52 protein-coding genes and 2 pseudogenes (1 of these 54 running past the window's edge) are annotated in these 57671 nt (G+C 45.3%); 30 read left to right on the forward strand and 24 right to left on the reverse strand.

Features of this window, described 5'->3' with window-relative positions; genetic code table 11:
- Positions 1 to 110: 110 nt before the first annotated feature.
- Together Q0307_RS04395 and Q0307_RS04400 are read right to left on the reverse strand one after the other, a co-directional pair.
- Positions 111 to 1451: an NAD(P)/FAD-dependent oxidoreductase gene (locus Q0307_RS04395; RefSeq protein ID WP_298657138.1), complete on the reverse strand. Its 1341-nt coding sequence runs from the start codon at positions 1449 to 1451 to the stop codon at positions 111 to 113.
- Positions 1452 to 1538: 87 nt separating this feature from the next.
- Positions 1539 to 2141, reverse strand: coding sequence for a TIGR00730 family Rossman fold protein (locus Q0307_RS04400; RefSeq protein WP_298657141.1), 603 nt, complete (start codon positions 2139 to 2141; stop codon positions 1539 to 1541).
- A 179-nt stretch (positions 2142 to 2320) separates the two neighbouring features.
- Here Q0307_RS04400 and Q0307_RS04405 point away from each other — a divergent pair, with 179 nt between their 5' ends.
- The 6 genes from Q0307_RS04405 to Q0307_RS04430 all read left to right on the forward strand — a co-directional run bounded on the left by Q0307_RS04405 (position 2321) and on the right by Q0307_RS04430 (position 11848).
- Positions 2321 to 3571: a sarcosine oxidase subunit beta family protein gene (locus tag Q0307_RS04405; protein WP_298657144.1), complete on the forward strand. Its 1251-nt coding sequence runs from the start codon at positions 2321 to 2323 to the stop codon at positions 3569 to 3571.
- Between the two features lie 11 nt (positions 3572 to 3582).
- Positions 3583 to 3855, forward strand: coding sequence for a sarcosine oxidase subunit delta (locus Q0307_RS04410; protein ID WP_298657147.1), 273 nt, complete (start codon positions 3583 to 3585; stop codon positions 3853 to 3855).
- Positions 3852 to 6818, forward strand: coding sequence for a sarcosine oxidase subunit alpha family protein (locus tag Q0307_RS04415; RefSeq protein ID WP_298657148.1), 2967 nt, complete (start codon positions 3852 to 3854; stop codon positions 6816 to 6818). The genes Q0307_RS04410 and Q0307_RS04415 overlap by 4 nt, the downstream gene beginning before the upstream one ends.
- Complete coding sequence (locus Q0307_RS04420; RefSeq protein WP_298657150.1) at positions 6805 to 7365, forward strand: sarcosine oxidase subunit gamma; 561 nt, start codon at positions 6805 to 6807, stop codon at positions 7363 to 7365. Before Q0307_RS04415 ends, Q0307_RS04420 begins: the two co-directional genes overlap by 14 nt.
- Positions 7366 to 7522: 157 nt before the next feature.
- Positions 7523 to 9865, forward strand: a complete 2343-nt coding sequence (locus tag Q0307_RS04425; protein ID WP_298657153.1) for a Tex family protein — start codon at positions 7523 to 7525, stop codon at positions 9863 to 9865.
- Between the two features lie 174 nt (positions 9866 to 10039).
- Positions 10040 to 11848 (forward strand): hypothetical protein, encoded by a 1809-nt coding sequence (locus tag Q0307_RS04430; RefSeq protein WP_298657156.1) that lies wholly within the window; start codon positions 10040 to 10042, stop codon positions 11846 to 11848.
- Here the strand turns inward: Q0307_RS04430 and Q0307_RS04435 are convergent.
- The gene (locus tag Q0307_RS04435; RefSeq protein WP_298657159.1) at positions 11817 to 12395 is read right to left on the reverse strand and encodes a hypothetical protein; all 579 of its coding nucleotides are present in this window, start codon (positions 12393 to 12395) and stop codon (positions 11817 to 11819) included. The genes Q0307_RS04430 and Q0307_RS04435 overlap by 32 nt on opposite strands.
- A 169-nt stretch (positions 12396 to 12564) precedes the next feature.
- Between Q0307_RS04435 and Q0307_RS04440 the strand changes: the two genes are divergently transcribed.
- From Q0307_RS04440 to Q0307_RS04450, 3 genes are read left to right on the forward strand one after another with little or no spacing between them, the layout of a single operon-like run.
- Positions 12565 to 13365, forward strand: coding sequence for a TspO/MBR family protein (locus Q0307_RS04440; protein ID WP_298657162.1), 801 nt, complete (start codon positions 12565 to 12567; stop codon positions 13363 to 13365).
- 31 nt (positions 13366 to 13396) lie between these two features.
- On the forward strand, positions 13397 to 14530 hold the full coding sequence (locus Q0307_RS04445) for a TauD/TfdA family dioxygenase (RefSeq protein WP_298657165.1): 1134 nt from the start codon (positions 13397 to 13399) through the stop codon (positions 14528 to 14530).
- On the forward strand, positions 14531 to 15271 hold the full coding sequence (locus Q0307_RS04450) for a class II aldolase and adducin N-terminal domain-containing protein (protein WP_298657168.1): 741 nt from the start codon (positions 14531 to 14533) through the stop codon (positions 15269 to 15271).
- A gap of 6 nt (positions 15272 to 15277) precedes the next feature.
- Here the strand turns inward: Q0307_RS04450 and Q0307_RS04455 are convergent, their stop codons facing one another.
- The 5 genes from Q0307_RS04455 to Q0307_RS04475 all read right to left on the reverse strand — a co-directional run bounded on the left by Q0307_RS04455 (position 15278) and on the right by Q0307_RS04475 (position 19002).
- Complete coding sequence (locus tag Q0307_RS04455; protein ID WP_298657170.1) at positions 15278 to 15964, reverse strand: DUF3299 domain-containing protein; 687 nt, start codon at positions 15962 to 15964, stop codon at positions 15278 to 15280.
- 2 nt (positions 15965 to 15966) lie between these two features.
- Positions 15967 to 17226, reverse strand: a complete 1260-nt coding sequence (locus tag Q0307_RS04460; RefSeq protein WP_298657173.1) for an FtsX-like permease family protein — start codon at positions 17224 to 17226, stop codon at positions 15967 to 15969.
- Positions 17223 to 17897 (reverse strand): ABC transporter ATP-binding protein, encoded by a 675-nt coding sequence (locus Q0307_RS04465; RefSeq protein WP_298657175.1) that lies wholly within the window; start codon positions 17895 to 17897, stop codon positions 17223 to 17225. Before Q0307_RS04465 ends, Q0307_RS04460 begins: the two co-directional genes overlap by 4 nt.
- Positions 17894 to 18496: a DUF2796 domain-containing protein gene (locus Q0307_RS04470; RefSeq protein ID WP_298657178.1), complete on the reverse strand. Its 603-nt coding sequence runs from the start codon at positions 18494 to 18496 to the stop codon at positions 17894 to 17896. Before Q0307_RS04470 ends, Q0307_RS04465 begins: the two co-directional genes overlap by 4 nt.
- 65 nt (positions 18497 to 18561) lie before the next feature.
- Positions 18562 to 19002 (reverse strand): Fur family transcriptional regulator, encoded by a 441-nt coding sequence (locus Q0307_RS04475; protein ID WP_298657180.1) that lies wholly within the window; start codon positions 19000 to 19002, stop codon positions 18562 to 18564.
- A gap of 184 nt (positions 19003 to 19186) precedes the next feature.
- Between Q0307_RS04475 and prfB the strand changes: the two genes are divergently transcribed.
- The 3 genes from prfB (at position 19187) to Q0307_RS04490 (ending at position 22035) form a co-directional block, all read left to right on the forward strand.
- Positions 19187 to 20282, forward strand: a protein-coding gene (gene prfB, locus Q0307_RS04480) for a peptide chain release factor 2 (protein ID WP_298657183.1) whose coding sequence is annotated in 2 segments (ribosomal slippage) — positions 19187 to 19258 and positions 19260 to 20282 — 1095 coding nt in all. Because the reading frame shifts where the segments join, the coding sequence is not laid out codon by codon here.
- Positions 20283 to 20297: 15 nt separating this feature from the next.
- Entirely contained in the window at positions 20298 to 21806 is a 1509-nt protein-coding gene (gene lysS / locus Q0307_RS04485; protein WP_298657186.1) for a lysine--tRNA ligase, read from the forward strand.
- A gap of 61 nt (positions 21807 to 21867) precedes the next feature.
- Positions 21868 to 22035, forward strand: a complete 168-nt coding sequence (locus Q0307_RS04490; protein ID WP_298657188.1) for a hypothetical protein — start codon at positions 21868 to 21870, stop codon at positions 22033 to 22035.
- Positions 22036 to 22467: 432 nt separating this feature from the next.
- Here the strand turns inward: Q0307_RS04490 and Q0307_RS04495 are convergent, their stop codons facing one another.
- The 5 genes from Q0307_RS04495 to Q0307_RS04515 form a co-directional block, all read right to left on the reverse strand.
- Positions 22468 to 23097 (reverse strand): metallophosphatase domain-containing protein, encoded by a 630-nt coding sequence (locus Q0307_RS04495; protein WP_298657191.1) that lies wholly within the window; start codon positions 23095 to 23097, stop codon positions 22468 to 22470.
- A gap of 65 nt (positions 23098 to 23162) precedes the next feature.
- A complete protein-coding gene (locus Q0307_RS04500) occupies positions 23163 to 23615 on the reverse strand; it encodes a hypothetical protein (RefSeq protein WP_298657194.1) in 453 nt (150 codons plus the stop codon).
- 70 nt (positions 23616 to 23685) lie between these two features.
- Positions 23686 to 24144, reverse strand: coding sequence for a peptidoglycan-binding protein LysM (lysM, locus tag Q0307_RS04505; protein ID WP_298657197.1), 459 nt, complete (start codon positions 24142 to 24144; stop codon positions 23686 to 23688).
- A gap of 128 nt (positions 24145 to 24272) precedes the next feature.
- Positions 24273 to 24992: a C40 family peptidase gene (locus Q0307_RS04510; protein WP_298657200.1), complete on the reverse strand. Its 720-nt coding sequence runs from the start codon at positions 24990 to 24992 to the stop codon at positions 24273 to 24275.
- A 168-nt stretch (positions 24993 to 25160) separates the two neighbouring features.
- Positions 25161 to 25529: a TusE/DsrC/DsvC family sulfur relay protein gene (locus Q0307_RS04515; RefSeq protein ID WP_298657203.1), complete on the reverse strand. Its 369-nt coding sequence runs from the start codon at positions 25527 to 25529 to the stop codon at positions 25161 to 25163.
- Between the two features lie 465 nt (positions 25530 to 25994).
- On the opposite strand from Q0307_RS04515, the gene Q0307_RS04520 reads away from it, so the two are divergent.
- The 3 genes and pseudogenes from Q0307_RS04520 to Q0307_RS04530 all read left to right on the forward strand — a co-directional run.
- A complete protein-coding gene (locus tag Q0307_RS04520; RefSeq protein ID WP_298657206.1) occupies positions 25995 to 29993 on the forward strand; it encodes a hypothetical protein in 3999 nt (1332 codons plus the stop codon).
- Positions 29983 to 31209 (forward strand): DUF4056 domain-containing protein, encoded by a 1227-nt coding sequence (locus tag Q0307_RS04525; RefSeq protein ID WP_298657209.1) that lies wholly within the window; start codon positions 29983 to 29985, stop codon positions 31207 to 31209. Before Q0307_RS04520 ends, Q0307_RS04525 begins: the two co-directional genes overlap by 11 nt.
- A gap of 33 nt (positions 31210 to 31242) precedes the next feature.
- A pseudogene (locus Q0307_RS04530) lies at positions 31243 to 31425 on the forward strand (IS3 family transposase); the annotation flags it as partial.
- Positions 31426 to 31830: 405 nt separating this feature from the next.
- Here the strand turns inward: Q0307_RS04530 and Q0307_RS04535 are convergent.
- The 4 genes from Q0307_RS04535 to Q0307_RS04550 all read right to left on the reverse strand — a co-directional run bounded on the left by Q0307_RS04535 (position 31831) and on the right by Q0307_RS04550 (position 35130).
- A complete protein-coding gene (locus Q0307_RS04535; protein WP_298657212.1) occupies positions 31831 to 32406 on the reverse strand; it encodes a hypothetical protein in 576 nt (191 codons plus the stop codon).
- A 70-nt stretch (positions 32407 to 32476) separates the two neighbouring features.
- On the reverse strand, positions 32477 to 33103 hold the full coding sequence (locus Q0307_RS04540) for a hypothetical protein (RefSeq protein WP_298657215.1): 627 nt from the start codon (positions 33101 to 33103) through the stop codon (positions 32477 to 32479).
- A gap of 3 nt (positions 33104 to 33106) precedes the next feature.
- Positions 33107 to 33814 carry a bifunctional 2-polyprenyl-6-hydroxyphenol methylase/3-demethylubiquinol 3-O-methyltransferase UbiG gene (ubiG, locus tag Q0307_RS04545; protein WP_298657218.1) on the reverse strand — a complete coding sequence of 236 codons (708 nt, stop codon included), beginning with the start codon at positions 33812 to 33814 and terminating at the stop codon, positions 33107 to 33109.
- Positions 33811 to 35130 carry a TRZ/ATZ family hydrolase gene (locus Q0307_RS04550; RefSeq protein ID WP_298657221.1) on the reverse strand — a complete coding sequence of 440 codons (1320 nt, stop codon included), beginning with the start codon at positions 35128 to 35130 and terminating at the stop codon, positions 33811 to 33813. Before Q0307_RS04550 ends, ubiG begins: the two co-directional genes overlap by 4 nt.
- 66 nt (positions 35131 to 35196) lie before the next feature.
- Here Q0307_RS04550 and mtnA point away from each other — a divergent pair, with 66 nt between their 5' ends.
- Entirely contained in the window at positions 35197 to 36240 is a 1044-nt protein-coding gene (gene mtnA / locus Q0307_RS04555) for an S-methyl-5-thioribose-1-phosphate isomerase (RefSeq protein ID WP_298657224.1), read from the forward strand.
- Positions 36240 to 36581: a Rieske (2Fe-2S) protein gene (locus Q0307_RS04560; RefSeq protein WP_298657227.1), complete on the forward strand. Its 342-nt coding sequence runs from the start codon at positions 36240 to 36242 to the stop codon at positions 36579 to 36581. Before mtnA ends, Q0307_RS04560 begins: the two co-directional genes overlap by 1 nt.
- Here Q0307_RS04560 and Q0307_RS04565 read toward each other — a convergent pair.
- Positions 36578 to 37822 carry a hypothetical protein gene (locus Q0307_RS04565; RefSeq protein WP_298657230.1) on the reverse strand — a complete coding sequence of 415 codons (1245 nt, stop codon included), beginning with the start codon at positions 37820 to 37822 and terminating at the stop codon, positions 36578 to 36580. The two genes, Q0307_RS04560 and Q0307_RS04565, sit on opposite strands and share 4 nt — an antisense overlap.
- A gap of 66 nt (positions 37823 to 37888) precedes the next feature.
- Here Q0307_RS04565 and xerD point away from each other — a divergent pair, with 66 nt between their 5' ends.
- The gene (gene xerD / locus Q0307_RS04570) at positions 37889 to 38827 is read left to right on the forward strand and encodes a site-specific tyrosine recombinase XerD (protein ID WP_298657233.1); all 939 of its coding nucleotides are present in this window, start codon (positions 37889 to 37891) and stop codon (positions 38825 to 38827) included.
- 140 nt (positions 38828 to 38967) lie between these two features.
- The gene (locus tag Q0307_RS04575) at positions 38968 to 39804 is read left to right on the forward strand and encodes a DsbC family protein (protein WP_298657236.1); all 837 of its coding nucleotides are present in this window, start codon (positions 38968 to 38970) and stop codon (positions 39802 to 39804) included.
- Positions 39805 to 39851: 47 nt separating this feature from the next.
- Here the strand turns inward: Q0307_RS04575 and Q0307_RS04580 are convergent, their stop codons facing one another.
- Complete coding sequence (locus Q0307_RS04580) at positions 39852 to 40553, reverse strand: pirin family protein (protein WP_298657239.1); 702 nt, start codon at positions 40551 to 40553, stop codon at positions 39852 to 39854.
- A 106-nt stretch (positions 40554 to 40659) separates the two neighbouring features.
- On the opposite strand from Q0307_RS04580, the gene Q0307_RS04585 reads away from it, so the two are divergent.
- Both Q0307_RS04585 and aroC read left to right on the forward strand, forming a co-directional pair.
- Positions 40660 to 41541 (forward strand): LysR family transcriptional regulator, encoded by an 882-nt coding sequence (locus tag Q0307_RS04585; protein ID WP_298657242.1) that lies wholly within the window; start codon positions 40660 to 40662, stop codon positions 41539 to 41541.
- 36 nt (positions 41542 to 41577) lie between these two features.
- Positions 41578 to 42684: a chorismate synthase gene (gene aroC, locus Q0307_RS04590; RefSeq protein ID WP_298657245.1), complete on the forward strand. Its 1107-nt coding sequence runs from the start codon at positions 41578 to 41580 to the stop codon at positions 42682 to 42684.
- Positions 42685 to 42724: 40 nt separating this feature from the next.
- Here aroC and Q0307_RS04595 read toward each other — a convergent pair whose 3' ends face one another.
- Positions 42725 to 45463 (reverse strand): hypothetical protein, encoded by a 2739-nt coding sequence (locus tag Q0307_RS04595; protein WP_298657248.1) that lies wholly within the window; start codon positions 45461 to 45463, stop codon positions 42725 to 42727.
- A 161-nt stretch (positions 45464 to 45624) separates the two neighbouring features.
- Between Q0307_RS04595 and Q0307_RS04600 the strand changes: the two genes are divergently transcribed.
- Together Q0307_RS04600 and kefC are read left to right on the forward strand one after the other, a co-directional pair.
- Positions 45625 to 46212: an NAD(P)H-dependent oxidoreductase gene (locus Q0307_RS04600; RefSeq protein ID WP_298657250.1), complete on the forward strand. Its 588-nt coding sequence runs from the start codon at positions 45625 to 45627 to the stop codon at positions 46210 to 46212.
- 9 nt (positions 46213 to 46221) lie between these two features.
- On the forward strand, positions 46222 to 48090 hold the full coding sequence (gene kefC, locus Q0307_RS04605; protein ID WP_298657253.1) for a glutathione-regulated potassium-efflux system protein KefC: 1869 nt from the start codon (positions 46222 to 46224) through the stop codon (positions 48088 to 48090).
- Here the strand turns inward: kefC and Q0307_RS04610 are convergent.
- A complete protein-coding gene (locus tag Q0307_RS04610) occupies positions 48084 to 48947 on the reverse strand; it encodes a pirin family protein (RefSeq protein WP_298657255.1) in 864 nt (287 codons plus the stop codon). The two genes, kefC and Q0307_RS04610, sit on opposite strands and share 7 nt — an antisense overlap.
- Before the next feature lie 128 nt (positions 48948 to 49075).
- Between Q0307_RS04610 and Q0307_RS04615 the strand changes: the two genes are divergently transcribed.
- Complete coding sequence (locus Q0307_RS04615; protein ID WP_298657258.1) at positions 49076 to 49810, forward strand: pyridoxine 5'-phosphate synthase; 735 nt, start codon at positions 49076 to 49078, stop codon at positions 49808 to 49810.
- A 68-nt stretch (positions 49811 to 49878) separates the two neighbouring features.
- Here the strand turns inward: Q0307_RS04615 and Q0307_RS04620 are convergent, their stop codons facing one another.
- The 3 genes from Q0307_RS04620 to Q0307_RS04630 are packed head-to-tail and all read right to left on the reverse strand — an operon-like array spanning position 49879 to position 51292.
- Complete coding sequence (locus Q0307_RS04620) at positions 49879 to 50748, reverse strand: ankyrin repeat domain-containing protein (protein WP_298657260.1); 870 nt, start codon at positions 50746 to 50748, stop codon at positions 49879 to 49881.
- A gap of 60 nt (positions 50749 to 50808) precedes the next feature.
- Positions 50809 to 51096, reverse strand: coding sequence for a Uma2 family endonuclease (locus Q0307_RS04625; RefSeq protein WP_298657263.1), 288 nt, complete (start codon positions 51094 to 51096; stop codon positions 50809 to 50811).
- Positions 51059 to 51292, reverse strand: coding sequence for a hypothetical protein (locus Q0307_RS04630; RefSeq protein WP_298657265.1), 234 nt, complete (start codon positions 51290 to 51292; stop codon positions 51059 to 51061). The genes Q0307_RS04625 and Q0307_RS04630 overlap by 38 nt, the downstream gene beginning before the upstream one ends.
- A 162-nt stretch (positions 51293 to 51454) precedes the next feature.
- On the opposite strand from Q0307_RS04630, the gene Q0307_RS04635 reads away from it, so the two are divergent.
- The 6 genes and pseudogenes from Q0307_RS04635 to Q0307_RS04660 all read left to right on the forward strand — a co-directional run.
- Positions 51455 to 51784, forward strand: coding sequence for a hypothetical protein (locus Q0307_RS04635; RefSeq protein ID WP_298657268.1), 330 nt, complete (start codon positions 51455 to 51457; stop codon positions 51782 to 51784).
- A gap of 93 nt (positions 51785 to 51877) precedes the next feature.
- Complete coding sequence (locus Q0307_RS04640; protein WP_298657271.1) at positions 51878 to 54196, forward strand: YgiQ family radical SAM protein; 2319 nt, start codon at positions 51878 to 51880, stop codon at positions 54194 to 54196.
- A gap of 414 nt (positions 54197 to 54610) precedes the next feature.
- A pseudogene (locus Q0307_RS04645) lies at positions 54611 to 54718 on the forward strand (IS5/IS1182 family transposase); the annotation flags it as partial.
- Between the two features lie 1088 nt (positions 54719 to 55806).
- Positions 55807 to 56268, forward strand: coding sequence for a type II 3-dehydroquinate dehydratase (gene aroQ, locus Q0307_RS04650; protein ID WP_298657274.1), 462 nt, complete (start codon positions 55807 to 55809; stop codon positions 56266 to 56268).
- A 95-nt stretch (positions 56269 to 56363) separates the two neighbouring features.
- Positions 56364 to 57308, forward strand: a complete 945-nt coding sequence (locus tag Q0307_RS04655) for an AEC family transporter (RefSeq protein ID WP_298657276.1) — start codon at positions 56364 to 56366, stop codon at positions 57306 to 57308.
- A gap of 104 nt (positions 57309 to 57412) precedes the next feature.
- A protein-coding gene (locus Q0307_RS04660) for a cation diffusion facilitator family transporter (protein WP_298657279.1) crosses the window boundary here: on the forward strand, positions 57413 to 57671 show its 5' portion. The gene runs 719 nt beyond the window's last position; only the first 259 of its 978 coding nucleotides appear in the window; it begins with the start codon at positions 57413 to 57415; its stop codon lies beyond the right edge, outside the window.

Raw genomic sequence — 57671 nt, forward strand, 5'->3', positions numbered from 1 at the left:
AGTCATTGGAACCTTCATCAATCGGTACTACTTTCAAATCTAATGAGACATTACCAAATTCTACAGACTTGCCTACTTCATTAGCGAAGTAGGCAAATTTTTTAAGGATCTTAATGCAATTTAATACTCGGGGATGTCGTGCGTCTTAAAATACCTGCAACTGTTTCAACGACCGTTTTCCAAAAACCATGTAGGCTTAATTGATGCTTTTTATACAACAGATTGTACATAAAGCGGGCGAGGTAACCTTCCACAAACAAAGTGCCTCGTGCGATATTGCCCATTAGACCACCAACTGCCCAGTTTTCTCCAAGTGAAACTAAAGAACCAAAATCTTGATAGTGGAAATTTTCCAAGCTTTTCCCTTCTAAACGTCTCTGCATTTGTTTAGCTAGATGTATAGCCTGTTGATGAGCAGCTTGAGCACGTGGTGGAACTTTAGTGGGCGGATGGTGTTCGAGCCAATCGGCTGAAGCGCAGTCACCAAAAGCGAAAATATTTTCATCAACAGAGGTTTGCAGTGTTGGTTTTACAATGAGCTGATTGATAGTGTTAGTCTCTAAGCCATCCAAGGTTTTGAGTACCGCAGGGGCACGAATGCCTGCCGCCCAGACAATTAATTCAGCAGGAATCTGTTCACCAGTGCTTAGTTCGACACTATGCTCATGTACCGCTGCTACTCGTGCATTAGTGCGCGTATTCACCTTAAGGCGTGCAAGAATCCGTGCAGCATCGGCAGAAATGCGCTCGGGTAAACCGGGGAGAATACGTGGTGCGGCTTCAATTAAAGTTAAGGTCACATCACGATCTGCTTCAATCGTATCTAAACCATATTTGACGAGCGTGCGAATACTTTGATGTAACTCTGCCGCTAATTCGACACCGGTTGCACCAGCACCGATAATCGCTACTTGCAGTTGATAAGGCTGTAAAATCTCAGATTGAGCATGTGCACGAATACAAGCATTCACGAGTTTTTGATGAAAATGCTCAGCTTGAGCTGCTGTATCCATTTCAATCGCATATTCAGCTACACCCGGAATATTAAAGTCGTTGGTACGGCTGCCAATCGCAATTATTAAGGTATCATAAGGAATACTGCGTTGTGGGGTAACTAGCTCGCCTTCATTATCGGCATAAGCATCGATATGTACGCGGCGTTGCGTTCGATCGATGCTGGTCATCGCGCCAATCCGATAGCGGAAATGATGCCAATGAGCTTGGGCTAGATAATCAATTTCATGTAAGGTGTAGTCCATACTGCCTGAAGCAATTTCATGCAACATCGGCTTCCAAATATGCGTGCGATTTTTATCAATCAGCGTGATATGCGCGAGTTTCTGTTTACCTAGCTTATCGCCAAGCAGTGTGGCTAACTCTAAGCCACCTGCGCCACCGCCTACAATCACAATACGATGTAGACCTGCGCCTTCTAAATGTTTGCTTTGCATGGAGTCCAAAACCTAAATTCACTCAGGATAGCCTAGGGCAAGCTTTAAAGATAATATTGCTAGACTTACCTTTGATATTGTTTGACTTTAAAGTTTTTCGGCTGGCTTAATCCATTTAGGTGTATGACTACTTTCATATTGTAACAGTCGATTGAGCAGGATGTTTGGCTCGCTTTCAATTAATAATAGGTCGTAGTTCGAGCTACGCACAAAGGCTTCCTCAACGGTATGTTTGAAAAACTGCTTTAGCCCTTCGTAATAGCCTGCAACGTTTAAGAGGCCGCAAGGTTTTTGATGAAAACCTAATTGCGCCCAAGTGAGGACTTCAAACAGCTCATCTAGCGTACCCCAGCCACCGGGTAAAGCAATGAAAGCGTCAGCAAGCTCAGCCATGCGCATCTTGCGGGTATGCATCGAATCAGTAATGATTAAATCGGTCAGACCTGTGTGCGCGACTTCATGCGTGACTAAAGAATCAGGAATCACGCCAATCACTTCACCCCCGTTACGTAAAGCTGCATCAGCTACCACACCCATTAGACCAACTTTTGCTCCGCCGTAAATCAAACGAATCCCCCGTTCGGCTAAGAGCTCACCTAAGGCTTGCGCGGTTTCAATATAGACCGCTTGACGTCCGAAGCTTGAGCCGCAGTAAACGCAGATATTTTTAATAGTGTTTGAATTAATCATATGGTTTCTACGAAAATAACAGACTCTAAAATTAGCTGAACTACAGTAAAAAATTAGATAGGGAAACACAAATACTAGGGCTGTTTAGTATTTTTACAAGCTCTGTTTGATCCATCGCAATTGACTGACTAGTCAATCACCTCTAATCTAGCTCATTCGCACGAATCGGAGTGATATTCATGAAGTATTCTTGGCTGGAGGTCTTTAAAGCTGGCCTCAGCGGACAAAAACAATGGCCGGCAGCTTGGCCTGAAGTAAGCCCTAAGGCGGCTTACGATGTGATTATTGTCGGTGGTGGCGGGCATGGTTTAGCAACCGCTTATTATCTAGCTCGGGACTTTCCGGGTACACGGGTTGCGGTGGTAGAAAAGGGTTGGATTGGTGGCGGGAACACCGGACGCAATACCACCATTGTGCGTTCTAATTATCTGTGGGACGAAGCGACCAATCTGTATGAGCATTCGCTTAAATTATGGGAAGGCTTAAGCGCTGACCTGAACTTCAATGTGATGTTTAGTCAGCGGGGTGTCTATAACTTAGGGCACACGCTTCAAGATATGCGCGACATTGAGCGGCGCGTGAATGCGAATATGCTCAATGGCGTTGATGCTGAGGTGGTGAGTGCGGCTGAATTAAAAGAACGGATTCCGATTCTAGAAACGGGGAAGCATGTGCGTTACCCCGTGATGGGTGCTTCTTGTCAACCGCGTGCAGGGGTCGCTCGTCATGATGCCGTGGCTTGGGGGTTTGCACGGGCGGCGGCAAAACATGGTGTGGATATTATCCAAAACTGTGAAGTGCAGGCTATGGATATTGAAGCCGGACAGATTAAAGGTTTACAGACTTCACGTGGCTATCTTAAAGCAGATCGCGTGGGCTGCGTGACAGCAGGGCATTCTTCGGTATTAGCTACGATGGCGGGTATCCGCTTGCCGGTTGAAAGTCATCCATTACAAGCCTTCGTTTCTGAGCCGATGAAGCCAGTCTTGCATACTGTTGTGATGTCGAATGCGGTGCATGGCTATGTGAGCCAATCGGATAAAGGAGATTTGGTGATTGGTGCGGGGATTGACTCCTATACAGGCTATTCACAACGCGGCAGCCCGCATTTAATTGATCACTGTGCATCCGCTATGATTGAGCTGTTCCCGATTTTCTCCAGAGTGCGCTTGAATCGCCAATGGGGGGGCATTGTCGATGTTTGCCCGGATGCTTGCCCGATTATTAGCCCGATTCCACAAGTGCAAGGCTTGTACTTCAATTGCGGGTGGGGGACTGGCGGCTTTAAGGCAACGCCGGGTTCTGGGCATGTGTTTGCACATACCATTGGTCAAGATCAGCCGCATCCCTTGGCTTTACCTTTCCATATTGATCGTTTCACTACCGGTGCTTTGATCGACGAACATGGCGCTGCGGGCGTGGCACACTAAGGAGGCTTGTTATGTTGTTAATTCATTGCCCCTATTGTGGCGAGCTGCGTGATGAGCAGGAATATCGTTATGCAGGGGAAGCATTTATTCAGCGCCCCGGCCTAGCTTGTACCGATGAGCAATGGGGGGATTATGTATTTAATCGCACCAATCCAAAAGGTAAGACGGTAGAGCAATGGGCGCATGCTGCCGGTTGCCGTAAGTTATTTGTGGTTGAGCGCAATAATGTGACCAATGAAATTTACGCGGTGCGCACCTTTGAATCGTATAAGGAGCAAGCATGAAGCGCTTATATAAACAAGCTAGTGAACGTATTGACCGCTCAAAAGAAATTCATTTCTCTTGGCAAGGCGCGCATTACACCGGCTATGTAGGTGACACCTTAGCTTCAGCCTTATTAGCCAATGGCGTCAAATTGGTAGGGCGTAGCTTTAAATACGGTCGTCAGCGCGGGATTATGGCGGCGGGTGTGGAAGAGCCGAATGCATTAGTCATTCTCGAGCCGGATACGGGCTATCACGTACCGAATGCGCGTGCGACTGAAGTTGAAATCTACCCTGATCTAGTGGCTACAGCAGCTAGCGGTATTCCTTCGATTAATGAAGATGTGCGTGCTTGGCTCAAACCGTTCCATCGCTTTATGGCTGCAGGGTTTTATTATAAAACCTTTATGTCACCAGCCTCATTATGGCCGAAATACGAAGAGCAACTGCGTAAATTAGCAGGCTTTGCCACGGCTCCGAGTCAGCCGGATGCCGAAACTTATGATCACTATAACCAGCATGTGGATGTTGCTGTCATTGGTGGTGGAGCCGCCGGTTTAGCGGCGGCATTAGCAGCGGCTAATGCCGGTTCTAAGGTTTTGTTGCTGGATGAGCGTGCGCAATTAGGTGGTGAGTTAGTGGTGGATGCAGGGCGTGATCCAGCGGCGCAAGCATGGTTTGAGCAGACCCGTGCAGCCTTGGAAACGCATGTGAATGTCAAAATTCTGCTACGCACCACCGCCTATGCGCTGCATGATTACAACTTATTGTTAGCTTTAGAGCGTCGACAAGATCATCTAACGATAGGGGCGCGTAATCCGAAGCAACCCCGCCAGCGTTTACATCGGATTCGGGCGAATACAGTTGTATTAGCTACAGGTAGTCACGAACGTCCCTTGATGTTTGCTAATAATGATTTGCCTGGGGTGATGCTAGCGAGTGCGGTCAGTCGTTATCAATACGAGTATTCGGTACTGTGCGGTAGTAAGCCGATAGTCGTTGGTAATAACGATAGTATCTATGATGTGGCACGGGATTTAGTCAAAGCAGGTACACGCCCCGTGGTAGTGGACTGCCGTATGGACTATGACGCCAGCGATTTAACTAAATTGGGTGTGATAGTTAAGCAAGGCTACACCATCGTGAAAGCCGAAGGACGTGCGAGTGTCGAGCGCGCTTTAATTGCGAAAACTGCTTATAACGCTACGCACGGTTGGGTCGTGGGAGATGCCTTAGAAACCCTTACTTGCGATTTAATTGCTTGTTCCGGTGGTTTCAGTCCCTTAGTGCATCTCGATTGCCATACTGGTTCTAAACCGTGGTTCTCAACAGATTATCAAGCGTTTATGCCTGCTTGCGATAAGCCCAATCGTTATGTGGCCGGTAGTGTGAATGGGCATAGTGATTGGCAAGGTGCTGCCGCTGAAGGCGAATATGTGGGCTTATTAGCAGCGGGGCAAACAGCTAACCTTGCAAGTGCTCCCAAGCTTCTAAATGTTGCTGACTTTATTTGCCCGGAGGTGGGACGCGATAAAGTTTTCTTAGATATGCAAAACGATGTGAAAGCCTCCGATGTGGAATTGGCTATTCGGGAAAATTATCGTTCAATTGAGCATATCAAACGTTATACCGCTTTAGGGTTTGGTACCGATCAAGGTAAAACCGGTAATGTGAACGGTATTGCGGTGGCTGCCAAAGTCATGAATTTACCGATTGAAGAAGTAGGCACTACTACATTCCGCCCTATGTATACACCCGTCACGCTGGGTGCACTGGCTGGGAGCGAAGTTGGTTTGCATTCTGATCCCCAGCGTTTTACGCCAATACAAGCTTCGCATCGGGCTAAGGGTGCTGAGTTTGAAGTGGTCGGGCAATGGATGCGCCCTTGGTATTTCCCACAAGGCTCAGAGGATATGCACCAAGCGGTGGCGCGTGAATGCTTAGCGGTGCGTAATAGCCTTGGCATGATGGATGCTTCAACCCTTGGTAAAATTGATATTCAAGGCCCCGATGCCCGTGAACTATTAGCACGCGTGTATACCAATGCTTGGGCGAAGCTTGTGCCGGGTAAGTGTCGTTATGGTTTGATGTGTGATGAAACCGGCATGATCATTGATGATGGGGTGACGGCTTGTATTAGCGATACTCATTTCTTAATGACTACGACCACAGGTGGAGCGGCACGTATCTATAACCATTTAGAAACTTGGCTGCAAACGGAGTGGCCGGATCTCAATGTGTATATCACTAGTGTGACTGATCATTGGTCTACAACAGCAGTGGTAGGTCCTAAAGCACGCCGCTTGATGGAGCAGCTCTGTAAAGATGTGGATTTCAGTGCGGCGAATTTCCCCTTCATGGATTGGCGCGAAGGCACGGTTTGTGGCGTACCGGCACGAATTATGCGTATTAGCTTCTCTGGTGAGCTTTCGTATGAGATTAATGTACAGGCCAACTACGGGCGCTTCATTTGGGATAGCGTGATGGAAGCGGGTAAGGCATTTAATATCACGCCGTATGGCACTGAGAGTATGCATGTTCTGCGTGCTGAAAAAGGCTATGTGATTGTGGGTCAAGATACCGACGGCTCCATCACGCCTTATGATGCGAATATGGCTTGGGCTGTGTCCTTGAATAAGCCTTATCCGTTCTTGGGGCAACGGGCTTTAACGCGTAGTGATACAGCGCGTCCGGGGCGTAAACAACTGGTTGGCTTATTGACGGATGATCCTAATAACGTCTTGAAGGAAGGTTGCCAACTAGTTGCAGAAACAGGCAGCAAAGCCATGCTTGGTCATGTCACTTCCAGCTATTTCAGTCCAGTGCTTGGGCGCTCGATTGCGCTAGCGGTAGTGAAAGGTGGCTTGGATTTGCTGGGCACGAAGATTTACGCGAAGCCTTTATCTTATGAGGTAATTCCAGTCACTATCGTTGATAGCGTGTTCTACGATCAAGGCAAGGAGAAAATGGATGGCGAAGTTTGAAACAGCCTTAGAAGGTCGTGATTTTAATGCCTTAGCAGGAAACGGCTTTCAAGTGAGTGAAGAACGTCATTACGGCTATGTCGTGCTGCGTATTCGTTCTAGCACTACGGGCGCGGCGGAGGCTTTAGCGAACTTAGGAATCCAGTTACCCTCTGCTTTAGGGGTAACAGGTTCGCTGGATACGAAGCTAGTAAAGTGGATTAGCCCGGATGAGTATTTAATTACTTTGTCCTTGAGCCAAAAAGATGCCTTTATTAAAGACGCCAAAGCGGCTTTGCAGGGTATTTTTGCGGCGGTGGTGGATAATTCTGGGGGCTATTCATTACTAAAACTGTCGGGCGAGCATGTGTATGAGGTGCTGGCGAAAAACTGTGTCTATGATTGTTCGCAGTTTTTAAGCGAAGGCAAAGTGGTTTCGACCCTATTTTCTAAGGCTACAGTGCTGATCTATCGTCTGGATGCACAGCATATTTATCTCATGCCGCGTTGGTCATTTGCGGATTATGTTTTTCAGGCTTTAGAGCTGAGTTCGCGCGAGTTTAGATAGTTTACTTCTGTTCTAGCTAGACGTTATAGCCAAGTTATAGCGTCTAGTATTTCGTTGATTTGTAGTTACGACTAGGGCAGCATGCTTTAGAGGAACTACTATGGCTGCTGTCGTTATAATGCATCCTATTCATTAAATTCAAACAAGATTAAATCTCATGCTCAAGATTGCTGATCGTATTGCGCAGGAGCTAGCTGTTGCTCCGCGCCAAGTCACTGCTGCTATTCAATTATTAGATGAAGGTTCTACCGTACCGTTCATTTCCCGCTATCGTAAGGAAATGACAGGGGGGCTAGATGATAGTCAATTGCGGAATTTAGCAGAGCGTTTAGGCTATTTACGTGAGCTAGAAGAACGGCGTACAGCGGTACTAAAAAGCATCGAAGAGCAGGGAAAGCTGACCCCTAATTTAGCCAGCGCGATTCAAGCGGCTGACACGAAAACACGTTTGGAAGATTTGTATTTGCCCTTCAAACAAAAGCGCCGCACTAAAGGCCAGGTTGCCATTGAAGCAGGTATGTTGCCATTGGCAGAGGCTTTGTTGGCGAATCCACAGCTTGATCCCAACTGTGAAGCACAAAAATATCTTAATAAAGCAGAAGAGTTTAAAGAGGCTTTTGTCGATGCTAAAGGGGTGTTGGAGGGGGTTAAGTATATTCTGATGGAGCGTTTTGCCGAAGATCCTGAATTAGTCGGTGAGCTGCGCACTTATTTGCAATCAGAAGCGCAACTCAAATCTAGCGTGGTCAAGGGTAAAGAAACCGAAGGGGCTAAATTCCGTGATTATTTCGACAATGCAGATACTCTAAAGAACGCCCCTTCGCATCGAGTCTTAGCCATGCTGCGGGGGCGCAATGAGGGCATCCTACAATTGAGCATTGATGTTGAGCAGTCTGCTGAGGCTCTCTTACATCCCTGTGAAGTTTTGACCGCTAAACGGCTTGGTATTCAAAATAAGCAGCGTCCTGCTGATGCCTTTTTAGCAGAAGTCGTGCATTGGACATGGAAAGTAAAACTGCATACTAAACTCGAAACTGATTTGTTAGGTGATATGCGTCAAGCGGCTGAAACTGAAGCGATTCGCGTCTTTGCGCATAATTTGAAAGATTTGCTGTTAGCCGCACCAGCAGGTCAACGTGCGACCTTAGGTCTTGACCCCGGTTTGCGTACTGGTGTGAAAGTAGCAGTAATTGATAGCACGGGTCAGTTTGTTGACCACACTACTATTTACCCACATGCACCGCGTAATCAATGGAAGGAATCAATCGCGATCTTAGCTAAATTAGCTAAAAAATATCAGTTAGAGCTCGTGGCCATCGGTAATGGTACGGCTTCGCGCGAGACCGATAAGTTAGTTGCTGAGCTGCTTAAACAGTATCCCGAGCTTAATCTACAAAAAGTAGTGGTGAGTGAAGCGGGGGCTTCTGTGTATTCAGCTTCCGAAATGGCAGCGAAAGAGTTTCCAGATCTGGATGTCACCATTCGGGGGGCGGTGTCGATTGCGCGTCGTTTACAAGATCCACTTGCTGAACTAGTTAAAATCGAACCCAAATCTATCGGGGTAGGTCAATATCAACATGATGTGAGCCAAGTGCAATTAGCCAACAATCTGGATGCGGTAGTCGAGGATTGTGTCAATAGTGTGGGGGTGGAGGTGAATACCGCATCTGCTGCTTTATTGCGGCGAGTAGCAGGTCTTAATTCAACGATTGCAGATAATATTGTCGAGTTTCGGAATAAAAATGGTCGTTTTACGAGTCGAAAAAATCTATTAAATGTACCGCGTTTGGGGGCAAAAACTTTTGAGCAAGCTGCTGGTTTCTTACGGATTCATGGTGGCGAAAATCCGTTGGATAGCTCAGCAGTCCACCCTGAAGCGTATTCTGTAGTGGAAGCGATTGCCGCTAAAACCCAAACTAATCTGCAAAGCTTGATTGGTAACTCAGCACTCCTAAAATCGTTAAATGCTGCCGATTTTACTAATGCAAAATTCGGCTTGCCTACCGTTACCGATATTTTAGCAGAGTTGGATAAGCCTGGGCGTGATCCACGTCCCGCATTCAAAACAGCTAGTTTTAAAGAGGGTGTTGAGAGCCTCGCTGATTTAAAAGTCGATATGCTGTTAGAAGGAGTCGTTACTAACGTGACAAACTTTGGTGCTTTTGTGGATATTGGTGTGCACCAAGAGGGTCTCGTGCATATTTCGATGCTAGCCCATCACTTCGTTAAAGATCCCCACTCTGTGGTGAAAGCGGGCGATATTGTCAAAGTAAAGGTGCTTGAAGTGGATCAAGAGCGTAAGCGGATTGCTTTAAGTATGCGTTTGGATGAGCCTGCTAATACAAATAATAAGTTGACCATTCACCCAAAGTCAGCCAATCAACCAAGCAACGCTAAAGCTCAGACTGCTACAGGTAAATCGGTACGTCCACAGCAAACTATGCTAGTAGGTAATAATGCTTTTGCAGCAGCTTTTGCCAAGGCAAAAGAGCGCAACTAGGGTGTTTTTTTCATGAAGACAGGCTAAGGCGTTGAGTTTTTAGCCTGTTTTTTTATGTCATTCAGAGCCATTCAGTCACTAAACATGTTTAGTTAGCGTATTTGCTGTTAGTATTAGTAATACTAATCTTCGATAAGATGATAATAAAAAACTTAGCAATGATGAGGGCGATTAGTGAACAAACAAACGCTTGGTTTAGTGTTAATCATAGCCAGTGGCTACCCAGTTTTAACCCATGCTTTGAGCTTAGGGGATATCCAGTTTAACTCGCGAGTGAACGAGCCGTTTAAGGCGCGTATTGAGTTATTGCATGCGACTCCACAAGAGCTAAGCAAGCTGCAAGTACATATCGCACCCCCGAGTATTTTTGCACAAGCTCAACTCCAACGTCCCGCGTTTATAGATAGTTTAAAGTTTGCTCGTTCGGCTAAAAACGGCAAACACTATCTGATCATTAGTTCTCCTCAGCCTGTTGTTGAAGCTGATTTTAATCTTTTACTGGAGGTTACTAGCTCTAAAGGTGACTTACTCAAGCGTTATTCGGTTAGCTTAAACGATAGTGCTGAGTCAAGTTCTAAAGATGAGATTGCTCAACCATCAGGTGCAAAGCTAACGAATCCAGCCTCTATTGAAAAGCTAGCTGCACCAGTACAGGCTAGGCCAACGGTAGTTAATCAAGAGGTTCAGCCAATCTTAGCGTTGGCACAAGCTCCCGAGGGGATTACTGATAACCCAGTCGTAGAAACTAGACCAGTTGTCGATGCACCGAATACGCCTTTGAATTTAGCTGTGGACACTGATCAACTCAGTGCTAGTACAGTGATCGAACCTGAAGCTGCGGTGCCTATACCAGTGAGTATACCGATTGAGCGTTCAGCAGGTATCAGACCGAATACGGCTAAAGTAGCGATTCCGTTGCCTCAATTAGCGTTCAAATATAAATATCGTGTACGCAAAAACGATACCATTTTCAGCATTGCTGAGCGTCTAAGGGTAGGACAATTAAACTTAGACGAGAAGGTCTTAGCTTTATATGCGCGTAATCCTAAGGCTTTTGTGAATGGAGATCTTACCCAATTAAAGCGGGGGGCTGTGCTGCGTACACCCAGTGTAGTTGGTAGGAAGCCTTCAGCAACACCTATTCCTAGATCCACTCAGCTTGTTAGAAAAGCTCTTCCACTTGAACGCCCCGTGCAGGCGCAAGCGATTAAACACAAATTTGTGTCTGCACCAGTATTGCCTGCAACTCGGGTGTTAGCCAGTGTACCTGCTCTGATTGATTCGCCTTTAGCACGTGCGGTGCATGAGTTACAAGTTAATTCACAGCTTCAACTGGTTGATTTACAGGAACGCTTAACTCAAGCTCAACAGTTATTACAAGTACGTGTGCAGGAAAGTAATCAACTGAAAGAGTTAGTTCAAGAAAAAAACCGTTTGCTAAGCCGGCGGGAAGCAGAGTTAGCTGAGTTGCAGGCGCAAGCTCAAGTGGTTCAACAACAAGCGCAAGCTCAAATTTCAATGAATGCAGGCGTTGCAGGGCCAGAGGGTAAAACTGAGGTGGAGACGGTGTTATCTGTACCGCAACCTAGATCTGTAACCGATGAAAATACTTGGCAAGGTGTGTTGACTTCGCCCTTAGTGTGGCAGGTAAGCGGTGCTAGTACTCTATTGTTGCTTTTACTGAGTTTTTGGCAAAGACGCCGGAATGCTGATCAACTCATGCAGTTACAAGTCCAAAACAGCATTTTAATGCCAGAAATTTATGCCGATGAGCAAGCTGAGGTAGCTAAACAGGAAACTAATTTATTAGATTTCTTATGGGGTGAAGAAGAATTAGAGCAAGCGCGGGAGCAGTTGCAAAACTTGCGGCACTCAATGGCGAGTTTACGAGAGCAGAGTCAGCGCTTACAGGCTTATCTAAACCCGACTTCACCGTTGAGTGCCAGATCGATTACTTCACTACAGGCAAGCTATCAACTTTGACCGTACCATGCTGGCTGGTAAAGCTGAGTTTGTAACCCGAGCCATCTTGTTGTTGGGATACTCCAGCAATTTGATGGTCTTGAGTGTCATAGACAGTTATTTTACCATCTTGCTCGATGGCTAAACGTTCGGTTGCAGGAAACCAAGCATAACGTGTTTGGTTCTGTGCACCGCTAGTACTAGGGCTACCTAAATTACTTGGCCACCATTGACTGATTTGGTTGGATGAGCCATTCGAACCCACCTCCCCAGATTCGCTTGCAGTAGTTTCGATTAATTTCGAACCACTGGCTAAAGCACTAGATAAGTCATTACCAAGGTTTTCTACCGTGGATTTTAAGTTCTGATTGAACATATCACCGATCATAATCATGCCATTCAGCATCCACTGCCCGAAACCACCCAAGTCAGGGTGATTGAATTGCGCCATCGTACCATTACCATTACGAATCGCTTCTAACATCGTGCTGACCGCTTCCGGCGACAAGTGATAACGCTGTGCTAATTGCTCAACTAACGCTTGACCATCTGGGGTTAATTTAATCATGTATACACTCCAAAATTTTTATATAAGCTCGTTCTAGCGGCTATTTTAAGTATGGTAGGTTCTGTCTAAGTTGTTTAGAAAGTATAGGGACAAAAAGTAATGGAATAGTAATAAGCCCTTAAGCCTTAGCTACACTCAATAAGCTCAGGATTAAGAAGGGGATCTATTGATGAATTTATCCAATCTTCAGTTGTTATGGCTCAATACCATTAGTTTTATTTTAATGTTGGGTCTCAATAGTGTGGGCACACTGGGTAGCTTAAATGGTGTCACGGTTTCGGAAGTGAGTGCACAATATCATACGTTGCTAACGCCTGCTGGCTATGCTTTTAGTATTTGGAGCTTAATTTATTTACTGCTGATTGGCTTTTTAGGTTATCAATGGTTCAGCTATCGAGCCGGAGAGCCTGAGCACTCGCTGCAGCCAGCCGGTATTTGGTTTACTGTAAGCAACGTATTTAACACCCTGTGGATTATTGCTTGGGTATCAGGCGCGATAGGTTTAGCTTTCTTATTGATTCTGGGTTTGTTTATTAGCTTATTCCAATTAGTTTTGCGTTTGCGCTTAGAAATTTGGGATGCACCGGTGCGGATTATTCTGTTTGTATGGTGGCCGATTTGTATTTATATTGGTTGGGTGACTTTAGCTACGGGATTGAATTTAAGTGCTTGGCTGAAGGCGGTTTTTGAGACACCCCCCTTCTTTTCCGGCGAGTTTTGGGCGATTGTAGCCTTAGCCGCGTTGACAAGTATTTATTTGCTGTGGATACAGTTGCGCAATATGCGCGAAGCCTCGTTAGTGGCGATTTGGGGGATGGTAGCGATTGCGGTCAATCAGTGGCAAGACAGTCGGATAGTGAGTATTTTTGCTCTGATAGGCTGTGTGGTTTTATTAGCACGAGCAACGCAGCATGCTTTAAGTAATCGAGCCACTTTGCCGCAAAATAAACTCAAACGCGGTGAATTCTGAGGTTTAAGTTTAGATTTGGAGCAGCACCACTATGTTAGTGTTGGGAGATAAAGGCTTAGAGCTAAGCTTTAGTAATGGCGACACGGCCTATTTTAATTACTATTGGCTGCGTGATAATTGCGCTAGTTCTTGGGATGCAGAGACTCAAGAGCGTGTCTACGATATTCTTGAAGAGCCGGATGATTTAAAGCCGAAAACCGTTCAAGTTAAAAGTTCGACCCTCGTGATTGAATGGCCAGACGGGCATCAAAGCAATTATGAGTTGGCGTGGTTGGCTCGTTGGTATTCTAAAGATAATCAGCCTTGTTTAGGTCATGGCGATCTCGCTCAACGTAAGCGCAAGCCCTGGTATGCGGATCATTACCCGCAGGTAAAACGCTTTAGCTTGCCAGAGTTAGTTGCGCAACCAGCTAAAGTCGCGGATTGGATCGAAGCTCTGTTGGATGAAGGCATTGCCCTTTTAACCGAAATGCCCAATAGCAATGAAGGTTTGCAGCATGCCTGTGAGTTAATGGGTGTAGTACGCGCCTCCTTTTCTGGTTATACCTTTGATGTGCGCACCGAAGCAAATCCGGTGAATTTGGCCTATACCAATAAAGCTTTGGAGTTACATACCGATTTGCCACCGGAAGAATTAGCACCGGGCATACAATTCCTACATTGCCGCGTGAATGATGCGCTGGGGGGAGAAAGTTTATTCGTCGATGCGTGTAGCGTGGCGCAGGCGTTTCAGGCACACTATCCGGGCTACTTTAGTCTGCTAACCGAGCTAAAAGTCCCCTTCCGCTATACCACTAATTTTCAAGATGTACGGGCGCGTCAAGTCATCATTGAGTTGGATCCGCATAATGGTGAAGTTAGTGGGATTCATTTCAGTCAGCACCTCGCCGATGTATTTGATTTCCCGCCCGATGTGATGGATGAGTTTTATCCAGCTTTCCGCAAGTTTGGACAAATGTTGCAAGACCCCAAGTATCTAATGCGGTTTCGTCTGAATGCAGGGGAGTGCATTGTATTTGATAATCATCGTGTGGTGCATGGGCGTACTTCATTTGTAGCGGGGAGTGGGGCGCGGCATTTGCGTGGCTGCTACGTAGATCGTAATGAAATGCGCAGTACTTACCGCGGTTTGCGTGCTAAATACCCCAGCGATAAGGATAATTAGATGAATTCCCCGATAAGTTATTGGCAGGAGCGGGTCGATTTAGCGGCGGCTTTTCAATGGACGGCGCGTTTGAATATGCATGAGGCGGTGGCCAATCATTTTTCCTTAGCGGTGAATCCTGCAGGCACGCAGTTTTTAATTAATCCCAATCAGCGTCATTTTGCTTTGATTAAAGCCAGTGATTTACTGCTCTTAGATGCAAATGATCCAAGTACGATGGATCGTGCCGATGCACCCGACCCCACTGCTTGGGGTTTGCATGGCTCCATTCATCGCTTATGCCCACAGGCGCGTTGTGTGATGCATGTGCATTCAATTTATTCCACGGTGCTTGCTTGTTTAGCCGATAGCCATCTGCCGCCAATTGACCAAAATACCGCGACTTTCTATGAGCGTTATGTGATTGATGAGCAATTCGGTGGGTTAGCGTTTACTGAAGAAGGCGAGCGTTGCGCGGCTTTGCTGAGTGACCCAAAAAAGAAAGTAATGATTATGGGAAATCATGGCTTATTAGTGTTGGGGAATAACGTCGCGGATACTTTCAATCGCTTGTATTACTTCGAGCGTGCCGCAGAAACCTATATTCGCGCTTTGCAAACCGGTAGGCCTTTGCGGGTATTAGCGCATGAAGTTGCAGCCCGCACGGTGAGTGAGTTGGACGATTATCCGGGGCAAGCAGAGCGACATTTAGCAGATATTAAAACCTTGTTGGAGCGGGCAGGTTCTGATTATGCGAGCTAAAGTTTATTAATCGGCAGGCTTGAGAGGTTCTACAATAGCCTCTGAAATTTGATAGCCGACTGGAGCCAGTTTAGTTTGTGCGGCTTCCACACTGATCACACCAGAGACGTTAACGGGTTCATAAATTTGCTCCATGTGAATGCTTTTATCCGCTTGTGGACGGACTAAGATGGTTTGATTAACAGGGGGAGGTGGTACATGAATACAAGCCCCAAAGTAGGGGACTAATAAGAATTCTTTAACTGAACCATGTTGCTCATCGACTTCTAAGGGGGAGACGAAACCTTTAAGTTGAATGCGTTTACCATTTAAAGCGGGATTGGTCGGTGCTGTATTTAACTCGTTCTGCATCTGATCCATCAGTTTATCGCCTGCCTCCACCTCCTCATCGCTGATCTTATCCAGCAACGGTTGATATTTGCGCATAATATCAGCTAAACCCTTTCCCGGTAGTTCTAATGACTCCCAATCCAGTACCTCATACTCTGAACTGGAATGAGCTTGGCTCACTGGCTCTGTTTGTATGGGGTTAGCTGCTGTATTGGTATTCGTGATTGCAATCGCTGTTTGTATTAGCGCTGCTTGCTGAGCGGGTACTGGATTTTGGGGGGGGTGGCTAGCCTGTTCCTTGCTATCTGAACAAGCATTGAGTGCCAAACCTAACACTAATAAGCTTAATAAACGTTTATTCATAACTAAGTTCTGATCGTTAAACCATCTTGCAATGAGCGTCGGTAGGCGATAGTTCCGGGCAATAAACTTAAAATTAGGGCTAAGCTTGCTACTAAAGTAATCAAACCTAAGCTGCTTGAGTCGGGTAGCCATGTGCGTAAATAAAAACCATATTCTGCGATCACCCACGGTTGTGCCGTCCAGACTAGAACAGACACTAGCAGCATACCAAGCAAACATCCCACTAAGGTTAATACTAAGGCTTCTAAGATAAACAGCAGAAGAATATGGTAGGGATGTGCACCGACTGCGCGTAAAATCGCCATTTCGCGCCGCCGCTCATTGAGGGTAGAGAGCACCGTTGTCAACATGCCCACCAAGCCTGCTATCACCACAAAGCCACTGATAATGCGTAAGACGGTTTCAAATAGACCCAAGGCTTGCCATAAATCAGCCAGTGCTACACCGGGCAAAATCGCTAGCAGTGGTTCACGCTTATAATGATTAATTTCGCGCTGTACCTGAAAGGCAGTCGTGCGTGTTTTCAAGCCAAGCAAAAACGCTGTAATCAGTTTAGGTTGCAGGTTTTTCTTTACCGCTTCTTCGGCGCTAATACTATAGCCACTGATTTTTGTACCTGCCACCCAATCAATGTGTACAGCTTCCAAACCTTCCAAGGTGATATGTACAGTACGATCTAGCGGTGTACCCGTCGGTTTGAGAATACCGGTGACTGTAAAAGGTTTATCTGCATGTAAGGCCGTGCTCACTGTACTCGTCCCGTGAGCAATTACGATTTTATCACCGAGTTGATAGCCCAATTTACGGGAAACTTCCGCGCCTAATACCGTATCAAACACTCCAGCAAAGGCTTGACCTTGGGCGAATTCCAGTGTGCGTTTATCGCCAAAACGATAATAGCGGAAATAATCTTGGTTGGTGCCCAAGACACGAAAACCTCGGTGCGAATCCCCTAAGGAAAGCGGAATGGTCCAAGCAATTTGTGGATTGGCAGCAAGTTCTTGATAGGATTTCCAGCTAATATTGTTGGTGGCATTTCCTATACGAAACACGCTGTAAAGCAATAATTGCACCGAACCACTCCGTGCGCCCACCACTAAATCCGTACCAGAAATCGTACTTAAGAAACTGGCTTTTGCTTCTTTACGAATGTAGTCCACGCCTAGTAATAAAGCGATACTAATGGCAATAGCTAAGATGGTAAGCAACACACTCGATCGGCGATTCCAGAGACTCAGCAGGGTTAATTTCAGCAAAATCATCTTGAATTGACCTGCTGCAAATCTAAACTACGTGGAAAATAGTGTGCTATTTGTGGGTCGTGGCTCACAAAGATAATCGTACTGCCTTGTGCTTCCGCTTCGCTGAATAAGAGCTTGAGGAAATGATCGCGAGTATCGGTATCTAAGGCCGAAGTTGGCTCATCGGCAATAATCAATTCTGGTTTACCTATGAGAGCGCGTGCCACAGCAACTCGTTGTTGTTGCCCCACACTTAAGGCAGTCACTGCGCGGGTATTCATCGGTGTGCTTAGGCCTAAATGTTCCAATAAGCGTATGGCAGTGGCGGATACATCACCTACTTGCTCGCGTCGCCGCTTAGAAAATTCACAAGGCAATGTCACATTGTCCAACACGGACAGATAGGGGAGTAAATTGAATTGTTGGAAAATAATGCCTAGATGATCGGCCCGAAAACGATCTCGTGCCGCTGGGGAAAGCTGGGTTAGCCCTTGTTCTAATACCTGTAATTGACCACGGTTAGGTGTGAGAATACCCGCTAGTAAATTTAATAAAGTGGTTTTACCACTGCCGCTTGCACCCCGAATAAACAGGTGCTCGCCCTGCATTACTATCAGTTCATCTAACGACAAGGTATTACTAGCCTGATTCGGCCAGCAAAAACGCAAATCGTGTAGCTCAATCACTTTCATGGAATTAACTTAATCGGCTCATTTGTTTCTAAAGTCGCGGCTGAAGCATTTTGCCCAGTTACCCATTCCACTTCTAATTTTTTAAAGCCACTAAAGGTCGTGAAAAACTGGGGCGTGATAGTTTTTAAGGCGGTGGGTTGTGCACAACTAAACAGCCAATTGACAACCACATCGCGATGGGTTGGTTCGTCATTCGCTGCATGCTCGTGCTCATGTTTATCCCGTTCAGTATTTTCGGTAGACTTTTCATTCTCTACTTGCCCACCTGCTAATTCTGCTTTCTCAAATTTACATTGTGCTGCTGCGTCCAAGGCAAATAAGTCAGCACCCGCTGCTAATTTGGCTGAAGTTTCAGCTACCACTTTTTTATCAGCTTCTGAACTTGCCTCATGTTCAAAACCATACACATTCGCAGCAGGTGAGTCGAGAGTGATCTCCACTAATTTATCGGCAAGGGCAATCCTTAAATGCGCGACACCATGCTGATGAGTTCCGTGTTCTTCGTATGATTGCTCTTCGACGGCTCTTATAGAATCAGCTTGGCTGATAGCGGCTAAGGCTAAAAAACTAACTAAGAGTGTTAAACGTAGCTGAAACATAAGTCCTCTTCTAAAAATGCAATTAAGTTGCATTTAATTCTAGATGCCTTAAGTTTTAAATGCAACTATGTTGCATTTTTTGGAGCGCAAGTGGGACAAATACCTTGCAGCTTTAATTCAATGTCCTCTAATTGATAGCCTTCAGGGAGTTTGAAGAGTAGGGCTGGTTGTAAGTTCTCTAAACAAAAAACTTGACTGCATTGCCTACATTGAAAATGGGCGTGTGGACTGGCTAATTCAGCTTGTGCTTTGTAGCGCCAAGTACGGTCATGACTGGAGATACGATGCGCAATTCCTTGTTCAACTAGCCAATCTAAAGTGCGATAGAGTGTAACCCGATCCGCTACTAAGCCTGTTTGTGTGGCAGCTTGCTCGAGTTCTTGGTGACTTAGTGCTGTTTTAGCAGTTAATAATAATTCGAGCACGCCTAAACGTGCTGGAGTTGTTCGTCCATTGACTTTCCATAGTAGCTGTTGGGCTAAATTTTGTTCTGTATTAGTTTTCATAGGATACATTCATAAATATGCCTGCAATCTATTTGCAATTACTATCTGCAATTAAGCTCAGTAATCTCCATTCAATTAGTGTAGTGAAAGCTATAGGCTTAGACTAGCTGTCTATCTAGGCACTGATACACAAAATTGCTATCATCCGCGCTTTTCTTTTTGTATACAGAGTGTTGGCCGCAGCATGGAACTGAATCTGATTTACACCAAAATCAAAGATCTACAAGCGCGCTTAGAGGCGCTGAGGGGGTATCTTTGACTATGAAACTAAGCACGAACGCCTCGAAGAAGTCAATCGCGAATTAGAAGACCCAAAAATCTGGGATAATCCCGATTATGCTCAAGCTTTGGGCAAAGAGCGTGCATTTTTAGATAATGTGGTGGGCGGTATTAAGCGCCTTAGCAATGGTTTAACCGACGCGAATGATCTCTTGGAAATGGCCGAAGCCGAAGGCGATGAAAGCAGCGCAAATGATGTCATTGCTGAAGTCGATTCCTTAGAACAGGAAGTCGAGAAGCTTGAATTCCAGCGTATGTTCTCCGGTGAGCTGGATCGGAATAATGCCTTCCTTGATATTCAATCGGGAGCGGGCGGGACGGAAGCGCAAGATTGGGCGGAAATGATTTTGCGGATGTATTTGCGTTGGGGTGAGGCGAAAGGTTTTAAAACTGAATTGATCGAAGCCTCAGCCGGTGATGTGGCAGGGATTAAGAGCGCGACGATTAGCTTTGAAGGTGAATATGCTTTCGGTTGGTTGCGAACTGAAACCGGTGTGCATCGCTTAGTGCGGAAGTCACCATTTAGTTCTAATGGAATGCGGCATACTTCCTTTGCAGCCGTGTTTGTCTCCCCAGAGATTGATGACAACATCGAAATAGATATTAACCCCGCCGATTTGCGTATTGATGTGTATCGGGCTTCAGGAGCGGGTGGTCAGCACGTCAACCGTACAGAGTCAGCGGTACGGATTACCCATTTGCCGACCAATACGGTGGTGCAATGCCAAAATGGACGCTCACAGCATCAGAATAAAGACACCGCGATGAAGCAGTTGCGTGCTAAGTTGTATGAACTGGAATTGCTCAAACGTAGCGAAGAGAAGCAGGCTTTGGAGCAAACCAAATCTGATGTAGGTTGGGGCAGTCAGATTCGTTCGTATGTATTAGATCAGTCGCGGATTAAGGATTTACGCACCGGCGTAGAAACTTCCAATACCCAAGCAGTGTTAGATGGTGGACTCGACCGCTTTATTGAGGCGAGCCTGAAAAGTGGACTATAAAGCGGACAGATGACCATGAGTGAACTAGAGAATCAGCAACACGCTCATCAAGACGATAATCAATTAATCCAGCAACGTCGTGAAAAACTAGCGGCCTTGCGCGCACAAGGGAATGCTTTCCCGAATGAGGTGCTGCGCGAGCATAAGGCTGCTGATTTGCATGCGGCTTATGGTGAGCATGAAAAAGAATGGTTTGAAGCCAATGAAGTCAAGGTTTCTGTTGCAGGGCGAGTCATGCTGCGGCGGATGATGGGTAAAGCAAGTTTTGCTACTGTGTCGGATACCTCAGGGCGCATTCAAGTGTATGTGCAACTGCAACGGGTTGGTGAAGCAAGTTTTGACGCTTATAAGCATCAAGATATTGGCGATATTATTGCCGTTGAAGGTGTGTTGTTTAAAACCCAAACCGGCGAGTTGTCAGTTAAAGCCAATACGGTACGCTTATTAACTAAATCATTGCGCCCTTTACCAGAAAAATTCCACGGTTTAACTGATCAAGAGCAGCGTTATCGGCAGCGTTATATTGATCTGATTATGAATGAGGAAAGCCGTAATACTTTCCGCATGCGCTCGAAAATCATTAGCTATATCCGTAATTTCTTCACCCAGCGCGATTACATGGAAGTCGAAACGCCGATGCTGCAAGTGATTCCGGGGGGGGCGAGTGCGCGTCCATTTATTACCCATCACAATGCGCTCGATTTATCCATGTACTTGCGTATTGCGCCAGAGCTTTATCTGAAGCGTTTGGTGGTCGGTGGCTTCGAACGCGTGTTTGAAATCAATCGCAATTTCCGTAATGAAGGCGTGTCGGTGCGGCATAATCCTGAATTCACCATGATTGAATTCTACCAAGCTTATGCCACTTACATTGATATGATGGATTTGACCGAAGCTTTATTTAAAGGCTTAGCGGCAGATTTGTTAGGTAGCACGGAAGTCCCTTATCAAGGTCAGGTCTTTGATTTTGCTAAGCCCTTCGAGCGGATTACTATTCGCGATGCGATTTTGAAATACAACCCAGATGTTACCACTGAGCAAATCGATCATCTTGAATCTGCACGGGTGATTGCCAAGCAAGTGCATGCCCCGATTAAAGACAGTGACGGTTTGGGCAAAGTGCAAGTGGCGATTTTTGAAGAAACGGTTGAGCATTTATTGCAACAGCCCACTTTCGTCATGCAGCATCCCGCAGAAGTATCACCACTGGCACGTTTGAATGACGAGAATCCTTTCGTCACTGACCGCTTTGAGTTCTATATCGGTGGGCGTGAAATTGGCAATGGTTTCTCTGAGTTGAATGACGCAGAAGACCAAGCCGAGCGCTTCCTCCAGCAAGTACGTGAGAAAGAAGCCGGCGATGATGAAGCCATGTTCTACGATGCCGATTTCGTGCGTGCACTGGAATATGGGATGCCACCGACTGCTGGTGAGGGGATTGGGATTGATCGCTTGGTGATGTTATTTACTGATGCGCCGTCGATAAGGGATGTGATACTTTTTCCACATATGCGGCCTGAGTAATGTTTCAAGTGTGCAGAGATAATTTGATAATTATCCCTGTACTTAATTGAAGGAGCCTTAAATGAATTATTTATTGGGAACTGAAAGCATTTCTTTTGTGCAAGCTTTTCCTGAGATTGAGCCTAGTTCTTTTTTGGTATTGGTGCGTCAGGGTAAGTGCGGTAATTACTCGAAAGATGAAGCTAGCCAATCCTTTAATTATGATCAGATTGGATTTTGTAGGTTGTAGCAACTTAGCTTGCTCGGGAGGAGGCCTAGATTTGCCTAATAAACTGTATTCCTTAATCAGAGAAATGATTGAAAAGGGCCAAGCTCTTCTTGTGAAAAATTTTTGTTGTCGAGGCCACGAATTAAGGCCAACGAAATATGATACTTATGGAAAGGACTGTGCTCAATTGTTTGAAGTTACTATAAGTTTTAAAATAAAGTTAGTTAATATCTAGGTTCAGTGCTGTTCTGATAAGCTATTTTGAAAGATTTAGAAAATAGATTATCTTAGAATAATATAGATTAGTATTTCTCAGCAAGTGTTCTAGCCTGCTACTTAGATAAGATAAGCGAATAACTAAAGGTTAACTAAGTATATGATCTTAACATATTTATGTTGATTCAGGAATAATTCAACCTAACTGCTTAAACTGAAAAATAGCGTAGAATCGGTTTAAATATTCAAAACTATCGGTGGATTAACCAAACTATAGTGTTCATCCAAGCTACAGGCATTTACAAAAATTGTACCCTTATATTCATGCGTACCATATTCTTCGTGGATATGTCCAAAGGCATGAATTTTTGGCTGAATCTGTTCAACGATTTCAAGTAGCATTTCACAGCCAACTTTCACTCCATCATAGCACTCATCCAAAATCCCAAAAGCGGGGCCATGAGTCAGTAAAATATCAGTATCTTTAGGAATTAAATCCCAATGTCGGCGAATTTCTTCGCCACGTTTGCGATTAAACGCCCAGTTGCTAAAAGCGGGTTGAATGGGTGAACCCCAAAATTTCAAGCCCTCTAACTCAATGCCAGAATCATTAAGATAGTGAATGCCGTAGTAAGCTAAGCAGGCTTCTGCCGCCAAACGACGTTCATCTTCAAAGCACCAATCATGATTACCTGCAATGACTATTTTATGCTTAAAGTCTTGTGCTGCCATGAATTGGGCAAAATCCTCTACATCCTCAACATCACCATGTCGGGTGAAATCCCCGCAATGCACTAAAATCTCACCGCTTGCTAATTGTAATTGACGATGTAATGAATGCGTGTCGGAGATAAACGTTAGTTGCATGCACAAGTCCTTTAGCTAAAAACTATCTAGTCCTAGAGGGTAGGCGATTATCGAGCATTGAGGTATTAGGAAATCCACGGAATGTGAATTTTTGCAGCCCAATAGAGCGCAATAGCAAAACCAAAAATAAGGAATAGCGCTGCGCCTGAGAGAGCATAATTGCCTTGTTTAAATTGATACAGATGATCAATAAAAATATTGCCAAAAATCACCAGCAAGATAGAGGCCATTGCAATGCCAAGCCACGATACAGCGAATTGGCTCAACGGGATTATCTGTAAAATAAAATCAGCACCTTTAGCCAGCACCAATAGAGCGATTAAGCCGACTAAAGGTAAGCCATAAATAAAACCCAGTACGGTGAGCAAGGTTTTGGAAACATTAGGCTGGGAAGGGGTAGCTGCGCCCATCACGGTGATAAAGTAAGTTAAAGCAAGACTGATAGGGAGTAATAGGATAGTTAAGATTGCCCAGCCTTTCAGAAAGCCAATGATAGGTAAGGCTTGAGTCAGCAGCATAACGAACTACTCCCAGAAGAAAAGCCACCCGTAGGTGGCTTCTCAGAGTTATTAGTGGGTGGACTAAAACTTATTTTAATTTGCTTGGAATGCGAATTTTTTGGCCGGGGAAGATTTTATCTGGGTCTTGGATAACCTCACGATTCGCTTCAAAAATCGCATTGTATTTAGAACCATTGCCATACGCTTTTTCAGCGATTTTCCATAAGGTATCGCCTTTTTCAATGATGTAGAACTCGTCATCATTGGCTAATTGTGCAGCTTGACCTGCCACAGTCGCTTCAGCCGCTTTAACCTCTTGGATACCCATTGCATTGCCTGCCATCAGGATCGCTTTTTCTAAAGCTTCTGGAGACTTTGCATCGCCTTTAATGGTCGCTACCCCATTAGAGACTTGTACTTGCAGGTTATCAACACCGGGATTTGCTGCTTGGATGTGTTCTTGTACCTTCGCTGCTTGCTGCTCAGGCGGATCATCATGACCAAACAGTTTCTTACCGATGTTCGCTGCAAAATCAAATAAACCCATAGTTATCTCCTTCCAGATAAATGATTCAAATACGGCATGACAAGCCTATAGTGAGTATAAGCCTAAATGCACTCACCGTGGCAATTAATCATTAGCTAAGTCTAGCTTATTAAGTCCAGGGTTCAAACTTAAGCTAAAAATGTTCCGTACTTGACAAGACGTTGTTGCCAGTAGGCGCGTCGTAAGTCATCTAGAGTCACTTTCCCCCCCCCTGATGCGGCATGGATAAACTTTCCATCACCCACATAAATGCCTACGTGATTTACTTTTTTGCCACTAGTACGGAAGAAAATCATATCGCCGGGTTTAAGATCACGACGATTAATAGTACGGCTTGCTCTACTTTGTTCAAGGGCTGTACGTGGAATACTTAGATGAACATTTTTATGTGTAAATTTAGTTAAACCACTGCAGTCAAACCCTTCACGAGGTGTGTTGCCGCCCCAACGATAAGTAATGCCTAAAGATTGATAAGCAGTTTTCAAAATTTCCTTGCGGGTAGGATTGAGTTTTTTACTACGCACAGGTGTTTGGGGGGCTGCCACTTGATAACTAGGCTGAGCTGGTTGATAGGATTGTGCACGATAAGTTTCAGTTTTGGGATTATAAAAGCCCTGATTATTGTTATCAGTATAGGGTTGAAGATCAGGTGGTACATCTAGTTTAGGTGTCCAACCATTAAACACTCGCTGATTATTAGGCTGATAAGACGCACGTTGTATTTGATAAGGGTCTTCTTGGGGGTAATAGGTAGCATAGTCTGCTTTCGCCGTGTTGGGTACTAGACTTAAATGTCCAAGTGCCAACATCGCCCCCGGTACCCAAGTAGCCGTTGTCAGTTTGCCCATCGTTCTACCTTCTAATTTTTATTAATTCGGGTTTATAAAATTTTAATGAGCTTATTCTCAAAAAAACAAGGTGAACGCGAGCTTGACAGAATAGAATTAGGCTTGGATTGCTTATAAACGGTAGCTAGAGGCTAGCAAGATCGCTAGCCTGCGGGAAGATCAGCAAATTTAGAAACGAATGCCAGAGCTTGGGTCGGTTTCGTATTTGAGGGCTGGCAAATCAGCTAGGTAATGAATCGTATTTAAGGGCCCTGCGGGAAAGAGCTTATAGAGATAACGCCTGCCACCTTGGAAGATAAATTCTTCATGCATTAGGTCAGCTAAAGCACGTGCATTTTCACAGTCATCGCAATGCTCATAAAAATCCAAAACAAACTCAATGACTTCACGATGTGGTTCTGTGAGTTTTAATTGTAATTCTTTAGCACGCCACTCAATCAAAGCATAGGTCTGGCTGGTTTTAAGGGTTGGTAGTGGTACGCGTAGCATAGGCTCTGCGCGCGGAAACATCTCATCAATGGTAATCGGGCTATACATGGTCTTCTCCAGTAGTATCTGCTTTATATCTCTAAGGAGATAATATTAGGCTGGTTTCTATCTCCCAAAAGTAATACGACAAAGCGAATAGGTCAATATCCCTATCTCTTCACTGGATAAGAAACTATGAGTTTAAACAGAGAGTTAAGCTGGATTGGAAATGAAACCTAAGCGAGCTAGTACACGCTTATAAGGTTCAAGTATCTCGGGCATGAGAGTGCGTTGGATATAGTCTAAAATCCATTGCTGCAGTCACCTCTAACCCAGATAAGCCAGCACGAAAAAAAGTGGAAAATTCGGCATGATTTTTGCGAAAACTGCCTTGAAAAGAAAAACAATTAGCCCAGCAAAAATGTTCTATATAATTTGTATCAACAAAAAGTTGTGGCAATGTATTTTGAGTGTATCCATTAGATAAGTCATAGCAATTACGCTATTTTTTGCACGAATGTAAGGTGGAGCTTTATGCCAGGAATTGATTTCTCTCAACCGATCATTGGTGCCGGTGCTAGTGCTCATACTGATTTTGCTGCTGCTCAGGCTCGGGCGGGACTGAATTTTCAAGGTGTGGCCCGATTCAAACGTGGCCTTAAGGTAGAGCTAGGGGTCGAGATATTCGCTGATGCATCCGCGGAGTTGTCAAAATTTGTAAGAGCAAGCATTGCGGGAACTGCCTTCGCTCGTGCGCAAGCAGGTATTCAACTCCAGTTTCCATTAAACCTTTTTGACGAATTAGGGTTCGCTGCCCGTGCTGAAGCAATTGCTGAGGCGGCTGCCGGTCTTCGCGTTGATCTAGGTCTCTCTATCGGGGATTTCGTCGCATTAGCAGCACGAGATCAAGATATGGTTGGCTTGCAGCTTGATCTCCTTTTGATGTTTCTTGAGGAAGTAAGTATCGGTGGGGTATTCGAAGTCAATGTCTCAGCTTCCGCAAAAGCGCATGCGTCGGTAACTGTTACTGGTTGTGTCATTGATAAGCCAGGACGACCCGCAGGTTTTTTCTTCACGGTCGACGCAGGTGTGGGACTGGCAGCCGGTGTTGGAATGGGATTCGCAGCCGGAGCTGAATTTAAAGACTTCCGTCGTTTCTTTGGTCGAGCAACTGACATGGCGGTTGATGCAGTATTAAGCGAGGTTATTACTATACTTCCCACCTCTGCAAAGTCAGCTAGTGAGACTTTGCAGATATTCCCGCCTATTGCAAAAATGGCATTGCGTATTTCCTATGATGTTGGACGAAAGATTGTCGAGAATAATCCATTAGGCTCTAAACAGGAAATGAACACACTGTGCAATGAGGCTGTCAAAGTTATCCTTGAAGAATGCCAGCGCTTTCTGCTTGGACAAATGCTCGACTATGCACTCGGCACCATGCATGATCTACTGACACAAAAGATTAACAACATCGGCCAAAATGCATGGGACAACGCTAGTCAAGAAAGATCGACTCTCGCCGGACAACTTATGCGTATGCCTGGCGAACCGTTCCAAATCACACAAGAGAACCTTGATTATTGGAAAAACCTGATCACGGCCTGCGGTAACTTGCTTTCAAAGGTCTACGGTCAGAATATAGATACACAAATTGTGCATTCTGTCTCAATTCTTTATTGCGCCTCCGAATTATTACTCGAAGCAGTGCGTTCAAAAATCAACCAGGCTTCAGCGTATGCAATGGCTATCGGCATTGGCACAGTAGCCGCTGATACACAACCATACAAAGGCAATTTAGCTACACAGCCACTGCCGTTCATCAAAGCAGCAGTGAATAGTACGTTGAGCCGCGCACCTAGCCAAGACTTAACCTACCCAGATTTGCTTCAGTTTCTGGTGGATGATGCAGTGCTGAATCCATTGTTGGTGAATAATCCTCAAACTAGAGATTTTATACGGGTCTTCACAAGCGATTTTGCGAAGACAGAGAACGAACTTATCAAGTTGTTTCTTCAGAACGTCGGCTCGTTCATTCCTGCTGATGGAACTCAAAATCAATATGACCCGCATGAAACTCTCAGGTTAATTGTTTTGTCACTGGATCGCTTTATTACTGATAGCTTTCGCCATCAGGCATTGCCAGACATTCTGGCGAATATCGACGACCCCAACCTTCGTCTTTATCTAGAAGAGGTCATGTTTGAAGCTGTGGTATACGTTAAGGATGTTGCCCTTCAAGCAATATTGAACTGGGAAGGCAAGACGTTTGACAACAATGATTTTACCGAAGCGCTTGCTGGGGTACTGATGCTGCTTGTTGGCCGAACCGTAGTGATCATTGGCGACACATTTATTACTGCTGTACAGGAGCATACCAACCGAAGCTGCAAATCTGTGGCCGATAAAATCCGCCAAGGCAGCCCAGATACTCAAGTTCTCAATCTACCCATCGATCCCGATTTTATAAGTATCGTCGCTGACTGTGTGGAAATCGCTGGTGAAGTGCTTGGCCCTTTGCCTAGTGCCACGCGTTCCCGAGTAAGACAATTGCTATATCAGGTATTTGAGCCAATTCCACCGGGTGCTGAACAGAGTTTTCTTGACAGCCTAGCCGATCAGCTCTTCATTCCGAACTGCAACGATCTGCGGGAGTTGACCGATGAGTTGATGAAAATTTCAAAGGAACGTTTTGCGTTGTTCACTGAGCAGTTTTTCCTAGTTGTCGCAAAGTACATCCTTGCGCAACTAGAACAACTTATCAGCAGTATTATTGGCCTGTTACTGCATTGGGAAACGCAACTAGCGGATACACTCACTTTACTTGCTGGTATCCTGCGTGATCTTGAGCATGAGATTACTCAACTTAACAGGCAAATGGTTAGTTTGTTTCAAACTGCTGATCATGCGTTGCACCAATTCTTCGATGTATTGTCAGGTTCAAAGCTACGTAGCTCTGTAAAGACCGCACTTAAGGGTCTCTTTGTTGACAACGCACTGGGGATTCTGGAAAACAACGATGTTTACAAGAATCTCCCCAGCAATGGTCGGCGAACGGTGCGGCAGTTGGTCAGGTCTGCTGTTAATGAACTGATCGACAACCCGATCGTCGAACCGGTGCTCGATGCTATCCGTGGACTCTCAGACGATCTGGAGGAGTTACTCCCTGATTGTCGTGAACTCAATCCTAATGACAACCTTCCCGAACAGGTACTCCTGCTAGTGCTGGAAAAGATCGAAGACAATATCCGAAGCCACTTTGGTAGAACCAAGCCGCACATCAATGTCGCCATTGACTTCCAAGTTATCCACATTCCCTTGGGGCGTATCGACGTTAATCTCAGTCCATTCCTTGATGTTGTCCGCCGTACCATCCAGCAGCTTGACTTCTATCACGATGCTCTCAACAGCGCCTGCTTTAAGCTTGCCGACGCATTCGCAAAGGAGCTGGAGTTAGCTACGGCTCAGCTTCAGAAGGAGAAACAGACTGTAAACAAGGCACGATTAGATCGTGTCCAAGCCGATCACCACCAAGACTTTCCTCGCGAGATTGCAATTCTCAATCCACTTCCATTGTCTTGCCACTCCAAGCCATTGGATGTGAAAGTACAGCTCGGCGGCATCCCACAATCGTTTCTTGGTCTTGCCAAAGATGAGTTTCAGCACGTGATGATTTATCTCAACGGCGAACTGGTACCGATCAAATCGCTCGTAATCAGCGCAGGTGGCGTTACTGGGACGGTCAGCGACATTCATACACATGAAAATGATATCGACCTTGGCCATGTTCCTGGTTTTAACGCCGTGACGGGTGTATTCACAAACCGATTGACGAGTATCGTAACTAATACGGCCAACATCCTGCCGACGCATGTGACCAACACGCAAAAGCGTAGTCAAGGTGCTCGGCTCGCTTTTAACATTTCTGAGTTTCAGGAACAGCCAACGGCTAAAGCCAGCGCAACATCGACTGCATTCCATGTCATCAACACGCAGGATAAACTAGGAAGGCGCATCGCTCAGACACAGGTTGTGAACGCTCTCCCTGGTCGGGAAAATTCTGCCTCCCGCATCAGCACGACACTGCGGCAACGTATCAGTGGTATCCTTATCCAGTTTCGCCTCGAACTTGATCAACTAGTCGAAGGAGTGAATGTTCTGACAGTTATCGTGCTGGAGAAAGGTGGAGACCGATTGCAGCAGAATGTCAGCTTTGTCGTGGTGCAATCACAAGCGCAACAACTGTCTCCACCAAATCGTCTTAGGTTTTCAGGCGTAAAATTGAAGCCGCGTAGCGCTCAACGCCGAACCGGTGATCAGAATAAGCAGCCACGCGCACCAGTCAAACTCGGATGGCAACGGCACGACCCAAACGGAGTTCACAAAAAGCAAGCTGTCACGTTGCTGCCGGTAAAGCCAAAGCAACTCAAGATAAGACTGGAGAAAGCATTGGGCTACTTGCAGCATCAGGCCACGCTCAACTTCGTTCCAGACAAACCGAGTGGGTTAGAAGGAGTATCACATGATGCTTAGTCTCCAACCGTTAATCGAACTGCTGCTTGGTGATGTGGTTTCAATGATTCCGCCGCAGGACATTACGTTTACAGCTCGCAATCCACCTGCAGATTTCACGAAGCTGGATATTAAAGGGCCTCCTTATCCTGACCGAAAGCCAGAGATGAGAAAAGGCTGTACGCTAGGGTGGAAAAAATCTTCGTCACTTGGAGGCGGCACTAAGCCAATGGATCTAGAAGATCTCGGAGAGCACTACTACGGTCTGCCTCTGGGACTGCTCATCTCAATAGATAAAATCGGGCATATCTATACAAAGTTTGGGGGAATTGTAGATCTCGGACATGTGCGGGACCATGCTGACATCACACGGTATTTTGCCAGCGAAGTTATGAATAAATTTAAGAATGGAGGTGAAGTACCTTTTGGTGATGATACTGACCTCTTTCGAAGTGAGACCGGAAAGCGCATCATCGTAATCAAGAAGCAGGGAGTTGATCCAAGTCCGTTCCAAGCCGCAGTGATCGCTGCAGCGATCTCTTATGATATTGCTGTTTGGCACGAGATTGCCACTTACCAGACGTGGCAGGATTACTCATCATTTTCGCCTGAGGATAACTTTTCTAACCTTCTGGGGGCTTACCTTGGTTTTTTTGCGTGCCTTACCCAAGACAAACCGTACAATGAGGCCATGTCAATTGCGCTATTTTGGATTCTTCGTAAACTTGGAGCTCAACCTAAATCCGTAACTATTGAAGCAGTCAAATTCCTAAAGAACAAGTGGTATCACTACAACACAGATACTAGTACGCGTCCTGATACCTACCTTGTCCTCGACAAGCGGCACATTGAAACAGGGTTGAACGAAAATCTATATACTGGCATCACCCCTAGTTTCATGGTAAGCCCGTGGTTACTGACTGATATTAAGCGAACTCCACTTCCGCTAGAATGCCAGCAGGCTCTAGTAGAAACACTAGAGCCACAGTCAAACTACAGAGTAAGTATCAAGTTGCCAACAAAGGATGAGAATGGCGTACCATTGCAGAACTACTATTCTTTTAAAGTTGAAAAAACAAATAACAAAGACAACTCCATTTTCGGCAGCTCCTCAATTGCTGGGCAGGTTAACTCCTCGACACTGGGTTTGATTGTGGAAGAAATCAGAAGTCGCCTTTCCAACAAGCATCGTCCTGATCACTTGTATTCTAACGCTAATTTCGATAAGCCTGAGTAGTCAGTTTCTCATATGAAAGGTACGACGATACATTTCTTTGGTAGCCTCAAAAATGAATGGCTGTTGAAGGTGTATCACCTGACCCACCAATACATGAAACAAGATGTGGAGCACTACATTCGCTATTACAATCAGGAGCGGCTGCATTCCGCTAATAGCGATTTATCGTCCGTTGAATTTGAGCAGTCTCAAATCAAAGTGTCTGGTTTTGCTTGACCAGTACAACCTACTTTGCGAAATAACTGATCAATCAGTTTCAGGGGTATCACGTAGCGGGTTTTATGCATGGTTAAGACGCAAACCATGCAGTGGAAAAAGTAGTTAGGTCAAAAGATTAATCAGCAGTTTGAACAGCATAAGCAAGGTTATGACGTAAGCGCATTCAACGTAAATTACAACACCAGAACCAGCCGTATGACATCAAAACCATCGCTGCCAGCTTGCGCTGTCATAGATTAGAGGTTAAAGCGATACGTACGCATATGCAACGCCACGACCCACATCTTTGCGCGGTTGAAACGCTTTCGGATACTCGCCTCACGGTGTCGAAACCGGCGTTAACAGCTAAACTTGCGCTTTAACTTATGCTGGTATTTACAACTTCGAACTGCTAAAAATGATTTATGAAAGAGCTTTACTGAGTAAGCCTAAACGCATTAGAACTCGCTTATAAGGTTCAAGTATCTCGGTCATGAGAGTGCGTTGGATATAGTCTAAAGCCCATTGTTGGTCGCGTGGCCCTAAACTTGCGGCAATATATTGTCCAAAGCTTAAGCCCATTGAAAAACCCGGCAGTTGTTCTGCTTGATCCCAGCTAGTTTCAGCATAATCAGCTAAACGCGTATTAAGTTTATTAATGAAAGGATTCCGATAATCGCCCTGACCTGCAAAATCCCGGGTATTGTCTTGAATATGGTCGGCAAGTTTTAACGCAAAATGACTGAGTAGTTTCTGACGATCAGCTTCTTCGAGTTCAGCGTAGGCGATGCGATCCAACACATGCACTAGAAATGCCATCACCTCTTCCATAATTGCCATGCGTTGCAATTGGGTGTCGGTTTGGAAGTTTTGATTTTCAATCTCAAGTAAAGCCTGCATGCCAATTTTCCAAGCATTAAAAGCAAGAACACTGACAGTATCGGCTAAAGAGACTTCACGAGTTTGATGGTTCCACTTGGTTTTTAAGCGAATACGCATGACTTTGCACTCTGCTAGGCTAGAGAAAGCGCCTCTTTAGCTAAGGCTTAGAGGCGCTGCTGAAGCTAGCTTACTGCACGATGCGCTTGGCCGTCGATTGACCTAAAGGAGGTAAAGGTGAGAAGGGCCCTGCATGGTATTTCCATTTATAGGCCGGATCTTCAATATGGTGTAACCAATAAAGCTTGCCGGAATTGCGCCATGGATCAAGGATAATCCCAGTATCAAAAGGCTGGCCTTTGGCTGTAACGATCAAGGTGCTATGTTCACGCCAAGGGTCGCCGCGATTAGATACGCCCCAATAAATATCCATCGTTTTCATGTTTTTACGCCGTGCCATTGTAATCATGGCATCCGCCCAATCCACACATAAACCTTTAGGGCGTAGTTTCGCATTACGCAAAGTATTATGGTACATAGGTGGCCAAGTCAGCCCCCATTCATTGGCTAATTTCATCGGGTACACATAAGAATCATAGGCTAAATCCATCGCCTCATCGCGGCTAATGTAGGGGCCTAAGGACAGCAAAGCACCTGCTAATTCGCGAATATTCCGATCCATTTTCGGATCCATTTCTGCTAGCTGTGCGCGCCCACTGGAAGTAACAACCACATTATCAAAATGGACAGCGCAGCCAGAGAGCAGCATTGACAGCGACGCTATGCCAATCGTTATTATTCTTTTCGGAGTAAGCATGAACTACTCTTCCTTTTTAAAGTGCATGAGATAATTAACAGCAATATCTTTGCCAAGCCGATAGCTTTGGAAAATAGGGTTATAAGTCATTCCCTTTATATCTTGTAAGCTTAGATGAACTTGACGCGCCGCGAACTCCAATTCAGAGGGGCGGATAAATTTAGCGTATTCGTGGGTACCTTTCGGCAACATATTGAGTACATATTCCGCACCCACGACGGCGAGCATAAAAGCTTTAGGATTGCGATTAATCGTGGAGAAGAATACATGACCACCCGGTTTAACCAAACGCGCACAGGCTTGAATCACTGATTCAGGGGCAGGAACATGCTCTAGCATTTCCATACAGGTGACGATATCGTACTGACCTGCTTCTTGTTCTGCTAAAGCCTCAATCGCAATTTGTTGATAATCTACTTCGACTTGTGAATCTAAGGCATGCAGGCTGGCCACCGATAAAGGGCCTGCACCTAAATCAATGCCTTTGACTCTAGCACCGCGCCGCGCCATGCTTTCAGCCAAAATACCGCCACCACACCCAACATCTAATACACGCTTATTTTTTAAAGTAGCACGATCGTCTACATAATTAATACGTAAGGGATTGATGGCATGTAAAGGCTTAAATTCGCTTTCAGGATCCCACCAGCGATGCGCAATGCTTTCAAATTTACGAATTTCGTTGGGATCTACATTCAGCTCAGCGTTCATCCCGCAGTTTCTCCAATTAAACTTTGCCAATGTTGAGCAGAGTTAATGAGCTCTACTTCATTTAGGGTGCTGAGTTTACGCTCTTCTAATAAGATTTTACCAGCGACCCATACATGGGTGACTTGATCGCGAGTCGTGCAGTACACTAAATGCGAGATAGGATCATACATGGGCTTAGACTCTAAGCCACCTAAATTAATTGTAATCAAATCAGCACTTTTACCAATTTCAATCGAACCAATTTCTTGCGCTAGCCCTAAAGCTTTTGCACCATTCAGGGTCGCCATACGCAGTACTTGATGCGCTGAAATTACACTTGCATCTTGAGCCACAGCCTTAGCTAAGAGGGCAGCCGTGCGCATTTCACCCAACATATCCAAATCATTATTGCTGGCATTGCCATCAGTGCCTAAGGCAATATTCACACCAGCAGCGAATAACTTAGCCACGGGACAAAAGCCGCTGGCTAGCTTTAAATTCGATTCAGGGCAATGTATGACATGCACACCTTTATACGCTAGCAGCTCAATTTCAGATGCTTGGAGTTGGGTCATATGTACCGCTAAAAAATGCTGATCTAATAAACCTAAACGCTCAAGACGAGCCAGCGGGCGTTCTTGAGTAGATTGCACCGCTTGCCGCACTTCGTCTGCTGTTTCATGTACATGTATGTGAATAGGGATATTGAGGTACTCGGCTAATTTATGCATCTGTTGTAAGGGTTGATCGGAAACGGTATAGGGCGCATGTGGCGCAAAACAGCATTGAATGAGGGGATTGTCCTTGATGCTGTCATACAAGCTTAAGCCTTTCTGTAAATAGTCAGCAGCGTCCTGCGCGTATGCAGTAGGAAAGTCAATTAAAATCATTCCAAGGGAAGCACGTATCCCCGTGTCTTGAACCGCTTTTACCGTTTCTTCTGCAAAGAAATACATATCATTAAAACAAGTCGTACCTGAGCGGATCATCTCGGCAATCGCAAGTTTCGAGCCATCGTAGACAAATTGGCGATCAGCCCATTGCCGCTCAGCAGGCCAGATATACTCTTGTAGCCATTCCATTAAAGGTAAATCATCGGCCAATCCGCGTAATAAACTCATCGCAGCGTGGGTATGTGCATTCACAAAGCCCGGTAGTAAAGCTTGTTGTGGAAGCTCGACCGTTTGGGCGGCTTGATAAGTTTGCTCAGCTTCAGCATTGGGCAAAATATTGAGTATCCGGCCTGCATGCACGGCGACAGCATGCTCTGTGAAAATCTGATCTGCCTCATTGACCGTGATTATCCAACCGGGTTTAATTAATAAATCGATCTGCATAGGGCTGTTGTCGCTCAAATAATCTTGTAAAATTGCACTCTATCCCCCTTAGTTTCGAGTGCCATCATGCCACCAAACGATACAATTCGCGCTGTCGAATGGAAAGATAATCATCTAATATTGCTCGACCAACGCAAATTGCCTCATGCAGAACAATACTTGCAAATTTATAATGCCGAAGATACTGCCGAAGCTATCCGCAATATGGTCGTGCGTGGTGCGCCTGCCATTGGCATTACGGCAGCTTATGGTTTATTGATGGCAGCCCGCAAAGCGTTCAAACAATATCCGCGTGATTGGCGCTCACGCTTACAGCCGGAAATCGATGTTTTAGCGGCAGCCCGCCCGACCGCTATTAACTTGCGCTGGGCCTTGCAACGTATGATTGCAGCGCTTGATGCACAAGACCCTGAACCGATTAATACTTTAATAGCCTTAGCACAACTTATTCATCAAGAGGATATCGATGCTAATCACCGCATGGGTTTCTTAGGGAGTGAGCTAATTAAGCCTACGCATGGCGTCTTAACCCATTGCAATACTGGTTCATTGGCAACGGGTGGCTATGGTACGGCTTTGGGGGTGATCCGTACGGCGTATAGTGAGGGCAAAATCGAGCAAGTGTATGCGGATGAAACCCGTCCTTGGTGGCAGGGTTCACGTTTAACCGCGTGGGAGTTAATGCGGGATAAAATTCCTACTCAATTGATTTGTGAAGGGGCTGCTGCGCACTTAATGAAGCTTGGGAAAATTTCTTGGGTAATTGTAGGTGCGGATCGGATTGCGGCGAATGGTGATGTGGCGAACAAAATCGGTACTTATAGTTTAGCCGTCTTGGCACGTTTTCATGGCGTGCGCTTTATGGTGGTCGCACCCACTAGCACTATTGATATGGATACCTTAACGGGTGAGCAAATTCCGATTGAGGAGCGTTCACCGGATGAAATCTTAAATGTGAATCAACAGCGGATTGCAGCTCCACAAGTGAGTGCTTGGAATCCAGCCTTTGATGTGACACCCAATAAATTGGTAGATATTCTGGTGACTGAAAAAGGCATCGTGGTGCGTCCCGATCATGAAAAGCTGAACAGCTTGTTGCAACGTTCCTAATGTGGTATTCGATTTGTAGTTATGCCAGTTTGCAGGTGCGCGCTGAATATGGTTTTACTTTAGAAAAAGGGTGGGAGACTAAACAAGGTTTTGTAGTACTACATGCTGGGCAGATCTATGCTTATGCCAATACTTGCCCGCATCAGCATGTCTCCTTAAATTGGAGTCCACATACTTTTTTTGAGCCAAACCATGAGTTTATCCAATGCAGTATGCATGGAGCTTGGTTTGAGCCAAGTACAGGCTTATGTATCCGTGGGCCTTGTGTGCGCCAGTTTTTAGAGTCTTTCCCTGTACGTATCGAAGATGATAACGTACAGGTATGGTTAGAGTTTAATTAAGCAGCAGTATGCTTGGTTAAAGTCGCGATTAATTGGCGAATATCGCGCTTTAAATAATGGGTAAAAAATAAATGAGGTATTTGCAGGTAGGTGCGCCGATGCAAAGGAATCTTCGATAAAGTACAAGCATAATGCCGCCCATTTCTTAAGCCTAAAGCTACTACTTGCAATGGCTCACGAATCTGCCGTTGGAAAATTTCATCACTAATATAGCCTTTAACGGGGTTGTGTTCCTGTGGGCGTAAATCCCCATGATGCACTTCCATAATCTCGCGATAAGGATGGAAATCTTGCTGTACGCTATACAGCTCGTTACTTACCCAATCATAAAAAGCACTACAAATCACCAGCCCTTGTTCGAAGCAGAGTAGGGCATAGAGATAATGTAAACGGCTTAGACCCTCTAATTGTGGATAGGGCTGCAGCGCAAATAAGCCTTTACCTTTAACGGCTAGTAAAGCCTCTAGGGTATCTTTATTTGGGCTGGGTTCCTGTGGGAGTAATTGCAGAATTGCCCGACTTTCTAACAAGAAAAAACTAAGCTCGGCCGTTTGCAGTTGGTTTTTCAGTTCATCTGGCTGGAGAGAGGGGAAAAACTCATTCACGCTGTCTTGTAACCAAGCTTCTAATTGGCGGGTATAGTTTTGCTGTAAAACTTTGGCATCAGTGGGTTTAGTGAGTTGTTGGCACTGTGTTGCTAACTGCTGAAGTAACTGCTGCTGTTGTTGAATCCATGACAGATTACGGGCTAAATGCGCGCTATTTTCTTGAATGCCTCGATGCGTTTTTAACCATACGACTACCACTAAAGCTAATGTCAGCAAGGGTAGGAGCCAATTTTGACTGAGTAAACCTAAGACAAACATACCACTTAAAACGGTGAGCATAAAAAGACGTGGGGCATATTGAGTGGCGCGGCTACATTTTAATGCTTGGCGGCGATTAAATAGTTTGGTGAGATTTTCATGTTGAGGTAGGAGATTAACTTGTGGTGGGTAAAAATTGAACCAGCCTTCTTGAAACAGTTGACTACCCTGCAAAGCTTCTTTTCCATCTAAACGACCACAAGCAGGGTTGCTAAAAACGGCATATTCGAGCAAGTCTGCTTGCGTATCGGTACTAGGAATAATATCTTCAATACTGAGCGGTGTATGATGTGCCAGCTTGGCTGCTTGTGATTGGCTTTCACGATACAGCTTACGCGCAAGCAAATTGCTGTGATAATCAATAAAATTATTCATAGTATAAAAGCCCTTTATTATTTTGTTTGAACATAGCACGAAATGCTCCTCTAATCTATCAAGACCATGAATATCCTAAAAAAATCCCGAACGATCGAAACTGATTACCCCTGCCATGAAACCGAGTTGCTGGATCGCTTTCTGGATGCTTTTTGGGCAGAGCGGGGAGCGGCGAAAAATACCTTGGATGCTTATCGCAGTGATTTACTCGGCTTATGCAGTTGGCTAGGGTCGGAAGGGAAAACTTTGGAGACTGCCAAACGTAGTGATTTGCTTGATTATTTAGCTGAGTTATTTCGGGCAGGGGCTAAACCGTCGAGTTCTGCACGTTTATTGTCTGGGATGCGGCGCTTTTATCGTTATCTGCTGCGTGAAGGTGTTATTCAAGTTGATCCTACTGGCAACATCGAAGCACCGCGTCCACAGCGTTTGTTGCCTGATGCTTTATCGGAAGCAGATGTAGAACAGCTATTACAGGCGCCATCTGTTGATTCAGCTCTCGGTTTGCGCGACCGTGCTATGTTGGAGCTGTTGTATGCAACGGGCTTGCGTGTTTCAGAGCTAACGGGCTTGACTCAAGGTCAATTATCTTTACAGCATGGTGTAGTGCGAATTTTAGGTAAGGGGGGTAAAGAACGCTTAGTACCCTTAGGTGAGGAAGCCCAAGATTGGGTTGGGCGTTATTTACAGGTTGCACGTCCTGAGCTAATGCAAGGCCATTCTGTCTGTGCCCAAGTTTTTGTTACGGGACGTGGAGCAGGGATGACACGGCAAGCATTTTGGTATTTGATTAAGCGCTATGCTGCAGAGGCTGGGATTAGTAAGCCGCTGTCACCACATACTTTACGCCATGCCTTTGCAACGCATTTATTAAATCATGGGGCGGATTTGCGGGTGGTGCAAATGTTGTTAGGGCATAGTGATATGTCAACCACGCAGATTTACACGCATGTAGCGAAAGCACGTTTACAAGACTTGCATCGCCAACATCATCCGCGTGGTTAGAATTTTGAGGTATTAAATATTTCAAACTAGCATGTTCCTTAAGGTCAATGGGCTTTTAATAGTGGCTTATGCTATGGTAAAGAAACCGATCTTTTAATTTTATGGTATGGAAAGAAATAAAAGTGATAAATAAAAAAACAATGCTAAGCGCCTTATTAGGCAGCTTACTGGTAGTGGGCTTAGCACACGCAGAAGATAAAACAGCCGTTGCTCCCGCAGCTAGCACTGAAACCACGGCAGCCGCTGTACCTGCAGTTCCAGCACCAACGACCACCGAAACTGTGAAAGCCCCTGTTGCTGCTAGTGAAGCTACAGTCGATACGGCTCTATTAAATGAAAAGCTCAAACCTTTGTTTGGCAGTGTGCCAGATTCCATTAAGCCCACGCCTGTGAGCGGAGTGTTTGAAGCTAAGTTCGGTACTGAGCTGATTTATGTTTCAGCGGATGGCCGTTATTTTTTCAGCGGTGATTTGATTGATGGCTCCAGTCGTACCAATTTGTCTGAGCAGTCCCGCACGGTTGAACGTAAAGAAATGCTGGCTAAAGTTGAAGATAAAGATGCGGTGATCTTCAAGGCCAAAGGTGAACAAAAGCATCTATTGACTGTATTCACTGATGTTGACTGTGGCTATTGTGTGAAATTACATAAAGAAGTGAATCAGTTGAATGAAGCGGGTGTGAGTGTGCGTTATTTAGCGTATCCCCGCGCTGGCGTGGGTTCAGAAAGCTATAAAAAAATCGTGAATGTTTGGTGTGCGGATGACAAGCAAGATGCACTGACCAAATCCAAAGCCGGCGAAACGATTGCATCCAAAGAATGTGAGAATCCAGTTGCCAAAGAATTTGAATTAGGCCAAAAATTAGGTGTTAATGGTACTCCAGCCCTGTTCACTGAAGATGGCACGATGATTCCGGGTTATCGTCCTGCGGATCAATTAGTGAAAATACTGGATGATATGAAAACTAAGGTGAACTAAGTTTTCTGAGCTTCCAAAAAAAGGGGCAATGGCTGCCCCTTTTTTATTTATGCCGGTAAATCGAAGAGCAAGACTTCGGCTGTTTCTTTCCCGATTAGTTTAAACTCAGAACCTGCACTCACCGTTACCCCATCGCCTGCGGTTAATGTCTCACCCTCTAGCTCGACTGAGCCACTAGCTATAAACAAATAGCCTAAACGATTAGCTGCTAAGCTATAGCTACGCTCACCCGCATTAGCGAGTACTGTGGCACACAGCAGTGCTTCGGTATTAGTCGCTAAAGAGCCTTCCACTCCGGTTGGAGAGACTAATAAGCGCCAAGCACTCGCTTTATCGGCATCGCTAAAATAAGCTTGTGCGTAGCTAGGTTGGACATTACGTTGAGTCGGTAATAACCAAATCTGCAAGAAGTGTGTGCCTTCAGTGGCAGAAGGGTTATATTCCGAGTGCGTAACCCCAGTGCCTGCCGACATCCGTTGCACATCACCTTTGCGAATCACACTGCCGTTGCCCATGCTATCGCGATGCGCTAATTCGCCTTCCAGTACATAACTGACGATTTCCATATTGTTATGCGGATGTGTGGGGAAACCCGCTCCCGCCGTGACGCGATCATCATTAATCACCCGCAATACGGAAATGCCCATGTGCTTAGGGTCATAATATTCACCGAAGGAAAAACTATGTTGGCTATCTAACCAATTATTTTTAAAGCGCCCACGCTCTGCGGCTTTGCGAATCTGTAACATTGTTATTTCTCCTAACTGTTTTGTATGAATGCTAGTTTATCTTTGACTTTAAGTTAGAGTAACTGCTATTAAGTCAGGTATCGGATAACCCATAGTTGAGAATCCTATGAGCCATTTTGATGATTTATTTTGGTTGGTTGAGGTGGTAGACGCCGGTACTTTAAGTGCTGCCGCTGAAAAGCATAATGTCACCAGTGCTGCCGTGAGTAAGCGTTTGCGCTTGTTGGAAGAACGTTTAGGCGTGAAATTATTGGTACGTACCACGCGTCACTTACGTACTACTGAAGCGGGGGCGCTTTATTATCAACGCGGTAAGACCTTGCTGGAGGAATTCAATGAGCTAGAAGAAAACATCGCCTCTACCAGTGAACGTTTATGTGGCAGTATTCGGATTAATGCGCCCTTATCGTTTGGGATGCACGCTTTAATGAAACCCATTCATGCATTTATGCAGCTTTATCCGCAACTGCATATCACTTTGCATTTAGATGATCGTTTTATTGATATTCTCAATAGTGATTATGATTTGGTGATTCGGGTGGGTAATTTGGAAGACTCCTCTCTCGTGGCGCAGCGGATTGCCAAGTTGCGTTTAGTCTGTTGTGCCGCGCCGAGCTATTTGGCTAAACATGGAACACCGCATACACCTCAAGAGCTATTAAAACATAATTGTCTGGTCTATCAGCACAGTATGCCGATGCATATTTGGGAATTTCAGAAAGAGGGGATTGAGAGTCGTGTGCCTGTGCATGGAAATTTAGTGGCGAATAATGGTGATATTCTTAACCAAGCAGCGATATTAGGCCAAGGTCTAGTCTATCATCCTGAGTTTATTGCCCATAACGCTTTAGCGAATGGCGATTTGGTGGAGGTGCTAAAAGACTATACCAATGTTTATGTGAGTGCTTATGCCATGTATCCTACACGCCACTTCTTGCCAGTGAAAATTCGCCGCCTCATTGAGTTTTTACAGCAGCAACTTACCTAAATATTTTGAATTTTTAGAGACGATTAGAAACGCGCTATGTCAGGAAATACGATTGGAAAATTATTCACCGTCACGAGTTTCGGTGAAAGTCATGGCCCAGCAATTGGTTGTATTGTAGACGGCTGCCCACCCGGAATGGTGCTGACTGAAGCTGATATTCAGCTCGATTTAGATCGGCGTAAGCCCGGTCAAAGTCGGCATACCACCCAGCGCCGTGAGCCGGATGAAGTGCAAATTCTTTCCGGTGTGTTTGAAGGTAAAACCACTGGCACACCGATTGCGCTCATTATTCACAACACCGATCAGCGCTCGAAAGATTATTCGGAGATTCTCGACCGCTTCCGTCCGGGGCATGCCGATTATACTTATTATAAAAAGTATGGCTTCCGTGATTATCGGGGGGGGGGGCGTTCTTCTGCACGTGAAACCGCGATGCGGGTAGCAGCCGGAGCGATTGCAAAGAAATACCTGAGTGAACGTTATGGCGTGAAAATTCGTGGCTATCTCTCGCAGCTCGGCCCCATTGTGGCTGAGTGGCTCGATTGGGAGGTGATTGAAACTAATCCCTTCTTCTGCCCAGATGCGAGTAAAGTGGTGGAAATGGAAGCCTATATGGATGCCTTACGCAAAGAAGGTAATTCGATTGGCGCGAAGATCACCACGGTCGCGACAGGTCTACCACCCGGTTGGGGTGAGCCGATTTTTGATCGGATGGATGCCGAAATCGCCTATGCGATGATGAGCATTAATGCGGCTAAGGGTGTGGAGATTGGCGCTGGTTTTAGCTGCGTGACTCAAAAGGGTACTGAGCATCGTGACGAAATTACAAGGGAAGGATTCACCCAAAACCAAGCTGGTGGGATTTTAGGGGGTATCACTTCGGGGCAAGATATTATTGTCCACACTGCCTTTAAACCGACTTCTAGCATGCGGCTACCGGGGCAAACCGTGAATCTCCAAGGTGAACCCGTCGAAGTGATTACCAAAGGCCGCCATGATCCTTGTGTGGGGATTCGTGCTACACCGATTTGTGAGGCGATGTTGGCCTTAGTGCTGATGGATCATGCTTTACGTCATCGAGCGCAGAATTTGAATGTGGTCACAGAGCTGGCGGATATTCCGGCGCAAGCTCCATTGTCTTAGTAATTGATAGGGCTTCAGGCTCTTAACTAGAGCCTGAAAGCTAATCCCGCAGCATTTCCAAATCATCCGCCAATTTTTGCATTCCCCCACCCGTATTATTCGTTATCCATAATTCTCGTGGTGGCTCATCTTGGGTCAGGCGCATGAGTTGAAAATACAGTTTTTCATCCACAACCTTTACTAAATCTACATATTCTTTAGCGGCAAAGGTTTTAATTAAACGGGCTTCCTCATTCTCATCCGCTAGCCACCAAAAACTTGCTTGCGGCGCTTGACTTAAGATAAATAAGCCCTTGGAGGCTGCTAATAGGCTGCTTTGTTGAGGCAAGGCTGGAGTGTCAACTTCCATAACTTGTTTCGTCGCCCAGTCAATCCGCGACAATTGATAGTTCAAGAGATCATTTTCTTTTTGGGTCAATAGGTAGGTAGTGTTTGCGGTCGTAAATAACGTGTTATTCAATACATTCGGTACTGGTTCAAAACTATCGTTGAGAACGAGGCTAGTACCCTCTTTAGTCTGTAAATTGAGGCTATAGGCAGTCCTTGCACCATTGAGTGTTAGTTTAGGCTCTAGTACATAGAGTAAACCCTGTTCTGTTTCGAGCAGGGTAGCTAAGCGACGTTTATCCTCTGTTTCTTTTAACACCGGCAGAAATTTCTGTGCTTCCGTTTGCCATAATTCCAGTGTCCAAGCCCCGGCTGTCTCCGGTGGGAAATAAGCCGCATAAACACCTTGGCTGCTTGGAAACAGCCAGCTATAGCCGGTTGGAAAGGTTCTAAGGCGTTGCAGTTGGCCGTCTTTAAGTTGCCAAAGTGAATTGATTTTCTCCGCCGTTTCGGTCAGGAAATAGAGAGTGTCTTTAAATTTAATCAGGGATTGTGCATTAAAAGAAATGTGTTCCTCTTTCGGTAGTGAAGTCAGTTCCCTTGTAGTATTCGGGTCTAGCTTAGTCGCCCACAAGCGCGAATTCAGCACAAAATACCAAGTCGAACCCAATGGCTGGACTTGCCTTAAATCAGCGCTGGCGGGGGTAGTATTAATGTCCTTGAGTACTTTGCTTTGGCTGATCTCGCTGGAAAGTAGCCATGGTTCTTTGCCTGCTTGCAGATCGGTTTCTGCTAAAATCCAGCCTGTTTGTTTGCCAGCTAACGGTAGAATTTCACTTAAACCACCGCTTGGCCAATGGGTTGGCTCCCAATAAGCGCGAATAGGATCATTCCCTAAGGCTTTAGTCCCTGCCACCGTGCCATCAGTGTGCCAACGCTGTTTACCACTGAGAAAATATACTAACGAAGCTTGATCGTTGGGTGCGGGTGGTAATAATTGTGGATCATCGAACTCACCTAAAAGCAAAGGCTTTTCCGGTTGCTCTGGTGTTAAGCTCCACAATTGCGAACGATTCCGATCTTTCGGTGAAAACGTTGGGAAAATTAATTTATCAGTCCGCAACACATAAGGAGTCGGGCGCGCTGGCCATGAATCTCCAGCACCACCTGCATACTGCCCATCTTTCATGCTTAAGATATTTTTCGTGCCAGTCACTGTGCCATCGGTGAGCCAGAGTGCAGACGGGCGAATCCCATCGCTTTGCATAAAATACAGGCGCTTTGCAAAGCTAAATAAGAGGGGTGGTGCTTGGTATTCATTATTCGGATTCGGCAGGCTTACTAAGCGTTCAGTGCCTTTAGCTGTAAAATCAGTCACCCATAATTCTTCCAGTATTTGCTCACCCAGCACTGAAAACCATACATATAGCTTGCCTTTAAAGAACAGGGCTTTGCTGGCATTGATGCTGCGTGCTCCTTGCTCTGCAGCGGGTAGGTGAAGGATTAAGCTTGCTTGTTTCGTTTTCAGATCAAATTGCCAAAGTTCAGGCTGTTGATCGGTGTCATTGGTTTTCACCCAAATGACTTTATTTTCATTAGCCGCAACGGTAGTAAAACTAAGCGCAGTTTGCTTGGGAAAGCGAGTGAGGCGCTCACTGTTGTTACCATCAACCTGCCAGAGTGAATAATCGATTTTTTCTTCAGTTGAGTTAGAGCGTTGATCGGCAGCTATAAAGAAGAGCTTGCTTTGATTATTGAGTGGCTCCAGCACATACGCGAGTAAATTATTGTAATCGTTAGCTTCTTTACTCGCATCGACCACTAATTGAGTGCCTGCTGCACTGCCATCGGTTTTCCAAAGCTCTAAACCATGTATGCCATCATTCACCCAAAAGAAAGCGGTGTTGCTTAAGCCATAAAAAATAGGTGAGGCTATATTTAGGGATTGATCACTGGAGCGTGGAAATTGGGCCAAAGCCTGTGTGTTTTCGCTACTGCCATCCGTGCTATACAACGTGAGTTGGTCTGCGGTTTGCCCCCAGAATAACAGGCGTTCTTTTAAGTTGATACTGGTTTGGGTATACAGCTCGCGCATTTTGGCAAGGCCACTCGCTTGACCGGGCGCGAGGTCTTTAATGAGCTGTGTCCCTGCAGCGCTACCATCAGTACGCCATAGCTCCTGTCCTGCTTCTGGTGTAAAAGCCGCAAAGATTCCATAATTTCCAACGCTACCCAAGGGATAAAAACTAGAATCAGCATTAGGCGTTTTGCTTAGATAGCTAAATACTTTAGTCTGCTCAGGGGTGTTATCAGTTTGCCAAAGCTGTGTACCTAAGGTTTGATTTTTGCCCACAAATAATTGTATGGGGGTAAGCGGAGCTTCTGCCATGCTGAGTGGTGCATAACTTAAACTCAAGGCTAGACTGGTAAGATAGAGAAAGCGTAAGAGCATGAATAAGCCCTCTAGTTTTTATTAAGCAGGTACACTGAATATAGTTTGCAGCAGTGCTTATTACCTAAGTGATCAGGGAAATCTAGATATTATGAGTAGTTATCCTATGACTAGTTCAATGTGTCTTTACTAGCCTTACCCGTTAATTAAGGAATTTAAGTTTGACTCACCGAATTTTAATACTTTTTGCGCATCCGGCTTTAGAGAAGTCACGGGTGCAGTATCGCTTGTTGAAAGCTGCTCAGTCTTTAGCAGGTGTGACCTGTCACGATCTCTATCAGCTTTATCCTGATTTCATGATCAATGTGGATAAAGAGCAAGCGCTCCTGACCGAGCATGACATTATCGTGTTTCAATTCCCTTTGTATTGGTACAGCACGCCCGCTATTTTGAAAGAATGGCAGGATTTGGTGTTGGAATATGGCTTCGCGTATGGAAAAAATGGCAACGCTTTAACAGGCAAGTTATTTGCGAGCGTCATCAGTGCGGGGGGAAGCCGTGTGGCTTATCAAACGGATGGTATGAATCATTTTACCTTAGCTGAGTTATTACGCCCTTTAGAGCAGACGGCGAATTTATGTGGAATGAATTATTTACCCCCCTTTGTGATTCATGATGCCAATGATTTAAGTGAAGCTGAAATTGATATCTATGCGAGCCAATATCAACGACTGCTTGTGCAATTACAGCAACATCCTCAGGTTCAAGCTTTAAGCCGCTTGAACTATCTCAATGACTTAACTACTTAAGAGTAAATAATGGCCTTATTACAAGAAGCCTTCCTGTTTCTGGCAGCGGGTGTGGTCGCTGTGCCGATTGCTAGCCGTTTAGGGCTGGGGTCGGTGTTAGGTTACTTAATTGCGGGTGTGATCATTGGCCCCTTCGTCTTAGGGTTTGTGGGGGAGACGGAGCATATTATGCACTTCGCCGAATTTGGCGTGGTGATGATGCTTTTTCTGATTGGTCTTGAGTTGCAGCCAGCGGTGTTGTGGCAATTGCGTAAACCTATCTTGGGGATGGGCGGTTTACAGGTGATGGTGACAACTTTGGCTATTGCGAGCATAGCGCTGCTATTTGGCCTCAGTTGGCAAGTAGGCGTGGCCATAGGCTTAATTCTATCACTTTCATCTACCGCGATTGCTTTGCAGATTCTGGGCGAAAAAAATCTGTTGCAAACCGAAGGTGGCAAAGCGAGTTTTGCCGTGTTGCTCTTCCAAGATATTGCGGTGATTCCGATTATTGCCTTGCTGCCACTGTTAAGCTCCCAAGGTAGTGAGCCTGTTAAAGCTACGGAGTCGAGTGCTGCTTATATAGACACCCTACCTGAATGGCAACAAGCCTTACTGGTGATGGGCGTGATTATGGGCTTAATTCTAGTGGGTCGCTATTTAATGCGCCCGGTTTTTCGCTTTATTGCCGAAAGTCATTTGCGGGAAATGTTTACCGCGACCGCTTTAATGTTGGTGGTGGGGACGGCGCTGCTGATGAATATGGTCGGTTTATCACCGGCTTTAGGTGCTTTCATTGCAGGCGTGGTGTTGGCGAATAATGAATATCGACACGAATTAGAGGCCAATATCGACCCCTTTAAAGCTTTATTGCTAGGTTTGTTTTTCATGTCGGTGGGGGCTTCGATTGATTTCAATTTATTGCTCAAGCATCCCTTTATTGTCAGTTTGGTAGTTATAGGTTTAATCGCTGTAAAGTTTGTGATTCTTTGGGGCTTGGCAAAGTTATTCGCTATCCAAGGGGGCTACCGCTATTGGTTTGCGTTTGCACTGGCGCAAGGTGGAGAGTTCGGCTTTGTCTTGTTGTCATTCAGCTTGCAAAACAAGGTTTTACCGGCTGAGTTAGTCGATATTTTAACCGCAGCGATTGCTTTATCGATGGTTTTAACGCCAGTACTGATTCTTCTCAATGAGCGCTTAGTTCAGCCACTGTTTGAAACTGGCGAAACAGCGGCGCACGACGAACCGATGGATGAGCAACATAATCCTGTGATTGTGGCTGGATTTGGGCGTTTTGGGCAGATTGTCTCACGTTTATTAGTGGCAAATGGTGTGCGTGTGACGGTGCTGGATCATAGTGCAACGCATATTGAGCGGGTGCGGCGTTTTGGTTTTAAAATCTTTTATGGCGATGCCAGTCGTGATGACCTGTTGCATACTGCGGGGGCGGCTAAGGCTAAATTACTGGTGATTGCCGTGGATGATCGCGCAACGATCACTAAAATTGTCGAAATGGCTAAGCATCATTTTCCAAGCTTAAAGCTGTATGCGCGTGCGTATGATGTCGTGCATTACCATGAGTTGCAGCGCTTAGGTGTCGATTATATTGAACGTGAATTATTCTTAGGCTCGTTGCATTTAGGCGAGAGGGTGTTGCAAGAACTAGGTATGCGAGCTTATCAAGCCCGGCGCAAAGCCTTGCAGTTTGCACAGCATGATCAAGAAACGAATCAGCGGTTGAGTAATTTTGAATTGGGGTCGAAAAAATACATTTCGATTGCCCAACAAGCGCGTGAGGAGGTGATTGAATTGCTGCAGGCGGATCATATTCAACGCCAGCAGCAAGAGCGGGATAATGCTTGGAATGCGGAAGAGCGTGCTCAGCGCGACACTCAATAAGTGGGTAGCGGAATAAATTCCTGCTCATCCCCCGGTACGAGTGGAAAACCTTGGTTTTTCCACTCAAGCTTTGCCTCTTCAATCCGCTCTTTACGGCTAGAGACAAAATTCCACCACATATAGCGCTTGCCTACAGGTGCGCCACCAATCAGCGCGATGCGGCTATCGCTCTGGGCGACTAATTCACCTTGGTAAGCTGAGTCTAAAACGCTGAGGTTATAAGTATCCAAATGCTGTTCGCCTAGTTGCAATTGCCCAGCAGCAACATAAACACCTAACTCAGGTACGCCCTCAGGTAGGGCTAAGTTTTGCCCCGCTTTGAGATCAGCTTCTACATACAGAGTCGGTGATAGTGTTTTAACGGGGGAGCTTACACCATAAGCTGTGCCGATTAAGACTCGTACCCGAACATTTTGTAGAGTGAGAGCTGGCAAGCTAGCAGAGGGATAATGGATAAATTCTGGCTCTAGTTCTTCAGCTTCTTCCGGTAAGGCGAGCCATAGTTGTAAACCATGTAAATCGCGAGTGTGCTGTTTGGCTGTTTCCGTTTCGCGCTCCGAATGGACAATGCCGCGTCCAGCAATCATTAGATTCAAATCACCGGGGCGAATCGCTTGCAGGCTACCTAAGGAGTCACGGTGTAGAATTTCACCGGCAAATAAGTAAGTGACTGTCGCCAAATTAATATGCGGATGTGGGCGCACGTTAATACCTTCACCGGGTGGGAATTGTGCAGGCCCCATATGATCAAAGAACACCCAAGGCCCTACGGCGCGTTGGGCTTGATGAGGCAATAAACGGCGTACAGAAAAACCGCCTAAATCTTGAGTATGTGCAGTGAGTACCTTAAGCATCATGAGCCTCCTATCTTGAGTGATCTAGGTGTATGAGCGCATAAATTGGGATGGCCTGCAATGTTCGGTTCGCACTAAAAATTAGGTGTATTATGATAGGAGTTAAATTTTGCCAAAGAGAATCAACACCCATGACTAAACTCAGTGTCAACCTCAATAAGATCGCGCTACTGCGCAATTCGCGCGGGCGGGATTTTCCGAATGTAGTGGATTTCGCTAAGAAATTCATCGCACTGGGTGTGCAAGGCATTACGGTACATCCACGCCAAGATGAGCGACATATCACTCGCCAAGATGCCTATGATTTGGCAAAGTTATTGCCTTACGGGGGCGCGATTGAGTTTAATATTGAAGGTTATCCCTCGGAAGATTTTCTGCAATTGGTGGAAAAAACTCGCCCCGCGCAGTGTACGCTCGTACCCGATGCACCTAATCAACTCACTTCCGATCATGGTTGGGATGTAAAGCAGCAGAGTGTGCAGCTCAAGCAGATTTGTGACCGTTTGCAAGCGCAAGGCATTCGGGTATCTATCTTTTTAGATCCGAGTCTAGAGCAAGTCGAATATGTGCCAGCCACAGGAGCGGAGCGGATCGAGCTTTATACCGAGTCCTATGCCGCACACTATGGCACTGCTCAAGCAGATACAATCTGGCAAAACTATGCTGCCACGGCTCAACGTGCGCAGGCGTTGGGCATTGCTGTGAATGCCGGGCATGATTTGGACTTGCAGAATTTGGCGCGGTTTTTACAAATTAAAGACATCAAAGAAGTTTCGATTGGGCATGCACTGATGGTGGAGTGTATTGAGCAAGGCATGCCCTCTGTAGTAGCGCAATATTTACAGATTTGTAGTGGGTCAGCGTGAAACTAAGCTAGTTATATTTATCAGTCTTGCGGCTGTTCGCACAAAGCTCAACTGAAAATATTGATGTTTTATTGTCGCTTGCAAGGATTAGGCAATACTTGCATGAGCGATTCTATCCTTACCATCATTGCATCATGTGCAGATTCCTCCACTGGAATTTCACGTGCATAGGCAATAGGCAGCTTTCCAGTACATTTTCCATCGTCGGTTTCATAGACTGATGCGCCCATATCAAGCAACCACTCTGCCATTGAGAACCGCTTCAATTTCAAGGCATATATCAGTGGAGTTGTCTCCATCTCTCTATAATTAAGGGAAGCACCATGTTGTAATAATATCTTAGCTGATTCTAGGTCATCGTTTTCTATGGTTCTGAAGATTGGCACATGTGAAGGGTCTGAACCTTCATATAAACAACTATCAAGCCCTTTTTTATCTACATGGGTACGCATTAGCATATACTCAAGCGTTTCACTGTCACGATTATTTATCGCACAAAACAGAGTGGTGACAATTTGCTGACTAGGCATAGCCTCAAAGGAGGCACCTAACAATAAAAGCTGCTCAGTAATTTTAATAAACAATTTTCTGTGCTCTGACTTGATAGGTTTTCCACCTTCAAAGTCAGTTTCTGATTTTGTAGAGTTTTGAATCTCAGTGCCTACACCTGCTTTACAGAACAGCATACCCAGAAAATCATGAGTAAAATGTTCTGTGACTATCTTCCTAATAGCGGCTTGTTCAAGCCACTGATTAACCTTTGCATAATCCGAATGAGCAATTGCGGTTAGAAAGCTTTTCCGCCAGCAATCAATACCTTCAGAACTATCATCAACAATTGTAGGACACAATAGAGGAGAATCAGCCTTAATAGATTTTTCAGCTTGAGCATGAAAAGAAATAAATAATGAAAATAGCGATACCAGTAATAAACGCAATATAAACCTCTCAATTTTATTGAGATTAAGTTGCTATTCAGATAGCTCTACAAGTTCACATTAAGCAAAATCAATAACTATGTGTGTTGGAAATTCAGCAATGAGCTGGCTTTTTAGCAATTCTGCATGATTGCTAAAGAAGCTCATTTCACCATTGTGGTCACACATCCAAAATTCTTTTGCACCACGGGCAAAGTATAGTTCTTTCTTTTCGGCCATTTCTTGGCGAGTATTAGAGGGTGATAAGATTTCAACGACAATTTCAGGAGATTCAAGATAAGAATTCGCACGACTATTACGTTTGAAAAAATCATAAGTACCCCGCAACATCAGCCACTTTAATGCCATCTGCAGTTTGAATACTGCATTCTGTGAGAGAGCCGCCACCATTAGCCAGTTTAAACATTAATTTAATGATCATAGATTGATATAGACCATGTTCATTACTGGTTGGACTCATTTCAAGCTTACCCCATTTATTAGTTTCAATTTTAAACGGTAAATTTTGGAGAAGTGGATGCTCACAAATTTCTTGCCAGCGCATGCTAACCTCACAACTTAGATGTATTAGTCATCATTATATCACAACTGCTCCTAACGCTGGCTCAAGCTACTTGCTTGTGATGTAGCGATTTGCCTCCCAAAACGAGACTATTTGGCTTAAAATTAGCTGTTTATCGCTAATAATTTCTGAAAGAGTACAAGTATGAGCAGTACGATTATTGTTGATTTTGGGGCAGAGCGTGAATACAGCTTTATCGTTCACCCCGAGGATATTGAAACCTTAAGTAAAGATGACGCTCAAGATTGGCTAGCCCAAGAATTTGAAGACTTAGAATGCTCACCCACTAGCCCGATTGGTAAAATTCTGCTGGTTGATATGTTGCTGACTGTAGCTAAGTATGCAGGTGAAGAGCGCTTTAAAGATAATAAGGCATGGGCGCAAGAGTTCGTGAATGCAGTAGCGGTTTTATTAAAGCGGTCGCCCGTGCGGATTGATGTTGCTGAGTCTTCAGTAGACTATAGCGGGCATTGAGTTAAAACCGCATTTACCAGCAGAAACTATGACTTAGAGCAGGTTTGCGAAAACCTGCTACAATACCCCACCTTTTTACTCAGTATCAGCACCATGTCCGCCTTAGCCCAAACCGCCAATACCCCAAACGTCGCTAAACCTTTGTTCGAGTACGATAAATACTGGGCAGAATGCTATGGCACTGCGCCTTTTTTGCCGATGTCGCGTGCGGAGATGGACAAGCTGGGTTGGGATTCCTGCGACATTATTATCGTCACGGGCGATGCCTATGTGGATCATCCGTCCTTTGGGATGGCGGTGATTGGTCGGGTATTAGAAGCGCAAGGTTTTCGCGTTGGGATTATTGCGCAACCTGATTGGCAGTCTAAAGAGGCGTTCATGGCCTTGGGTAAACCGAATCTATTTTTCGGGGTGGCGGCGGGCAATATGGACTCGATGATTAACCGCTACACTGCCGATAGAAAAATTCGCTCGGATGATGCCTATACGCCGAATAATGTCGGTGGCAAGCGTCCTGATCGTGCTTCATTGGTGTATTCGCAGCGCTGCAAACAAGCCTATGCCGATGTGCCGATTATTTTAGGGGGCATTGAAGCTTCACTGCGTCGGATTGCACACTTTGATTATTGGCAGGAGCAAGTGCGCCGCTCGATTTTGGTGGATGCCTCTGCGGATTTATTACTCTATGGTAATGCTGAGCGCGCAGTGATTGAGGTGGCACATCGTTTGGCAGCTGGTGAGAAAATCGCAGAGATGACCGATGTGCGTGGTACAGCCTTTATTCGCCGTGGCTCACCAGAAGGTTGGATGGAAATTGACTCCACCCGTGTGGATCAGCCCGGCAAAATTGACCGGATTATTAATCCCTATCTCAATACCACTGAGATGGACGAGTGCGAGCTTGAGAAGCGCAATGTGCAATGGTTTGAATACCAAGGCCCGCGTTCTAAACGCCCCGACGAGCATAAACTCACCTTCCACCCGCGCGCGCGTTTAGAGCGTTCCAAAACAGTGGTGCGCTTACCTTCGTTTGAAAAAGTCAGCAAAGATAAAGTGCTCTATGCTCACGCCAATCGTGTTCTGCATTTAGAAACCAATCCGGGCAATGCACGTGCGTTAGTGCAAAAACATGGCACTCAAGATGTGTGGATTAATCCGCCGCCATATCCTTTGACCACGCCGGAAATGGATTATGTATTCGGTTTGCCCTATGCACGCTTGCCGCATCCGGCTTATCAGGGCGCGAAAATTCCCGCGTATGAAATGATTCGCTTCTCGGTGAATATTATGCGCGGCTGCTTTGGTGGTTGCACCTTCTGTTCGATTACTGAGCACGAAGGGCGCATTATTCAAAACCGTTCGCGTGAATCTATCGTGCGCGAAGTGGAGGAAATCCGTGACAAAGTGCCGGGCTTTACGGGAGTGATTTCTGATTTGGGCGGCCCGACCGCGAATATGTATCGCCTCGCTTGTAAAGACCCGAAAATCGAAGCCTCCTGCCGTAAACCGAGCTGCGTCTATCCGGGGATTTGCCAAAACCTAAGCACGGATCATGCCGAGCTCAAAGCCTTATACCGTGAAACCCGCAGCCTGAAAGGCATTAAAAAAGTTCTGATCGGCTCTGGTTTGCGTTATGACTTGGCCGTGAAAGACCCCGAATATATTAAAGAGTTAGTCACGCACCATGTGGGTGGCTATTTAAAAATTGCGCCGGAACACACCGAAGAAGCGCCGCTTTCGAAAATGATGAAACCGGGAATTGGCGCGTATGACGAATTTAAACGCCTGTTCGAGAAATACAGTAAAGAAGCGGGCAAAGAACAGTATTTAATCCCATATTTCATTGCGGCACATCCGGGTACATCCGATGAGGATATGCTCAATTTGGCGCTGTGGCTGAAGAAAAATGGTTTCCGCGCTGATCAGGTACAAGCTTTTTATCCTTCTCCGATGGCTTCCGCGACCACCATGTATTACAGCGAGAAGAATCCGCTACATCAGGTCACTTACAAAAGCGAAAAGGTTCAAACCGCTAAATCACCCGAACAACGCAAACTTCATAAAGCCTTTTTACGTTGGCACGATCCGAAAAATTGGCCGTTACTGCGCCAAGCAATTGCTAATATGGGACGCCAAGAATTGATTGGCGACGGTGAAAACCAACTGATTCCGCATTATAAAAAAGGTGAGGAAGATTTGGTGTATGAAGCGCACCGACGTAAAAATAGCGACAAAGCCCATCAGAAACGTACTGAGCAGAAGGCGGGGAATAAGCCTAAAGTGGCTCAGACTCAAGCTGTGCAAACAGGAAGGAAATTGCAGGGGAGTCAGCCGAAGAAGGGGGCAATTTTGACACAGCATACGGGGTTGCCGCCTAGGTCTACCAATAAAGCGAGACAACATAAACCCTAAAATTTTTTGCACCATGAATCCTTACTAAACTATAATAAAACAGGTAAAGGAGCATGATTTAGAAGAGTTGCAGTGTGAAGAGATAGACACGATAATAAAGACGCCCTAGTGCAATTTTAGCAGAATAAACCGGTGGCTAAGTTGTAATTTAGAAGAGTTAAAAAATGAGTGCTCCAATGACTTTATTATGTCTCTCAATCGTCGCATGAACGTTTTTTAGCATACTCACAGTATGAAGCTGTCCAATCCTAAGTGACTGTCAGATAAAACGTTTAGTGGTTATCGAATGGTCAGTTTTCCACACGATGTTGAATGTGAGGAGAGCTATGCACAGAGGAAGCCTGCCCTTAGAGGGTTATTGTGCGTGTTCTATGTCGACAGCGAGGTTGTGTGGAAAATGTTTTTCCACGTTGGAAACGCTTTCAGATAATCGCTTCACGATATGGAAACCGGCGTCAACAATTGGGCTTGTGCTTTAACTTAAGCGCAGGTACGTACAGCTTCGAACTGGCTAAAAAGTAATTTATGAAATACATCTATTTGATATTATTTTTACTAACGATGTGTTTCTCAATGGGTAGATGACGCGGATATTTCTCCCACTGATAAGTGCAGTAAAGCCAAATTTTGAAGATGATAAACAGTAAGAGGTATAAGCTCTTTAGGCGTTTGTCAGCCTGCGTACTCAACTTATAGGCTAGTTTGCTAGGCTTACTACAATCAACAGCGTTGCCGCTTATGGTCTATGGCCTACATACGAATACTGTTCATCTCTCTCGCATAATCACTCCAATGCAGGAAGTTCGATCACAGCTTGAAGTGGGAGCAAATTGACTATTGCAGGGTCTAATTTTTTTAAGTGAGCGATGACTGTTGTAATGCTCACCTCGAGCACTTAGCTAGTCTCTCTTATTCCACTGCCATTTATTACCCTCTCGGCTATTTTTTCAGGGGTGTCGGGTTTATTACGTTCGTAACGGTAGGTTAGCTGAAAAATGCGCTAGCACTCTCGGCGGCTCACCACTACGTGCATAGCACTGTTTGTACACTAACTCACTTTCACCATAGCGATACTTCAGGGCTACCGTTGCCATCGTCTTACCTCTGACTCAAACGGTCACTGAAGGTCGATTAGACTAAACGGATTATGCGAGCTATTCAACTCATTTAAATCGTGACCCTCAGGTTATCAGGAAAACTCTGTTTCGTGGTGCTCGATAAAGCTTAAATATAAATGGTTGCCCCTGAGCGCCCATCAATCATTCACTACTTTGAAACAACTCGTGGTCGAGGTAATTGAACAGGTCAGTAATACCTTCACGATTAATTTTGCCGAGGTACTTAGAACCTGTGAAAAACAATGAGGCTGAAGCACTCCTAATAGAGTGCGTCCTGATTGAGTGTGTCTACGTGTTGGTTCTAAATGCTCTAAATCTGGCTCACTTTCGCCTTCGCACACTTCATGGTAGGCTTTAATTGAAACCTGTTGATACAAACCAACATAGCAATAAATAATCCATCCTGAGTTGGTTGGTAAGGAAGACGGTTGGTAAACTTAAGAAGTAAGGTTTTTCATATCTTAGGTCTTTGATCACTGATAAGGAACTAGTATGTCAACGATTCTGGTATTAAATGGCCCTAACTTAAACCTGCTTGGTCAACGTGAGCCTGCTCAATATGGCTCCACTACCTTAAAAGATGTAGAAGAGATGTGTCTGGCAGCGGGTAAGCGTTTGGGTTTTGACGTGAGGTGTCTACAATCGAATCATGAAGGTGTATTGATTGATGTGCTTCATGAGGCGGGTCGAGGGTTCAAGGATGGATCGGTACTGGGTGTAGTGATGAATCCAGGTGCATATACCCATACCTCGATTGCCTTATTTGATGCCATCAAAGGAGCAGAAGTACCTTTGATCGAGATTCATATCTCTAATGTGCATGCACGCGAGGCATTTCGCCATCATTCTTATATTTCTGCAGCAGCGGCGGGAGTTGTTGTGGGCTTTGGCGTAGATGGTTATGTACTAGCTATTGAGGGTTTAGTGCGGAAGTTTCATAAACCATCGGCTTAAATCTTTAGCTAAGCTAGTCAGAGTCGCTGTGGATAAGGTCTGTATTTAGTAATGACTCGTTTAGCTTGCAATTGGAAAGGAGTTAGTAGCTTTAAATGCTTAATATACTGCTGACCATCTCGCCCGTTTTCATTTTAATTGGCTTAGGTTATTTTGCGTTTAAGCAAGGACTGATTAAAGCCGAAGCTATGTCCAGTTTGGGCAATATTGTGCTTTATTGCGCGATTCCGGCTGTGATGATTGGTGGCTTAAGCAAAATTCACATTAGTGAAATTGTCGAGCCGTATTTCTTATTGGCCTATGGCATAGGCTCGCTATTAAATTTGTTATTTGCAATCTTTTTGACCCTAAAGCTTCAACGTAATCTGCTAACTAAAAGTGCAATTCAAAGCCTAGGAATGTCCATCCCCAATAGTATGTTTGTGGGGTTTCCGGTGCTGTCTTTGAGTTTGGAACTCCCTGATGTTGCCTCTTTAAGTTTAATGATGGCAGTTTTAGTCGAGAATATCCTAATTTTGCCTATTATATTGATTTTGCTTGAATACAGCGTTGGGTATAAAGGCGATTCGGCGAATATTCTACGCACGGTCGCACTGCGCATTGTGAAAAATCCGCTGATTATTGCGATTGCAGTGGGTGTGGTTTTATCCCTGTTAGGTGTAACCTTGCCCAAACCGATTAGCCAGAGTTTGGATTTGTTGACTAAGATTTCGGCGGGTTTGGCGCTGTTATTCATTGGTGCGGCATTGGCGAATATAAAACCGCAAGAGCAGAAACCTTGGGCGGATATTTCATTGGTGATGCTCGGCAAATTGATACTACATCCGGCTTTGGTAGCATTGTGGGTATTCCTGTTGCCTTCCTTTAACTCCAGCTTCCAACAAGCAGTGATTATTATGGCGGCAGCACCAATGATGAGTATTTATCCCATCTTGGGTGAACGTTACGGCCTGCGTGATTTCTGTGCGAGCACTCTATTTATGACAACCTTAGTCTCGTTCATATCGATTGCAGTCGTGTTGCTATTGCTTGAGTCTTAGTTCAGAGTTCGTCCGTCTGTTCACAGGGGATTATACCTAGCGCGACTGCAGGGATTGTAGTAAATAGAAGCCTTATCGAGCTTAGATCAAAGATGGATGTCTTAATGCCAGCTACTTACAACCATAACCATGATCATCATGACCCTGAGCAAAGCCATAATCACTCTGAGCATGAGCATCATCAACCTATTGATTATGGGCGTTCATTTTTAATTGCGATTGTTTTAAATATTGCTTTTGTAATTACTGAGTTTATATATGGTCTGATTGCTAACTCCACTGCATTAATAGCAGATGCTGGGCATAATCTTTCTGATGTTTTGGGTTTAGTCATGGCTTGGGGGGCGACCCTATTAGCCCAAC

This window comes from uncultured Thiothrix sp., from assembly GCF_937873765.1.
Taxonomy (GTDB): Bacteria; Pseudomonadota; Gammaproteobacteria; order Thiotrichales; family Thiotrichaceae; genus Thiolinea.

Coding starts and splice junctions, on each gene's coding strand:
- Q0307_RS04395 (WP_298657138.1), bottom strand. CDS start 1,451: ATGCAAAGCAAACATTTAGAAGGCGCAGGTCTACATCGTATTGTGATT.
- Q0307_RS04400 (WP_298657141.1), bottom strand. CDS start 2,141: ATGATTAATTCAAACACTATTAAAAATATCTGCGTTTACTGCGGCTCA.
- Q0307_RS04405 (WP_298657144.1), top strand. CDS start 2,321: ATGAAGTATTCTTGGCTGGAGGTCTTTAAAGCTGGCCTCAGCGGACAA.
- Q0307_RS04410 (WP_298657147.1), top strand. CDS start 3,583: ATGTTGTTAATTCATTGCCCCTATTGTGGCGAGCTGCGTGATGAGCAG.
- Q0307_RS04415 (WP_298657148.1), top strand. CDS start 3,852: ATGAAGCGCTTATATAAACAAGCTAGTGAACGTATTGACCGCTCAAAA.
- Q0307_RS04420 (WP_298657150.1), top strand. CDS start 6,805: ATGGCGAAGTTTGAAACAGCCTTAGAAGGTCGTGATTTTAATGCCTTA.
- Q0307_RS04425 (WP_298657153.1), top strand. CDS start 7,523: ATGCTCAAGATTGCTGATCGTATTGCGCAGGAGCTAGCTGTTGCTCCG.
- Q0307_RS04435 (WP_298657159.1), bottom strand. CDS start 12,395: ATGATTAAATTAACCCCAGATGGTCAAGCGTTAGTTGAGCAATTAGCA.
- Q0307_RS04440 (WP_298657162.1), top strand. CDS start 12,565: ATGAATTTATCCAATCTTCAGTTGTTATGGCTCAATACCATTAGTTTT.
- Q0307_RS04445 (WP_298657165.1), top strand. CDS start 13,397: ATGTTAGTGTTGGGAGATAAAGGCTTAGAGCTAAGCTTTAGTAATGGC.
- Q0307_RS04450 (WP_298657168.1), top strand. CDS start 14,531: ATGAATTCCCCGATAAGTTATTGGCAGGAGCGGGTCGATTTAGCGGCG.
- Q0307_RS04455 (WP_298657170.1), bottom strand. CDS start 15,964: ATGAATAAACGTTTATTAAGCTTATTAGTGTTAGGTTTGGCACTCAAT.
- Q0307_RS04460 (WP_298657173.1), bottom strand. CDS start 17,226: ATGATTTTGCTGAAATTAACCCTGCTGAGTCTCTGGAATCGCCGATCG.
- Q0307_RS04465 (WP_298657175.1), bottom strand. CDS start 17,897: ATGAAAGTGATTGAGCTACACGATTTGCGTTTTTGCTGGCCGAATCAG.
- Q0307_RS04470 (WP_298657178.1), bottom strand. CDS start 18,496: ATGTTTCAGCTACGTTTAACACTCTTAGTTAGTTTTTTAGCCTTAGCC.
- Q0307_RS04475 (WP_298657180.1), bottom strand. CDS start 19,002: ATGAAAACTAATACAGAACAAAATTTAGCCCAACAGCTACTATGGAAA.
- lysS (WP_298657186.1), top strand. CDS start 20,298: ATGAGTGAACTAGAGAATCAGCAACACGCTCATCAAGACGATAATCAA.
- Q0307_RS04490 (WP_298657188.1), top strand. CDS start 21,868: ATGAATTATTTATTGGGAACTGAAAGCATTTCTTTTGTGCAAGCTTTT.
- Q0307_RS04495 (WP_298657191.1), bottom strand. CDS start 23,097: ATGCAACTAACGTTTATCTCCGACACGCATTCATTACATCGTCAATTA.
- Q0307_RS04500 (WP_298657194.1), bottom strand. CDS start 23,615: ATGCTGCTGACTCAAGCCTTACCTATCATTGGCTTTCTGAAAGGCTGG.
- lysM (WP_298657197.1), bottom strand. CDS start 24,144: ATGGGTTTATTTGATTTTGCAGCGAACATCGGTAAGAAACTGTTTGGT.
- Q0307_RS04510 (WP_298657200.1), bottom strand. CDS start 24,992: ATGGGCAAACTGACAACGGCTACTTGGGTACCGGGGGCGATGTTGGCA.
- Q0307_RS04515 (WP_298657203.1), bottom strand. CDS start 25,529: ATGTATAGCCCGATTACCATTGATGAGATGTTTCCGCGCGCAGAGCCT.
- Q0307_RS04520 (WP_298657206.1), top strand. CDS start 25,995: ATGCCAGGAATTGATTTCTCTCAACCGATCATTGGTGCCGGTGCTAGT.
- Q0307_RS04525 (WP_298657209.1), top strand. CDS start 29,983: ATGATGCTTAGTCTCCAACCGTTAATCGAACTGCTGCTTGGTGATGTG.
- Q0307_RS04535 (WP_298657212.1), bottom strand. CDS start 32,406: ATGCGTATTCGCTTAAAAACCAAGTGGAACCATCAAACTCGTGAAGTC.
- Q0307_RS04540 (WP_298657215.1), bottom strand. CDS start 33,103: ATGCTTACTCCGAAAAGAATAATAACGATTGGCATAGCGTCGCTGTCA.
- ubiG (WP_298657218.1), bottom strand. CDS start 33,814: ATGAACGCTGAGCTGAATGTAGATCCCAACGAAATTCGTAAATTTGAA.
- Q0307_RS04550 (WP_298657221.1), bottom strand. CDS start 35,130: ATGCAGATCGATTTATTAATTAAACCCGGTTGGATAATCACGGTCAAT.
- mtnA (WP_298657224.1), top strand. CDS start 35,197: ATGCCACCAAACGATACAATTCGCGCTGTCGAATGGAAAGATAATCAT.
- Q0307_RS04560 (WP_298657227.1), top strand. CDS start 36,240: ATGTGGTATTCGATTTGTAGTTATGCCAGTTTGCAGGTGCGCGCTGAA.
- Q0307_RS04565 (WP_298657230.1), bottom strand. CDS start 37,822: ATGAATAATTTTATTGATTATCACAGCAATTTGCTTGCGCGTAAGCTG.
- xerD (WP_298657233.1), top strand. CDS start 37,889: ATGAATATCCTAAAAAAATCCCGAACGATCGAAACTGATTACCCCTGC.
- Q0307_RS04575 (WP_298657236.1), top strand. CDS start 38,968: ATGCTAAGCGCCTTATTAGGCAGCTTACTGGTAGTGGGCTTAGCACAC.
- Q0307_RS04580 (WP_298657239.1), bottom strand. CDS start 40,553: ATGTTACAGATTCGCAAAGCCGCAGAGCGTGGGCGCTTTAAAAATAAT.
- Q0307_RS04585 (WP_298657242.1), top strand. CDS start 40,660: ATGAGCCATTTTGATGATTTATTTTGGTTGGTTGAGGTGGTAGACGCC.
- aroC (WP_298657245.1), top strand. CDS start 41,578: ATGTCAGGAAATACGATTGGAAAATTATTCACCGTCACGAGTTTCGGT.
- Q0307_RS04595 (WP_298657248.1), bottom strand. CDS start 45,463: ATGCTCTTACGCTTTCTCTATCTTACCAGTCTAGCCTTGAGTTTAAGT.
- kefC (WP_298657253.1), top strand. CDS start 46,222: ATGGCCTTATTACAAGAAGCCTTCCTGTTTCTGGCAGCGGGTGTGGTC.
- Q0307_RS04610 (WP_298657255.1), bottom strand. CDS start 48,947: ATGATGCTTAAGGTACTCACTGCACATACTCAAGATTTAGGCGGTTTT.
- Q0307_RS04615 (WP_298657258.1), top strand. CDS start 49,076: ATGACTAAACTCAGTGTCAACCTCAATAAGATCGCGCTACTGCGCAAT.
- Q0307_RS04625 (WP_298657263.1), bottom strand. CDS start 51,096: ATGGCATTAAAGTGGCTGATGTTGCGGGGTACTTATGATTTTTTCAAA.
- Q0307_RS04630 (WP_298657265.1), bottom strand. CDS start 51,292: ATGCGCTGGCAAGAAATTTGTGAGCATCCACTTCTCCAAAATTTACCG.
- Q0307_RS04635 (WP_298657268.1), top strand. CDS start 51,455: ATGAGCAGTACGATTATTGTTGATTTTGGGGCAGAGCGTGAATACAGC.
- Q0307_RS04640 (WP_298657271.1), top strand. CDS start 51,878: ATGTCCGCCTTAGCCCAAACCGCCAATACCCCAAACGTCGCTAAACCT.
- aroQ (WP_298657274.1), top strand. CDS start 55,807: ATGTCAACGATTCTGGTATTAAATGGCCCTAACTTAAACCTGCTTGGT.
- Q0307_RS04655 (WP_298657276.1), top strand. CDS start 56,364: ATGCTTAATATACTGCTGACCATCTCGCCCGTTTTCATTTTAATTGGC.